The 46,538-nt window shown below is 38.5% G+C and carries 36 protein-coding genes; 23 read left to right on the top strand and 13 right to left on the bottom strand.

The window, feature by feature from the left end; translation table 11 throughout:
• From FTT88_RS11295 to FTT88_RS11305, 3 genes are all read left to right on the top strand, one after another.
• Positions 1–353, top strand: a 353-nt coding sequence (locus FTT88_RS11295; protein ID WP_180173929.1) for a transposase family protein, incomplete at its 5' end; no start/stop codon positions are given.
• Between the two features lie 252 nt (positions 354–605).
• The gene (locus tag FTT88_RS11300) at positions 606–1,493 is read left to right on the top strand and encodes a DMT family transporter (RefSeq protein WP_180173930.1); all 888 of its coding nucleotides are present in this window, start codon (positions 606–608) and stop codon (positions 1,491–1,493) included.
• A 277-nt stretch (positions 1,494–1,770) separates the two neighbouring features.
• Positions 1,771–3,066 carry an MgtC/SapB family protein gene (locus FTT88_RS11305; protein WP_180173931.1) on the top strand — a complete coding sequence of 432 codons (1,296 nt, stop codon included), beginning with the start codon at positions 1,771–1,773 and terminating at the stop codon, positions 3,064–3,066.
• Between the two features lie 23 nt (positions 3,067–3,089).
• Here FTT88_RS11305 and yddG read toward each other — a convergent pair whose 3' ends face one another.
• The gene (gene yddG / locus FTT88_RS11310; protein ID WP_180008125.1) at positions 3,090–4,013 is read right to left on the bottom strand and encodes an aromatic amino acid DMT transporter YddG; all 924 of its coding nucleotides are present in this window, start codon (positions 4,011–4,013) and stop codon (positions 3,090–3,092) included.
• A gap of 475 nt (positions 4,014–4,488) precedes the next feature.
• On the opposite strand from yddG, the gene FTT88_RS11315 reads away from it, so the two are divergent.
• The 3 genes from FTT88_RS11315 (at position 4,489) to FTT88_RS11325 (ending at position 7,209) form a co-directional block, all read left to right on the top strand.
• Positions 4,489–4,674, top strand: a complete 186-nt coding sequence (locus tag FTT88_RS11315; protein WP_180173932.1) for a hypothetical protein — start codon at positions 4,489–4,491, stop codon at positions 4,672–4,674.
• Between the two features lie 334 nt (positions 4,675–5,008).
• The gene (locus FTT88_RS11320) at positions 5,009–5,941 is read left to right on the top strand and encodes an IS5 family transposase (protein ID WP_180004513.1); all 933 of its coding nucleotides are present in this window, start codon (positions 5,009–5,011) and stop codon (positions 5,939–5,941) included.
• A 212-nt stretch (positions 5,942–6,153) separates the two neighbouring features.
• On the top strand, positions 6,154–7,209 hold the full coding sequence (locus FTT88_RS11325; protein ID WP_180004511.1) for a Rieske 2Fe-2S domain-containing protein: 1,056 nt from the start codon (positions 6,154–6,156) through the stop codon (positions 7,207–7,209).
• Positions 7,210–7,294: 85 nt separating this feature from the next.
• Here the strand turns inward: FTT88_RS11325 and FTT88_RS11330 are convergent, their stop codons facing one another.
• On the bottom strand, positions 7,295–7,735 hold the full coding sequence (locus FTT88_RS11330; protein ID WP_168379617.1) for a DUF2147 domain-containing protein: 441 nt from the start codon (positions 7,733–7,735) through the stop codon (positions 7,295–7,297).
• A 524-nt stretch (positions 7,736–8,259) separates the two neighbouring features.
• Between FTT88_RS11330 and FTT88_RS11335 the strand changes: the two genes are divergently transcribed.
• The gene (locus FTT88_RS11335) at positions 8,260–9,096 is read left to right on the top strand and encodes an SDR family oxidoreductase (RefSeq protein ID WP_180004509.1); all 837 of its coding nucleotides are present in this window, start codon (positions 8,260–8,262) and stop codon (positions 9,094–9,096) included.
• Between the two features lie 180 nt (positions 9,097–9,276).
• On the opposite strand, the gene benE is transcribed toward FTT88_RS11335, so the two are convergent.
• The 6 genes from benE to catA form a co-directional block, all read right to left on the bottom strand.
• The gene (benE, locus tag FTT88_RS11340; protein WP_180004507.1) at positions 9,277–10,500 is read right to left on the bottom strand and encodes a benzoate/H(+) symporter BenE; all 1,224 of its coding nucleotides are present in this window, start codon (positions 10,498–10,500) and stop codon (positions 9,277–9,279) included.
• Between the two features lie 64 nt (positions 10,501–10,564).
• The gene (benD, locus tag FTT88_RS11345) at positions 10,565–11,350 is read right to left on the bottom strand and encodes a benzoate diol dehydrogenase BenD (protein WP_180004505.1); all 786 of its coding nucleotides are present in this window, start codon (positions 11,348–11,350) and stop codon (positions 10,565–10,567) included.
• A gap of 14 nt (positions 11,351–11,364) precedes the next feature.
• Entirely contained in the window at positions 11,365–12,381 is a 1,017-nt protein-coding gene (gene benC / locus FTT88_RS11350; protein WP_078190731.1) for a benzoate 1,2-dioxygenase electron transfer component BenC, read from the bottom strand.
• Positions 12,382–12,475: 94 nt separating this feature from the next.
• Positions 12,476–12,985, bottom strand: a complete 510-nt coding sequence (gene benB, locus FTT88_RS11355; protein ID WP_180004503.1) for a benzoate 1,2-dioxygenase small subunit — start codon at positions 12,983–12,985, stop codon at positions 12,476–12,478.
• On the bottom strand, positions 12,982–14,379 hold the full coding sequence (gene benA, locus FTT88_RS11360) for a benzoate 1,2-dioxygenase large subunit (RefSeq protein WP_180004501.1): 1,398 nt from the start codon (positions 14,377–14,379) through the stop codon (positions 12,982–12,984). The genes benB and benA overlap by 4 nt, the downstream gene beginning before the upstream one ends.
• Positions 14,380–14,464: 85 nt before the next feature.
• Positions 14,465–15,385, bottom strand: coding sequence for a catechol 1,2-dioxygenase (gene catA, locus FTT88_RS11365; RefSeq protein WP_180004500.1), 921 nt, complete (start codon positions 15,383–15,385; stop codon positions 14,465–14,467).
• Between the two features lie 280 nt (positions 15,386–15,665).
• On the opposite strand from catA, the gene FTT88_RS11370 reads away from it, so the two are divergent.
• The 4 genes from FTT88_RS11370 (at position 15,666) to FTT88_RS11385 (ending at position 22,083) form a co-directional block, all read left to right on the top strand.
• Complete coding sequence (locus FTT88_RS11370) at positions 15,666–16,580, top strand: LysR family transcriptional regulator (RefSeq protein ID WP_180004497.1); 915 nt, start codon at positions 15,666–15,668, stop codon at positions 16,578–16,580.
• A 191-nt stretch (positions 16,581–16,771) separates the two neighbouring features.
• Positions 16,772–18,145 carry an MFS transporter gene (locus FTT88_RS11375; RefSeq protein ID WP_180004495.1) on the top strand — a complete coding sequence of 458 codons (1,374 nt, stop codon included), beginning with the start codon at positions 16,772–16,774 and terminating at the stop codon, positions 18,143–18,145.
• Between the two features lie 177 nt (positions 18,146–18,322).
• Positions 18,323–19,585: a DcaP family trimeric outer membrane transporter gene (locus FTT88_RS11380; RefSeq protein WP_257223057.1), complete on the top strand. Its 1,263-nt coding sequence runs from the start codon at positions 18,323–18,325 to the stop codon at positions 19,583–19,585.
• A 368-nt stretch (positions 19,586–19,953) separates the two neighbouring features.
• Entirely contained in the window at positions 19,954–22,083 is a 2,130-nt protein-coding gene (locus FTT88_RS11385) for a TonB-dependent receptor domain-containing protein (RefSeq protein WP_180004491.1), read from the top strand.
• Positions 22,084–22,190: 107 nt separating this feature from the next.
• On the opposite strand, the gene FTT88_RS11390 is transcribed toward FTT88_RS11385, so the two are convergent.
• Both FTT88_RS11390 and FTT88_RS11395 read right to left on the bottom strand, forming a co-directional pair.
• Positions 22,191–23,627, bottom strand: coding sequence for an amidase (locus FTT88_RS11390; RefSeq protein ID WP_168379606.1), 1,437 nt, complete (start codon positions 23,625–23,627; stop codon positions 22,191–22,193).
• Between the two features lie 120 nt (positions 23,628–23,747).
• Entirely contained in the window at positions 23,748–25,172 is a 1,425-nt protein-coding gene (locus tag FTT88_RS11395) for a PLP-dependent aminotransferase family protein (protein ID WP_180004525.1), read from the bottom strand.
• 197 nt (positions 25,173–25,369) lie between these two features.
• Between FTT88_RS11395 and FTT88_RS11400 the strand changes: the two genes are divergently transcribed.
• Positions 25,370–26,185, top strand: coding sequence for a hypothetical protein (locus tag FTT88_RS11400; RefSeq protein WP_180004489.1), 816 nt, complete (start codon positions 25,370–25,372; stop codon positions 26,183–26,185).
• Positions 26,186–26,398: 213 nt separating this feature from the next.
• On the opposite strand, the gene FTT88_RS11405 is transcribed toward FTT88_RS11400, so the two are convergent.
• The gene (locus FTT88_RS11405; RefSeq protein ID WP_168379604.1) at positions 26,399–26,557 is read right to left on the bottom strand and encodes a hypothetical protein; all 159 of its coding nucleotides are present in this window, start codon (positions 26,555–26,557) and stop codon (positions 26,399–26,401) included.
• Between the two features lie 238 nt (positions 26,558–26,795).
• Here FTT88_RS11405 and FTT88_RS11410 point away from each other — a divergent pair, with 238 nt between their 5' ends.
• A complete protein-coding gene (locus tag FTT88_RS11410) occupies positions 26,796–27,413 on the top strand; it encodes a hypothetical protein (protein ID WP_180004487.1) in 618 nt (205 codons plus the stop codon).
• Between the two features lie 179 nt (positions 27,414–27,592).
• On the opposite strand, the gene FTT88_RS11415 is transcribed toward FTT88_RS11410, so the two are convergent.
• Positions 27,593–28,474 carry a LysR family transcriptional regulator gene (locus FTT88_RS11415; protein WP_218949725.1) on the bottom strand — a complete coding sequence of 294 codons (882 nt, stop codon included), beginning with the start codon at positions 28,472–28,474 and terminating at the stop codon, positions 27,593–27,595.
• A 163-nt stretch (positions 28,475–28,637) separates the two neighbouring features.
• On the opposite strand from FTT88_RS11415, the gene FTT88_RS11420 reads away from it, so the two are divergent.
• The 9 genes from FTT88_RS11420 to FTT88_RS11460 all read left to right on the top strand — a co-directional run bounded on the left by FTT88_RS11420 (position 28,638) and on the right by FTT88_RS11460 (position 44,800).
• Entirely contained in the window at positions 28,638–30,155 is a 1,518-nt protein-coding gene (locus tag FTT88_RS11420; RefSeq protein ID WP_180004483.1) for a CoA-acylating methylmalonate-semialdehyde dehydrogenase, read from the top strand.
• 15 nt (positions 30,156–30,170) lie between these two features.
• Entirely contained in the window at positions 30,171–31,061 is an 891-nt protein-coding gene (gene mmsB / locus FTT88_RS11425) for a 3-hydroxyisobutyrate dehydrogenase (RefSeq protein WP_180004481.1), read from the top strand.
• Between the two features lie 89 nt (positions 31,062–31,150).
• The gene (locus FTT88_RS11430) at positions 31,151–32,806 is read left to right on the top strand and encodes an AMP-binding protein (RefSeq protein ID WP_180004479.1); all 1,656 of its coding nucleotides are present in this window, start codon (positions 31,151–31,153) and stop codon (positions 32,804–32,806) included.
• 120 nt (positions 32,807–32,926) lie between these two features.
• Complete coding sequence (locus FTT88_RS11435; protein WP_180004478.1) at positions 32,927–34,054, top strand: acyl-CoA dehydrogenase family protein; 1,128 nt, start codon at positions 32,927–32,929, stop codon at positions 34,052–34,054.
• Positions 34,055–34,135: 81 nt separating this feature from the next.
• Positions 34,136–34,909, top strand: coding sequence for an enoyl-CoA hydratase (locus tag FTT88_RS11440; protein WP_180004476.1), 774 nt, complete (start codon positions 34,136–34,138; stop codon positions 34,907–34,909).
• A gap of 23 nt (positions 34,910–34,932) precedes the next feature.
• Positions 34,933–35,958, top strand: coding sequence for an enoyl-CoA hydratase/isomerase family protein (locus FTT88_RS11445; protein ID WP_180004474.1), 1,026 nt, complete (start codon positions 34,933–34,935; stop codon positions 35,956–35,958).
• A gap of 156 nt (positions 35,959–36,114) precedes the next feature.
• The gene (locus FTT88_RS11450) at positions 36,115–37,452 is read left to right on the top strand and encodes an MFS transporter (protein WP_180004472.1); all 1,338 of its coding nucleotides are present in this window, start codon (positions 36,115–36,117) and stop codon (positions 37,450–37,452) included.
• Positions 37,453–38,373: 921 nt separating this feature from the next.
• A complete protein-coding gene (locus FTT88_RS11455; RefSeq protein ID WP_180106505.1) occupies positions 38,374–43,419 on the top strand; it encodes an AAA domain-containing protein in 5,046 nt (1,681 codons plus the stop codon).
• Positions 43,412–44,800, top strand: coding sequence for a hypothetical protein (locus tag FTT88_RS11460; protein ID WP_180027270.1), 1,389 nt, complete (start codon positions 43,412–43,414; stop codon positions 44,798–44,800). The genes FTT88_RS11455 and FTT88_RS11460 overlap by 8 nt, the downstream gene beginning before the upstream one ends.
• Before the next feature lie 361 nt (positions 44,801–45,161).
• On the opposite strand, the gene FTT88_RS11465 is transcribed toward FTT88_RS11460, so the two are convergent.
• Complete coding sequence (locus FTT88_RS11465) at positions 45,162–45,488, bottom strand: helix-turn-helix domain-containing protein (RefSeq protein WP_180022930.1); 327 nt, start codon at positions 45,486–45,488, stop codon at positions 45,162–45,164.
• Positions 45,489–45,792: 304 nt separating this feature from the next.
• Here FTT88_RS11465 and FTT88_RS11470 point away from each other — a divergent pair, with 304 nt between their 5' ends.
• On the top strand, positions 45,793–46,275 hold the full coding sequence (locus tag FTT88_RS11470) for a hypothetical protein (protein WP_180022928.1): 483 nt from the start codon (positions 45,793–45,795) through the stop codon (positions 46,273–46,275).
• Positions 46,276–46,538: the final 263 nt, after the last annotated feature.

Below are 46,538 nucleotides of genomic sequence, written 5' to 3' on the forward strand. Positions count from 1 at the left end.
TGAGTTTATGTACGAGTCGTGGTGCCGTACATGATTTCGAACTCTTCAAACGTAACTTGAATCAGATTCCTGCAGGTGCATTTATCCTTGCGGATAAGGGTTATCAGGGAATTTATACAGTGTATCCAAATAGCCTGTTGCCATTAAAAGCCAAAAGACACTGTAAATTGGATCCTGAATTGAAAATCTATAATCATGAAATCAATAAAAGAAGAATCGGAATTGAGCATGTATTTGGCAGCCTGAAAACCTTCAAAATCCTTGCTGAGCGTTATCGAAATAGAGGTAAAAGGCTTGGTTTGAGATTCAATTTAATCGCTGGAATTTATAACTTAGAGCTGAGTGAAAAATGACTTATGAAAGAAATCTAATGTAAGTTACTAACTATATTGGTAAAGAGCAAAACGCAAAGGTGACATGCCTTTGCGTTTTTTTATAAAAACTTAAATTTTGATAAATACCATATTCTTAATATGAGGTTTTTAAATAAAATTTTTTCAATGAATCCATAACCAAGTTCAATGAATAATCTAGCCGTGTTGGGTCGCATTCAATTCAATAAAAGCGTAAATTGATGAGGCATCCACCGTTAAACCACCTTTCTTATGTTTCCAGTTTGGATCTTATTCACTTTAATGGCTGCTTTTATGCAGTCATGGCGCAATGCATTTCAAAAGCAACTCAGTACCACTGTTGATGTGTATGGTGTCACCCTTGCACGGTTTATTTTTGGGCTCCCATTTGCCTGTATTTATTTGTTCGTGTTGTACCAGCAACAGCCTGTGAGTCAGGTAACCACATTTACACCTATGTTTTGGGTCTATGTGGTGATTGCAGGACTAAGTCAAATTTTAGCGACGATTTTAATGGTCTTGCTTTTTAAACAAAAGAATTATGCCATTGGTGTTGGTTTAGCGAAAAGTGAAGCGATATTTGCGGCCATTGTTGGGGTGATTTTCTTAAGTGAACATTTAAGTTTATTTGGTTGGATTGGTGTTTTGGTTGGTGGTGTTGCCATTTTTCTTTTAAGCAAAGGTTCTCAACGACAAAAATTATCTCTGCCAACGTTATGCATCGGTGTAGGTAGTGGATTAAGTTTTGCAATTACCTCTTTATTGGTTCGTGAAGCCAGTTTAGAGCTAAGTGATTTACCGACTTTGCATCGTGCGGCGTGGGTGTTGTTGAGTGTAATTGGCTTTCAATGTGTGATTATGCTGCTGTACCTCAGTCTATTTAGCCGTAAAACGCTCATTGCCATGTGGGATAGAGTCGGTCTGACCTTTCGCGTTAGTGTCTGTAGCTTTCTAGCGTCTTTGGGCTGGTTTACTGCTATGAGCATGCAAACGGTTGCGATTGTTAAAACCCTAGGTCAAATCGAAATCTTATTTAGCCTCTTAATCTCTGCATATTTCTTTAAGGAAAAACTCGCAAGAACCGATCATTGGGGTTTAGCCCTAGTGGTGATTGCGGCGATTATGGTGATTTGGGCTTAATGTGTGCTTTAAACAGACATGAAGGTAAAAAAGTCCGAATTTAAGTCAGATTTTCGAATATTTTTTTTAATTAAAAGATGAGAAATATTTGATGTCCACTAGGATATTTATCATGGAATTGTTTATGATTTAAAGTATGACTAAACTTTGAACATGATTGAAAATTCTCAAGTTGTTCAATCTATATATTTATTTTTCAAATTTTAGCGTTAAATTTTTATATTATTTTTTATTTATATTGCCAAAATAAACAATGTATTGATGGGAGGGCTTAAATTTGGAAATACTCATACAAACATTATCCTTCCCAGCGTTGTTAACTATTTTAGCTTCGGCTTTAGGCTGTGGATTGCTCATCGGTTTGGAGCGTCAACGTAACAACAATTTGGACAGTGAACAGAGCTTTGCCGGTTTACGCTCATTTACCATTTGTGCGCTGTTTGGAGCATTGTGTTTTTTAATCCATTTAGCTGTTGGTGTAATCGGTGCAATTGTCGTCAGTGTGTTTAGCTATTATGGATTAAGCCAGCAAAAACAAGATATTGGCACAACCACAGAACTAGCTTTTGTTATGACCTATTTAATCGGCGCTGCTTGTGTATTTAATATTCCATTGGCTGCGTGTTTGGCTGTGGTGTTGACCCTCATATTAGTTGGAAAAAAAGGCTTACATCATTTTGCAGCACATTGGATCAAAGACTATGAGTTAAGAGATGGTGTATTTTTACTGGCATTGATCCTAATTGCCTTACCTTTAACGCCGAATCAGGCCTATTGGGGTTCTGTATTAAATCCCTATGTGATTTTAAAATTACTGATATTGATCTTGGTGGTGCAGTCATTAGCGCACATCGCCAAGCGGCTTCTATCTTCTGATAAAGCGATTATCTTATCGGCCTTGGCATCAGGTTTTGTGTCGAGCACAGCAACAATCGCAAGCTTAGGCATGGAAGTGCGAGCAGGAAAAGCCAGTGCCAAAAGTAATGCAGGGGCAGGACTTTTTTCATGTGTTGCGACATTGGTTCAACTTTTGATCATTGTCCTTGGGGTGAGTTTTGCTTGGTTTAAAATATTAGTTATACCAAGTATCGTCGGCATCTTGATATTGGTCCTTACTGCGTTATATCTGATTTATGGCTCATCTCAACAGCATAATAAAGAGTCAGAACCTGAAATGCTTCGTGTAGAGGCGAATGAAACAGTGCCGTTAGAAAATACTGATAGTCGAATGTTTAGCTTAAAACAGGCGGCAATCATTGCCATCACGCTTACTTTGATCCAAGCACTTGTTTATGGATTAAATCTCGCTTTAGGTGATAAAGGCTTAATTTTAGGGACATTATTAGCATCACTCTTTGAAGTCCATGCAGCTATGGCAACCGTGGTGATGCAAGGTAATATCGACAATTTAACATTGGTTTATGCTGTGGTGATTGGATTATCAGCCCATGCGATTTCAAAATGTGTGAATGCATTTCTCACAGGTGGCTGGAAATATTTTCTATATTTTGCACCAACACAGTTACTTCATATGCTGTGCCTAATCGCGGTTTTGCTATTCAGTTTAAGATAAATGAGCCAAGTGACTGCTTCTTATTATTCATGGCGCAATTGCATTAATCTGGCTTTAATTTGTGGCCAACTGGTTGAAATCCAACATACCAGCGAACCTAATGTCACCAAAATGGCACCATGCCAAAAACTTAAACTCAGTGGTGTCTGTAATATAAACATTGAAATAACCGAAGAAAAAATCGGACTAAAATACGATAAAGTTACCAATATCGTAATATTGCCTTTTATAATACCTACATTCCACGCTGCATAACCCAATGCGGTCACGATGGACACGATTAACATATACTTACCGGTATGTAAGTCTACGGCAGGCATTCGCGGGATACCGTGAAATATCAACATTTTTAGCCATAGCACAATGGTGATCACGACGAAAAAGAATGAAATAGGGTTATGCCCATGACTGTATTTACGTGTAATCACACAATAGAGTGACCATAAACTCGCGCCCATAAAAGCAAGAAAATAGCTAAAGGGATTGGACTGAATGTTGGTAAAGACTGTAGACCAGTTAAAACTTCCGTTACCAGTTTGGATTAAAATAATGCCGCCCAAACTAATGGCTAAACCAATGATTACGAAAAAGTTAAATTTTAATTCTTTAAATAATATTAACGCGGCAATTGTCAGACTCGGCCATAAATAATTGACCAAACTGATTTCAATCGCTTGTTGAGCTGTTTGAGCCAAAGCAATGGCATACGAAAAACACAACTCATAAATCACAAATAAAAGGGTGGCGTATATCAAAAATTGGCGCGGAACCAGTTTAAGGTTTGGAATTTTAAATAAGAGCAATAGAATAATTGCGCTCAAGGTATACATAAAGAGCACAGCAAGATCAGGGCCAATACTGAAACTAATTTTCTTAAGTAAACCAACAATAGAAGACCATTGTAAGATTGCACTGAATCCAATCAGCGTTGCAAGATTTTTGGACATGATTGCTCGAAGATTTCGCAAATGGCGAATGAATTTTTAATTTTTATTATAGTCTTTATTCAGTCGTTTAGTATAAGCGTGAAATTATCAAACTCTATTTAATTAAAAAGATTTAGAGCTCGTCGTACGTCAAGAGCAGCATGGCGATGAACTAGGTTTAGGTTCTGGTTTATTAACACAAGATTTAAAATTTGGTCAATATATTCATACCTGTATTCGTGCGAATCCAAATTTTCACTTAGCAGAGGGCGTTAAGTCGGCAATTATGATTGGCAATGGCTCAGGAATGGCGGGTTTGCTTTCACATCTTAAGCAACGTGTCGCAACAGAGCACTATCAAAACTGGTTAATTTATGGTGAGCATTAACAAGATTTCGATGCAATTTTTGCTGATGAACTGCATGAATTACAAAACCAAGGTAAAATTTCAGAAATCGATCGGGTATTTTCTCGTGATGGATTTGCTGAAAAATATGTGCAAGATGTCCTAGTTGTAAAAAAAGCTGAATTGGTTGATTGGCTAGAGCAAGGGGCTTGTCTCTATATCTGCGGCAGTTTAAATATGGCCAAAGCGGTAGATGCAACTTTGCAAGATATACTGGGCATTGAACAATTGCATACACTGCGTAAAGCAGGTCGTTACCGCCGTGATGTGTATTAAAAATAATGGCTATTCAATAAATAAAGTAAAAAATCCTCCAAACGTGGGGGATTTTTATGTTTTCTGAATTCATTCAGCATTTATGCCTCACATATATTTTAAAATTGTGCTGAAAAATATTTGAATGACAATTGCATATTGGATGTACAACATCTACTTTAAATTTAGCTGAAGTAACTTTTAAACGTATTGAAAAATAACAGCTAAAAGCGATAATTCATTAAATGACTCTTTTAAGAAAGTTTATTTTCTTTGACGGAGGAAGTTTAAGGATTACTTTGGCTTTGTTGCACAAACCTATCGTTAAGGGCTTATTCCACAATATAATTTTCAAATGAATAAGCCCACACCTAAAATTTACCGTACTCTCAATTGGTCTACATACAACCGCGCACTTATTAATCGTGGAAATATTGCCATTTGGTTTGATTCAAAAACTCAGTGGTATGCACAAGCAAAGGGCAAACAAGGTCGAAATCAAACCTATTCTGATATAGCAATCCAATGTTGCCTAATGATTAAATCCCTATTTCGACTCTCTTTACGCATGGTTTCAGGTTTTGTTCAAAGCCTGATTAAGCTTTGGGGATTAGATTGGACAGCTCCGGATTACTCCACCCTTTGTCGTAGACAAAAGCATATTGATATTGCGATTAGCTATCAAAAAAGTAGTGATGGGCTACATCTACTCGTAGACTCCACTGGCTTGAGATTTCTAGGTGAAGGTGAATGGAAACGTAAGAAACATGGACCTGAATATCGTCGTCAATGGCGCAAGCTTCATATTGCTATAGATGCTGAAACCCTTCAAATACGTGCAGTACAGCTTACTACAAATAATGTGAGCGATTCGCAAGTACTCGATGATTTACTTTCTCAAATTCCCTTGGATGAACGAATTGATTCGGTCTATACTGATGGCGCATATGACACAAAGCTCTGCCGACAAGTCATTTCAGATCGAGATGCACATGCGGTGATTCCACCTAGAAAAAATGCGAAGCCATGGAAAGATAAAAAGACCAGCTCGCTAGAGCGAAATGAATTACTTCGTACTGTTAAACATCTAGGTAGGACGCTATGGAAAAAATGGTCAGGCTACCATCATCGAAGTTTGGTTGAAACCAAGATGCATTGCATCAAATTATTGGGCGATAAATTAACAGCAAGGAGTTTTCCTAGTCAGGTGAATGAGATTCATGCACGTGTAGCAGTTTTGAACAAATTCACAGAATTAGGTCGCCCTCATACCCAAGTTGTCACTTAAATTTGAGTTACTTAGGGAAACTCTATCTTTAAAGCCTTTATGCAACAAAGCCGGTTCAATGCTTAATGTTCTAAAAAACAGAACAATCTATGCAAATCATTCTAATAGACAGAAATGTGTTTAGAATTTAATTTCGACTTAGAAAATAAGGATTTAGCAAAATTTAAATAGCGCTAAATGCGAAAGAAATATTGCAATTGTCGAGATGAACTATGAATGCCATTCCAGTACTCAATTTATTTACCCAACCTCAGTGCAGTACATTTGATGCTAACGACTGGAATATTTTGGCGCAGCATTGGTATCCCGTTGCATGTGTAGAAGATGTTTCGATTGAACCGCAACAAGTGCAATTACTCGATGTAAAAATGGCGTTGTATCAAACTGAAAGTGGAAAAATTCATTTGGTTCGTGATATCTGTCCACATCGTGGGGTGCCATTAACCAAAGGCTGGGTCAAGGGTGAAGATATTATTTGTCCATATCATGGTCTACATTATAACGGTGCAGGAAAGTGTGTAAAAATTCCTGCACAGCCTGAGCTGACACAAATTTCAGAGCGTTTTTCATTAACTAAATTTCCAGTCGTATTGAAATATGGATTGGTGTGGACCAGTTTATTTAACCGCGATGAATCTACGGCCAATTTTCCAGATTTAGACACGTGGGATACAGAGCAGCACCAATCTATATTGCCACCTTATGTAGATATTGATGGTTCAAGTGGGCGTCAGCTCGAAGGTTTTATTGATGTTGCACATTTCGCATGGGTGCATCATGAGAGCTTTGCAGATCGTGAAAACCCTAAAGTGCAAAAATATTCGACAGTACGTACGGACTATGGACTACATACAGAATATCTCAGTGATGTGAGTAATTATCCGCATGGCTTACAACATTTAGCGCCAGAAGACTTTTTATGGAAAAGAACGTTTGATGTCTATCCGCCATTTTCTGCAATTTTAACCATCGATTTTCCTGAAAATGGGGTATTGAAAATATTAAATGCCTGTTGTCCTGTATCGCATAATAAAACCCGTTTATTTGTGCCTTTAACTCGAAATTTTGATACCACAGGCGATTTACAAGCGGTCTATGATTTTAATGCACAAATTTTTGCTGAAGATCAGGACATGGTGGAAAGTCAAAAACCTGAGGAATTGCCACTGGATATCAGTATGGAGGCGCATTTCGAAGCAGATCGCTCATCGACAACCTATCGTCGAATATTAGCCGAATGGGGGCTAAGCAAACGTTATACCGTTTAATTTTTATTTTCGAATAATTTCATTCTTGGTTTTCATACAAAAAAAGCGACTCAATCGAGCCGCTTTTGACTTTGTACATAAAGGATTAGTTTACACGTATCCATGTTTGGCTGCGTCCAAGCGCAGATACACCAATATAGCCACGACCATTCAAGGTCTTGCCGTCATTCGACATTTTGGCATTGAAACTATAGGTTTTACCATTTTTCGGGTCAGTAATTTTACCGCCGTCATAGGTATTTTTACCGGTATTTTTCAAACCATTCACGATTTGCACACCGAGTAGTGGTTTATTGTGGAATTTACCTACACATTTTTGGCAGTTTTCTGCTTCACCCGGGGTGAGTACATCCACGATTTTTGCAGATAAAACGCCCTTTGATGTTTCATTAAATTGAACTACAGATAAAGGTTTTTTGGTTTGGTCATCGATGGTTTTCCATTTAGTACCATGCAATGGATCAGCAGCCAAAGCTAAGCTAGACACCAGTGACAAACCGATTAGGCTAAGAGTTGTTTTTATCATTTTAGAACCTCTATTGAACATAGTAAGAGATGTGCATCCCTGATCTTCCAAAGGGTGGATACACAAGACTTGGAAAATTACAAAGCATCAGCCTTGTTGTCTTCAAGGGCTATATTCACAAAAAAATAAGTATATATTGTGGATTTTATATACTGATTTTGAATATGTAGAATCTGGATCGTGTAGAAAAATAGAATAAATGTTGAGCTTTGTTTATAACATTTGGGATTTGTATCACTTTTATAAATATCAAACGCTGTTTGAGCTGAAAAATTTAGAGCTACAATCCCAAAAAAAGCCGGAGCTAAAAGGCTCATTTAAGTTTTCAATTTTTGCTCTAATCATGTTGAATTACATTAATTTGATTTGAAGCAATAACGCTAAAGAGCTATGTATAGCATTCATATTTTACAATTAAATAAAATCATTTCATTCATAGATCAGTTCTCGTTAAGCTTGTGTTATGAATAATATGAAAATGCAGCTTGTTCACTGAACGAGATTAAGTGTGTATAGGAATAACGATGAAAAATTTTAACAACAAAGTCGCAGCCATTACTGGAGCAGGTTCAGGTATTGGACAGCAATTAGCCATTCAACTGGCTCAATCAGGTGCGCATCTAGCATTAAGTGATCGCAACCTCGACGGCCTTGCACAAACGGCTGAAATGATTAAGCACACCGGTGTGAAAATAACTCAGACCCAGTTAGATGTATCTGATCGTGCCGCTGTCGAGCAATGGGCGGCTGCAACCCAAGCTGAATTTGGCCAGATCAATTTGATCTTTAATAATGCAGGTGTCGCGTTAGCCAGTACTGTAGAAGGTATGCATTATGATGAAATTGAGTGGATTATGAATATTAATTTCTGGGGCGTGGTATATGGGACAAAAGCATTTTTACCGTATTTAAAACAAAGTGGCGATGGACATATAGTTAATATTTCCAGCTTATTTGGTTTGACGGCTCAACCGACTCAAAGTGCCTATAATGCAACGAAGTTTGCGGTACGAGGTTTTACTGAATCTTTACGCCAAGAATTAGACTTGGAAAATGCTGGAGTCAGCGCAACTTGCGTGCATCCGGGTGGGATTCGAACCAATATTGCAAATAGCGCGCGTATGAGTGACAGTATTCGTGCGTTAGGGATGAACCCAGATAGGGCAACCAAAGCATTTAATAAAGTGCTAAAAACACCGCCTGAAGTCGCAGCAAAAGTCATTTTAGATGCGGTAAAGCAGAATAAACGTCGAGTTTTAATTGGTAATGATGCCAAAATTATTGATTTAATTCAGCGAATTGCACCTACACGTTATGCCCAAGCCATAGATCTACTTAGTGGTAAGAAAAAACGTAAATAATTCAAAGATAAGTAAAAAAGGGATGATGCAACATGATCCCTTTTTTATCCTATAGAGCTCTTAATTTCGAATATTGAATTTTTAAGTTTAAATGACAAGAAAATCAAAAAATTGAGTTTTCGATTAAACAAAGAAGATGTAATTTTCCCATCTTCTTTGTAGTAGTAATGCTTTTGAATATTATGAACTTTTAGAATCTTGAGCCGTTGTCATCGGCGCTTGTGTGGCTACTCGTTTGGTCAAAATGACATGTGCAGCGACACCGATACAAATCCCCCAAAATACTGAGCTTAGCCCTAAAAAATGCATACCTGAGGCTGTCGCTAAAAAAGTGATTAGCGCCGCATCACGGTTGGCCTCATTTTTCATTGCAACGGACATGTTTGTTCCAATCGCACCTAATAACGCTAGACCTGCAAGTGCAGCGACCAACTCTTTAGGTAATAGGCTAAATAACATGACAATGCTGCCTGCAAATAAGCCGCCTAAAATATAAAAAATACCATTGGCAATACCGGCTATATAACGTTTTTCTTTTAGTTCATGTGCATCTTTGCCCATACACATGGCTGCGGTGATAGACGCTAAAACAATAGTAATGCCTCCGACACATGCGACAACGAGCGAGGCAATACTGGTCGCTGTAATAATGGGCTTAGCTGGCGTGTCATATCCACTGAGTTTCATGATCGCCATCCCCGGAAGAAATTGACCACTCAGACTGACTAAGATTAAGGGAATCGCCAAATTTAAAGTCGAGTTCCAAGTCCAAATTGGGGCAATAAACTGCGGTATAGCGAGTTGAAAATTCACATCAACAGGATTAATTTTTCCTAATGTAAAACTCAGGATGACACCAGTCAGTAAGACCCAAATCATCGCGTAGCGTGGCGATAGTCTTTTAGAAATCAGAAAGACCAATAACATGCCAAAGACAATGATCGGCATACTATCTGTAGCAGTGAACAGTCCAAGCCCAAACTGAAATAAAATACCTGCCATCATTCCCGCAGCGACATCTTGAGGAATCCATTTTAGGAGTTTGTCAAAATAGCCGGTGATTCCAATCAAAAATATAACGATAGCAGACGTGATATAAGCTGCTATGGCTTCATTCAGTGAAATATTCGGAAATAGGGTGACTAAAAGGGCTGTACCGGGCGCTGACCACGCGGTAATCACCGGGGTTTTATATTTAATAGAGAGATAAATACCCGCCAGCGCAGCACCAATAGAAATCCCCCAAATCCATGAAATCATCATGGCTGGGGAAACTTGAGCTTTTTGTGCGGCTTGGAAAAAAATAATCAGTGGGCCTGAATATGAAATCAGCACGGCTAAAAATCCTGCAACCGTCGCTGAGATCGACCAATCTTCTTTTAATGTTTTTAACAGGGGTGCCATCGCTTTTGCCTCCATGCGACTATGTCAATGAGCCTGTTGAATTAAACCAATGACGGTATAGCGTTTAACCTTGATCTCCACCACCAACAGGGACGACTGTTCCTGTCATATAAGATGAATCATCGGATGCCAAAAATAAGATGGCATTCACTTGTTCCTGAATTGTGCCATAGCGTCCTAAGAATGTACGGTCAATGGTTTGATCGACCACGTCTTGCATCCATTGTTTTTCATGATCTGACAATGGGTTGGCGTTTCTAGGTACTTTTCGTGGTGGCGCTTCTGTACCACCTGTAGCTACGGCATTGACTCGAATACCATCTTTGGCATGTTCAAAAGCGAGTGCAGAGGTTAAGCCATTTACCCCACCTTTTGACGCTGAATATGGCACACGGTTAATACCACGGGTTGCAATAGAAGATACATTTACAATTGTCCCTTGCTGATTTTGAATCATTTCAGGTAACACGGCTCGGCAGCACCACATAGTTGGAAATAATGAACGATTAACTTCCTTAATGATTTCTTCTTCTGAAAACTCTTGGAAGGGCTTCATCCAAATCGCACCGCCAACGTTATTGATTAAGATATCAATTCGACCATATTTTTCAATGGCTTGGGCAGCAACTTCTTGGGCGCCTGCAAATGTTTCAAGATTGGCTTTAACAATAATGGCATCGCCATTATGGGCTTGAATATCGTTCAGCGTCTCTTCAACAAAATCTGAGAGATCTGCCAATACCACTTGAGCGCCTTCTCGAGCCACTTGTAGTGCTACTCCACGACCGATACCTTGAGCGGCACCGGTAACGATGACAACTTTATTGTTAAATCTGGCTTGTTCTGACATTAAACTATTCTCCCTTAATTCGCTGAGAATTTTTCAAACAAAAAGTTTGCAGGTTTAACGCCTTCGGTATCTAACCAGCCACGTACCGCTTCGACCATCGGTACAGGACCACAGAGGTAAATATCCACATCGCCATTGTTTAACCAATCTTTTTCAACATGACTGGTCACATAGCCTTTACGTTCATGCTGTGACTCAGGGTGAGCGACCACAGTACGGTATTCGAACCACGGGAGTTTGCTTTGTAATTCATCGAGCTTGTCTTTTGCTACGATGTCAAAGTCATTGGTTACGCCAAATACAAGACGAACAGGTTGTTCAGAACCTTTTTCTTCAAGCACTTGTAACATGGACATAAACGGCGCAATACCTGTACCACCTGCAAGCATGACCACAGGGCGGACAACATTACGCAGATAAAAACTACCAAAAGGTCCTTTGAAGGTCATTTTGTCGCCGGCTTTCGCATCGGCACTCAGGAAAGTACTCATTTTGCCTTCAGGGACATTACGAACCACGAAGCCTGTTAAACGATTGCCCGGCTTTGAACTAAACGAATACGAACGAGTTTCTTCAGTCCCCGGAATGCCGACATTGACGTATTGACCTGCCAAGAAGTTAATGTCAGGTTGACCTTCATCCAGTTGAATATCAAAGGTAATCGTAGAATCCGACATATTTTCAACACGAGACAATGTGCCTTGAAACTCATGAATTTCAGTTTTACACACGTCAGATGATGCACTGATTTGGAAAACAGCATCTGAACTTGGACGACATTGACAAGCTAAAATATAACCTTGCTCAGCTTCTTCGGGGGTTAAAGCATCTTCGATATAAGATTCTTCAGGCATGTCGTAAGTACCCGACTCACAAAATGCACGGCATGTCCCGCATGCGCCATCACGGCAATCTAGAGGGATATTGATTTTTTGACGATAGGCTGCGTCGGATAGGGTTTCACCTTGAGCAACACTAATAAAACGAGTAACGCCATCTTCAAATTGAAGTGCAACATTATGGTTTGACATGGCTGAATATCCTTTTGAAAATCTGGTATAACGTGTCCTTTCAGCCAAATATCCTTCTGGCTGAAAGTAAAACCTTGCTTAGTGAAATAAGCTTTTAGAGGTGATAAATATCAATAACTTGGTTGATATAATCGTTTTTCAGAACAACATATTTGCTGAGGATTTTTGGCTGCTCACCTGAAAAATCAATTTCATAACGTGACATGCCAAAGTAGCTATAGTTGGTTTTGTAGCGGAAACTTAAGGTGTTCCAGTTAAAACGCACCGTTACGTTGTCGCCATCACGTTCAATAATCTCGACGTTATTAATGTTATGGCTGGTTCGTGTATCCGGCATCGTGGCAGATGAACGCTCGGTTTTAATGCGGAAGACACGGTCTTCTAAACCTTGACGGTCTGGATAATAAATCAAAGAAATCTCAGACTGTGGATCTTCCGTGAGGCGGTCATCGTCATCCCAAGCCGGCATCCAAAATGATGCAGATGGGGCATAGCACTCTAGCCATTCATCCCACTGTTCATCATCTAAAAAACGCGCTTCGCGGTAGAGGAACTGAGATACAGCTTCAATGCTTACGCTGTCTAAATGTGCAGTTGCATTCATGCGACATCTCCTTGTTCATTTGCGACTTGTTCAGCTAGTTCTTTTTCTTCAGCGATGGCATGTTTCATGGTTTTTAACCAATATTGATGCTGAGCAAGGTAAAGACCTTCATCTTCCGTTTTGATGCCACTTAATAGCGGTTTTAATCCAATTTCATTGGCTGCATCATCCGGTCCATGAATCCAGTGTTTTGAACCACGGCACATGTCGTTCCATTCCAGCTCAATTCCTGCATAACCTGCTTGGCAGGCACGGAATTCTTCTAAATCGTCAGGTGTTGCCATGCCTGAAGCATTAAAGAAGTCTTCATATTGACGAATACGACGTGTACGTGCTTCTGGCTCTTCACCGACAGGGGCGATACAGTAAATGGTGACTTCAGTTTTATTGACAGAAATCGGGCGTAAAACTCGAATTTGTGAACCGAATTGATCCATCAAATAGACGTTTGGATAAAGACATAGGTTACGTGAACGCTCGATCATCCATTTCGACATCGGTGCGCCGAATTTTTCGGTATATTCATCGGCTTTGCTAAAGTTTGGCCGGTCTTCTGGGTTAGCCCATTGTGTCCACAACAACATGTGACCACTGTCAAAACCATAAGAACCACCGCCTTGCTTGCCCCAAGAACCCGCACTCATGGCACGAATATTATCTGCCGCTTGTGCTTCTTTACGGTGCTGAGTGGTCGCTGCATAGTTCCAATGCACGGCTGATACGTGATAGCCATCTGCGCCATTTTCAGCTGTCAGTTTCCAGTTACCTTCATAGGTATAGGTAGATGAACCACGTAAAACTTCCAAACCGTTTTCCGACTGACCTTCGATCATGTCGATAATTTTGGTGGTTTCACCTAAGAATTCTTCAAGGCTTGGCACATCAGGATTTAAGCTACCAAATAAAAAGCCTTTATAACTTTCAAAGCGTGCGACTTTTTTCAAGTCATGTGAACCATCTTGGTTAAAGCAATCTGAATAACCGGCTTCAGCAGGGTCTTTAACTTTGAGTAATTTACCTGAGTTATTAAAGGTCCAACCATGGAATGGACATGTATACGTCGCTTTGTTGCCTTTTTTATAACGACATAACTGTGCGCCACGATGTGAGCAGGCATTGATCATGGCATTCAGTTCACCATTACGGTTACGTGCAATGATGATCGGCTGGCGACCGATATGAGTCGTGTAATAATCATTGTTATTTGGAATTTGGCTTTCATGTGCCAAATACACCCAGTTACTTTCAAAAATGTATTTCATTTCAAGATCAAATAACGCTTGATCGGTAAATACTGAGCGGTGCAGTTTAAATTCACCAGTGTCAAAATTATCGACAAGAAGTTCATCAATACGATCTAGATGGCTGGTGTTAATTACAGGAATACGTGGCATGTCCATTCTCCGACTGTCCAATGAGGGGATAGTCGCCGAGTTGTCAAACTTGGATGAGACAGCTCGGCTTCCTTAGATTGAGTAATTAAGCGCTAGCGCGTCGACGATCAACTTCAGTATTTGGTGCTGCAGCTTGTTCTTTAACTAACTCAACATTAAAGCTAATGTGCTTAAACGGTTGGTTTAGACCACGACGTGCAATTTCAGCTTCGTCTGTGATATCAACAGCAGTTGCCACCAGACCATCACGAGTTGCAAAGGCAAAGTCGTCCCAAAGGTATTTATCACCTTCGATGTTGAATTGAGTAGTTAGCTTGCGGTAACCCGGTGCAGAGATAAAATAATGTACATGTGATGGACGGTTACCATGACGGCCTAGTTTGTCTAAAACAAATTGAGTTGTACCTTCTGGAGGGCAGCCATAACCAACGGGCATCGTAGTTTGTGCAACATATTTACCGTCTTGGTCAGAAAGAATCGTACGGCGAAGGTTAAAGTCAGATTGAGACTTATCAAAGAAAGAATAGTTACCTAGGCTGTTGGCATGCCAAATTTCAACTTTAGCGCCTTCAATGATGTTGCCTTCGGTATCTGTTACCGTACCTTCAATAAACAGAGTTGGAATTTTATCGGTTTCCGTACCATCGTCCATACGAGCAAAGCCCACTGATTCAGGTGCGCCAGCCACATATAAAGGGCCTTCAATGGTACGTGGTGTACCACCTGTAATACCTGCTTTCGCATCAGCTTCATCGGCACGTAAATCTAGATAGTGCTCTAAACCTAAACCAGCGGCTAAAAGACCTAATTCGTTCGCTTGACCCGCATCTGTAAAATACTCTAGACCTTTCCATAGTTCAGTTTGAGTAATATCTAGATCTTCAATCGCTTGGAATAAATCACCCAATAAACGTACCACAACTTGTTGTACACGTTGGTCAACAGGCCCTATTGCTGTATCTACGTTCATTTGTTTAACCAGAACATCAATCTCTTGACGGTTCATACTATATCTCCTTAAGTATGCATTTAAGTATGGGTGGCTATCACTCGATAAAAGAGGTCTTTGGCTGCCACGTTCCTTGTTTGGTTGTCTAACAATACTTTTTAAGTTGTTTCGTGTAGCAGGTGAAGTTTCTTTCAGGTATGGGCTGCACGATGTTTTTGATCTGTTGGATGGGATTAAATTTGCTTAATCCTGTCTATGTGATATACCTTAAAAGAATAAAATCTTCACGTCGAAGATCAAATTTGCATTTTATTATACTTAATAGGTATTGATAGCCATGGAACTAAGACACTTAAGATACTTTGTCGCGGTGGTTGAAGAGCAGAGTTTTACCAAAGCGGCAGAAAAACTATATATAGCTCAACCACCTTTGAGTCGGCAGATTCAAAATTTGGAACATGAGCTTGGAATTCAGTTATTTGAACGCGGTAGCCGTCCGCTTAAGACTACAGAAGCAGGCCAATTTTTTTATCATCATGCTTTAAAACTTTTGTCTAATGCAGAAGAAATTAAATCAATGACGAAACGAATCGGTTTGACAGAAAGAACAGTGACAATCGGTTTTGTGAGCTCTTTATTGTTTGGTTTACTCTCGAATATTTTGTACTTATTCAAACAACAACATCCACATTTAAAAATAGAAATGGAGGAAATGGCGACCACTGAACAAATCAAAGCATTAAAGGAAGGTCGTATAGATGTCGGCTTTGGGCGTTTGCGTATTTCAGACCCTGCGATCAAACGGGTTTTACTTCGTGAAGAACGCTTAGTAGTAGCCTTACACGCTAGTCATCCTTTGGCACAAAAAAAGGAAGGTATATATCTTGCAGATCTGATCGATCAACAATTGATTTTTTATCCAAATCACAACAAACCAAACTTTTCGACCCAAGTGCGTGGCATATTTTCAGAGTATGGTTTGGAACCTAAAAAAGTACGCGAAGTACGTGAATTACAACTGGCTCTAGGCTTTGTTGCAGCTAATGAAGGGGTTTGTATCACTCCAATGAGTGCCCAAAGTGTGCAATTAACACATTTAACCTTTGTTCCTATCTTAGATGAAGCCGCGATTAGCCCAGTATTTATGGCTGTACGTAATATGGATGAAAGCGAAGATATTCGTGGTTTATTTGATAGTGTTTATCAAGTATATGATTTAGAAGCGATTCCTTATGATCGTGCTGTGTTTTAAGTAATGTGTTGATAGACGTTCAGATGAACAGCAGTTATGAAATGATCTATTTAAATAAAGCGGAATCAAGGGATTAATTTATATTCTACTTTTTAGGTATACAAACATGCCTAATCGGTTTTGGACATTAAGCACCGACTTATTCATTGTGAAAAGCGAATTTTACAAGCTTCACAATTAGGAGGTGGGCTATGCAAAACCAGAAAATTAATATTAATACCTTGGTTGATGAAGCCAAATTTACGCCATTTCATTGGGGTGTTTTGATTTGGTGTCTTTTGATTATTATTTTTGACGGTTATGACTTGGTGATCTATGGCGTTGCCTTACCGTTGTTGATGCAAGAGTGGTCCTTATCTGCGGTACAAGCCGGCTTACTGGCAAGTACGGCTTTATTTGGCATGATGTTTGGTGCCATGTGTTTTGGCACATTGTCCGATAAAATTGGTCGTAAAAAAACCATTATGATCTGCGTCGGTATTTTTAGTGGTTTTACCTTCTGCGGTGCTTTTGCAAGTACTCCAGTTGAGTTTGGTATTTTACGCTTTCTTGCCGGTCTAGGCATCGGTGGTGTTATGCCGAACGTTGTGGCATTAATGACAGAATACGCGCCAAAACGTATACGCAGCACCTTGGTTGCACTAATGTTTAGTGGTTATGCCATTGGTGGTATGGCTTCAGCGTTATTGGGTGCTTGGTTAGTGCCTGTATATGGCTGGAAAATCATGTTTTATATTGCAATTATTCCATGTCTTGCATTGCCTTTAATTTGGAAATTCCTCCCTGAGTCATTGATGTATTTAACCTCAAAGCATCAAACAGATACGACTCGAACGATTGTCTCTAAAATTGCCCCTGAACAAGTCCTCACAACAGATACTCAATTTGTACTCAATGAAGTTTCTGAAGAAGACAAAGCTCCGTTAAAAGCATTATTTCAACAAGGCCGTAGTTTCAGTACGTTCATGTTCTGGATTGCATTTTTCATGTGCTTATTGATGGTTTATGCACTTGGAAGTTGGTTACCAAAATTGATGATTCAAGCTGGCTATTCGCTAGGTGCAAGTATGATTTTCCTCTTTGCACTGAATATTGGTGGAATGGTAGGTGCTATTGGTGGAGGTGCTTTGGCAGACCGATTCCATATCAAGAAAGTACTAAGCATCATGTTCATGTGTGGCGCATTGGCTTTAATCTTACTGGGCTTTAACAGTCCGCAAATGGTTCTGTATACCTTAATTGCTGTTGCTGGTGCAGCTACTATTGGTTCGCAAATCCTACTTTATACCTTTGTCGCACAATACTATCCAACTACGGTACGTTCTACAGGTATGGGCTGGGCATCGGGGATTGGACGAATTGGTGCAATCGTTGGACCGGTACTTACTGGTGCGCTGTTAACCATGAATTTGCCGCATCAAATGAACTTCTTGGTGATTGCCATTCCCGGTGTCATAGCTGCATTAGCGATCTTTATGGTGAATTTGCAAGCGTCAGTAGAAGCGTCTACTCAAGGTCAGTCGCCAAAACTCAATACGCAAGCTATCAAAAATCCAGCGAATTAAGCCGATATTTAAAGATTTAACATTACCCCAAAATTTTAAGTTTCCAGGCCCTAATGCACAGCATGAGGGCTAGTGGAAAATTGTGACAAAAAATAAGGAAAGGGCATTGCCCAAATCGAGGTCAGGATGAAAACTCAAAAGCTAAATTTAGTCAAAAAAACCTTTAAAATTAAACCGATGATACTGGCTTGTGCAGCCGTGTTCCCCATGTGGACACATGCGGCAGTCAGCGAAGCTGAAGTTGAGCAGTTGCGTGAAGAAGTCAAAGCGTTAAAAGCCATGATGCAGCAATATGTTCAACAGCAAAACACTTTGTCGAGTGAAATCAAAGACGTAAAACAAGGGTCTGTAGTTGCTGCGCAGAATCAAAAACCGACTCAAACACCGAGCCTGAGTTTAAATACCAAATCGGGCGCTGAGTTTAGCTTGTATGGCAATGTGCGAGCAGATGCATCTTATCAGGCAGAAGGCGGCAGCTTATCTCGCCTGTATAACCAAATGAATAGTGTTCCGATAGAAGGGAATGCTGAAAGTTCAGATCGTTTAAAAGCAACACTTGCTGCCACACGTTTAGGCCTAGACTTTAAAACGCCGACTCAAGTGGGAGATGTAGGCGGTAAAATTGAAGTCGACTTTTTGGGTGCAAATGATGGACTACGTATTCGTCATGCCTATTTAACCTATGGCAATTGGTTGGTGGGGCAAACATGGTCTAACTTTGCTGTACCTGATTATATGCCTGAAACCATTGATGCATTGGGCTATGTCGGTGGTGCTGTTAAACGTACACCGCAAATTCGCTATAGTCACAAATTTAGTCCTGAGACAAATCTCGTGCTCGCAGCTGAAGATTCTAAAGATGACAGCTCAAATATGCGTTTGCCTGCATTAACTGCGCGTTTAAATTATAAAATGATAGATACGCTGACGTTGAGCGCACGTGCGATGGGTGCTGAAAAGAAAACGGATACGGATACAGAAACCGCATGGGGGCTTGGTCTGGGCGCAAAACTAGATTTGACGGATAAAACAGTGCTCAAAGCGGATTATTACCATGTCAAAGGCGACAGTAGTTTTGTGTCATGGACCAACCAAGGTTTTGTGACCAATGCGGATAAAGACATCATCGCCACCAATGAATTTGACTCGATTACAGTAGGTTTAACTCAACAAATTTCAGCACAATGGCGCGGAACATTGGGCTATGGTTATATGAAAGCAGATAATAATGCTGATTATGTCAACTCATTAGTCGATAAAACCAAGGCCAATAAAAACTTGTGGCAAGCATGGGCAAATGTATTTTACAGCCCTGTTAAGCCGATTAGTTTAGGTCTGGAATATGTCTATGGTGAACGTGAAGCTTTTGGTGCTGCGCCAAATGGCAGTACCAAGGGTGAAGATAACCGAATCAATGCGGTCGCGATGTACAACTTCTAATGCCGTTACAGAGAATTGTTTAATTTAAATTGCCTTAAAATTTCAATATCAATTTAACGAGAGTGTGATTGAAAGTATGTTCAGGATTTGACATCTGACTTTCCGACAATCTTTCAATGCGTACTCTCAATCCATACACGCCCTTGATCTTTATCGATTGAGGGCTTTTATCTTATTTAGAAACTTTTATTTTTTGACTAAAAAATATAATTATCTGTTTTATTTCATTTAACAAATCATTTGAATATAAAAATACGAAGAAGGATATTGATAAAAATCATGAATTTTGAAATATTTTGATACATACATGACGATAAAACATACTACAATCCTTGCCGTCAATTTCGTTTCACTTAGAAGACGCAATCATGGATGTCCCTCAATTTTCCAAATATAACAACACGTCACTTAAGCTTTTAAGCCTGATGATGCTCACCGCGATGGCACCATATAGTGTTGCAGATAGCAATGTATTACCTGAAATTATCATCAACGTTGAACAAAGTTCAATGGATGAACAAATAAAAAAAGCACTAACCAAAGTAAATGGTGCAACCAATGCGATCGTTGCAGCAGACATTCAAGATATACCGAAGCGAACAAATGCTGATTTATTTAAAAATCAACCGGGGATTTACGCGGCATTTTCAGGGAATGAAGGGGTGAAACTGTCGATACGTGGCTCGGGGATCAATCGTGCACCGGGGGCGCATGCTTCAGGTTTGTATGTGACCTTAGATGATTTGCCATTCACAGGGCCGGGTGGAACACCTTATGAACTGCTTGAGCCGCTGTGGGTAGACCATATAGAGGTTTTACGGGGGGCTAATGGTTTAACACGTGGTGCATTAAGCTTGGGTGGTCTAATTAACTATGATAGCCCAACTGGAAAAAATGCAGCAAAACTGTCAGTGCATCATGAAATGGGTAGCCACGGTTATCAGAAAAGTGAAATCAGCTCAGGACAACAAATCGGTGACTTAGACTATTATGTTTCATTAACGCAAAGTGATGATGATGGTTTTCAAGATCATGCTTCAAGCCAGAGTAAAGGTATATCGGCCAATGTGGGATATCAAATAAATCCTAACCTAGATACACGTTTTTATCTGCGTTACCGAGAAACTAAACACCAAACACCGGGACGTCTAACCCAACAACAGATTGAACAAGATCCAAAACAAGCAGTCCCCCTAAATATCTCACTGAATAATAATCGCCCGCAGCCGGGAAGTCTTTGGTTGGCGAATAAAACCAATATGATTTTGGACACAGGTGATCGCTTACAGTTGGGTCTGGCCTATCATCATTATCCGATGGATTTGCAAGAAGGACTTTATAGTACTGAGGTTGACTATGACGATATCAGTACCTTATTTAACTACCAATTTGACCGAATCTTGTGGGGCCATGAAAGCCAAAATACTTTAGGTTTCCGTAGTACCACGCATTTGCCAGATGGTCAGGTCGTTGAACGCTTGCGTGTTGCGCAAGGCGCCTATGCTGCGGGTACAGAAACGCGGCATTATACCTACCAAGGTGGTGACTATGTTTTACATTATGCTAATGCCTTGGCACTACACCCACAGTTTTGGCTCGATAGTCGAGTTGCATTGGCGTACACCCATCGTGAAAGTGAAGTGACATGGCCTGTGCAAAGTCATAAAGAAAATATTCGTGAATGGAATGTCCTGCCATCGCTAGGTTTTCGATATCAAATCCAACCTGAAACACAGCTCTTTGCCAATGTCAGTCGAAGCTTAGAAGCACCACATCCTTGGGCTTTAATTTGGGGTTCGGATCAAAAGTTCCCCGATGAAAGTGGCGCAGCGACGGGACGCCAAAATGCTCCGATTCATTTGAATAGTCAGACAGCGAATACTCTTGAACTAGGTGGGCGTGGTCAACATGCACTGGGTGAGTGGAATATTGCATATTACTATTCACAGGTTAAAAATGAACTGTTGGCTGTTGAAATCCAACCAGAGCCTAATCCGATAATTTACGAATCGAATGCTTCAGACACCATCCATCAAGGGATTGAAGTCGGTTTAAACAGTTCACTTTGGCAAAATGATACATATGGACAGGTTCAACTAAAACAAGCCTATACCTTGAATGATTTTCACTATAAAAATGATGCGGTATTTGGAAAAAATGAGCTGGCAGGTATACCAAAACACATCTATCAGGCTGAACTGAAATACGAACATCCTTTAGGCTTTTATGCTGCGGTGAATACACTTTATGCCGCAAAGGTCGCAACCGACTATGCCAATAGTTTCTACGCAAAAGATTGGCAAATTTGGGGAGCATCGTTCGGCTATATGCAACCACAAAAACAGTATTTGGCTTGGTTGGATTTCAGAAATATGGCCAATAAAAAATATGCATCTACCGTGACACCGGGCTATAACGATGCCGGCAAAGATCCTGCTCGTTTAACACCGGGTGAAGGTCGGGCGGTATATGCAGGACTAACGTATCATTTTAATTAAGTATCTTGTATTCAAATACAGTTATCCCTTGCAAAGCCTTATGCTGCGGATTTGAAAATAAAAAAGGGAGCCAATCAGCTCCCTTTTTTAAACCTTTGATTGGGCTGTTAAGCAGTTCGAGGCATATCCTGAATACGTCGCCATGGCTGAGCTTCTTCAATTTCATACGCCAGTTCGATCAAGGTTTTTTCATCACCGACATCGGCTGATATTTGCATACTGATCGGTAGTCCGTCGTTTTGGGTTTCTCCCATAGGAATCGACATACCTGGCGCACCAACAACATTTTGGATGGGGGTAAAAGTCACATAGTTCTGTATACGTTCAAATAACTGGTCAAACGGTAATTGAGGTGATAAATAGCCGATTTTCGGTGTGGTATGTGCAAGTACAGGCGATAGCAAAACGTCATAATGCTTAAAGATTTCACGATATTGTTGCTGCATTTTCTTTAATCGATACAGAAACAGCGGGGTTTTATAAAAGTTCTTTTTATACAACTTCGATAAACCAACGGTTAAGTGATCTAACTCTTTGGGATTAAAGTCAGCGCCAAAGATTTTCTTGCCAAAGGTACTCAGTAAAAAGGATAACATCCCCCAATATTCACTAAAATCTTCAACAAAGCTTAAGGAAAAAGGTAATTGAAGTTCTTCAACATGATGGCCTAATTTTTCTAAGAGTGCTGCACTATGCATTAAGGTTGCAGTTGTTTCGCTATCTATTTGCCCTGTAATCGATTGCGGGACTAAACCGATGCGTAATCGACGTTTAGAAGGCCCATGAATCATGCCTATGCGTGGCAGCTTTTTATTGTAATAACTTGATTCCATTCCTGCATAGAAATGAGCAGTATCTCGTATGCTACGGGTTAGGACACCTTCACTGATGATATTAATCGGAAGAGAGCCTGCTGCTTCACTGTCATAAGTACGGCCACGGCTAGGCTTTAATCCAATCAAACCGCAGCATGCAGCAGGGATACGAATCGAACCACCGCCATCATTGGCATGGGCAATCGGCACTACACCGGCTGCAACGAGAGCTGCGGAACCCCCTGAAGATGCACCGCAGGAATAACTTAAATGCCAAGGGTTATAGGTGGCTGATCCATCTTTATATTCGGTGCTGGCATTTAGACCAAATTCAGGGAGCTTGGATTTTCCTAATACGACAAACCCTTGATCTAAGATTTGTTGGCTAATTTGAGGATTACGATCGGCTGGTTTTGAACCGATGGCCTTTGAACCATGGCGTGAGGGCAATCCTTGATAATCTAGATTATCTTTAAAGAAAAAAGGGACACCCGCAAAAAGACCATGTTCAACATATTGATTTTGCTCTAAAGCACGCTGAAAACAGTCCAGTTCAATGGCATTTAGATGCGGGTTCACTTGTTCCGCACGTGCAATGGCCGCTTGTGTTATTTCTTGCACGGAGGCTTCTTTAGATTTGATGAGCTGTGCAATCCCCACAGCATCCAGATCTGTGAGTACATCCGAACTAAAGGCATGTATGCGTTGACTGTGTTTTTGATCTTCCATGAACTAACCTATTTGTTTTTTGAATTTTGGTAAATATTGAATGAATTCATTGTTATCTCAACAACAAATATATGTATTTGAACTGTATTGCTTTGAGCATAATAATGACAATAAAAATTGTCAAATATTCATCTGATCTGAGGAAAGTGCAGAGATTGTACTAAGGAGGGCATCTAAAGCCTGTTGAATCTCATCCTTCCATGCAAAGGAACAATTTAAACGGATATATTGAGTTTTGGCTTCTGATACGTTAAATAAACGGCCTGGAGCAACACCGATCTGCTGTTGAATTAAGGCTTCATAGACCGCCATGCTTTCAATATTTTCTGGTAGTTTTAACCAAAGAAAATAACCACTTGGATGATATTGTAATTTGCATCCAGTCGGTAGGCGGCTTTCTAAATAACGGTAAAACTGTAATTTGTGTTGCTGTAGACCTTTTCTTAGGAGCCTTAAATGTTTTTCATAATGATAATTTGAAATAAATTCCACCAAGGCATTTTGCAATAAGGTATTGACGGAAATCGTGCTCATAAGCTGTAAGTGTTGAATCGCTTGAGAATATTTACCCGCATGCACCCAACCGACCCGAAATGCAGCGCCCAACGTTTTAGAAAAAGAAGAGCAATGTAAGACCATATTATTTTGGTCAAAGTATTTCATTGAAACGGGTTTCTTGGATGCATAATGCATTTCCTCATACACATCGTCCTCAATTAAATGCACATGATATTGGTGTAATAACACGGCAATTTTTTGCTTGATTTCATCACTCACTGTGAAGCCCACAGGATTATGCGAATTCAGCATCAGCCAACAAATTTTGACGGGATAAGTTTTTAAAATATGTTCAAATGCGGTTAAATCAAAACCGTCTTGTGGATGTTCAGGTAAGGTCACCACTTTAAGGCCTAAGCGCTCTGCAGCTTGCAAGGCGCCATAGAAAATATTTTGCTGTAACACAATATAGTCACCCGGTGAGGCTATGGCCTGTAAGGAAAGATTCAGTGCATCCATACAGCCTGAGGTAATCACAATATCCTCTGGATCTGTGGCAATGCCTTGCATGCAATAACGCTGTGCAATCAACTTACGAAGGGCTAAATTTCCAGGTGGAAGATTATCAATGGCATCGTAACTTTTGGGATTTCGGGAAATTTGCCCCATGATTTGGGTTAACTTTTTAGAAAAAACGATGTCTTGAGCTGGAAAGGCTGAACCCAATGGAACGATTTTTTCATCTTGTATCGATTTTAAATACTTAAAGACCAGAGAGTTAATTTCAACGGGAGTGTTTAAGGACACGATTTGAGCGTGTTCAGCTTCTATTTCGAGCAAGCCTTGCGCTATATAGTAGCCTGATTTTTCACGTGCATAGATTAAGCCACGTGATTCCAACTCCTGATAAGCATTCATGACCGTGATTAAACTAAAGCCGGACAACTGCACTTGTTCACGTAAAGAAGGGAGTTTTTCGTGCGCTTTTAAAGTGCCATTTTCAATCAGTTGACGTAGGTGCTGTGCGAGCTGTTCCGATTTATACATAGTCATCAACAAGACAAAATTCTGTTATAAATATATCAGTAAAATTAATTGTGCATTCTATTTTTATAACAGATGTGTCTGTACTGTTATATGTTTTTTCAAAATCACTGTATCTAGTTTTAAGCTTGAATTTTTTATAAGGTGCATTGACCACAACACTTGTGGCATCAAATGGTATGGAAGGTAGGGAGTTGAATATGTTTAAAGCCAGTGAATTAGAACTGTTACAACATTTACTGGTGGATGTTCCATTGACAGATTCAACGCTGCATCTGTTGCAACAGCAGCATACTAATTTAGAAGCTGTACTTTTGCGCAGTCGAATTTTGCGCCAAGTACAGCAAGTGGGCTATGTCAGTATTTGTCAGGAGCATATGCACGCCAAGGCTGAAAATGCGGCTTTTTTATTTGCACCTTTTATCTTAGCGAATTTGAATCAGAAGGTGATCTACGCTACACCGCAAAGTCCTGAAAATGTTGCGATATTAAATCGTTATTATCAAGCGGAGGCTAAACTTAGCGCATTTAAAGTTGATGATGTTTTATCGGGACTAAATGTCTACATTGAGCTACATAATGAACAACTATCGCCAGCAGAATACTTCTATTTTAGTTTGATCAATAGCTTATGTAATCCGAAAGTTTCCAAAATCATTTGTATTACACATCTACATATCGACTTAGAAAAATTAAATCAGCTTGCTGAATATTTAGATGTTGAAATCCATGTCTTGGCGGATAAAGCTGAACCGATTGACTTTGATCTAAGTAAAATCAATATGTTAAAGCTGCTATTTAAAGACAAAGATCAGCAATATATCGATTTATGCCAAAAGTTTTCGTTTATCAATGCGAAAATTTTACAACGATTAGGTTTATATGAATTTGACCGTGCGCAAGTCTTGGTAGAAGACATGTTTTATTCAGAGCATATTTTTGAAAAAATGTCGGTCTATGGTGAATATATCCAAACGCATCTTCAGCACCAAGTGAAAAAGCAAAGTCCTGCATAAGTGATTCAGATGAGATATTAAGTTTATAACTGTGAATTGATCATTTTAAAATGCAAAAAGCTTGTAAATCTAGACTTACAAGCTTTTTTTAAATTCAAATTTAAACCAAATTATTTGGTCTGATGATCAATTCATTATGAACTGATCATGAGCAAACATGAAATGTAAGATATACATGCAATAGCGAGTTGCAATAAGCGAATAGATTATCGTTTAAGGTAGATAGGAATTATCTGCACCAACGACAAACGCTACACCAATACAGAATAAAAGCACATAGATCGAGAACCAAATAATGGCACGCTTAAAGGCCTTATCTGAAATTTCACTGTCTGCATATTTTTGCGGTTTTTTAGGCTCTTGATTGCTCATAAGATGTACTCTAAATCCCTAGTGGTTATAGGTGATTATTGGGGTATATCGCTTGAAAGCATAGATACAACATTCATCTAAATTTCTATAACAGTTATAGTTTGGAGTTGAATGACAGTTGATTTGAGATTATTGACACATGATTCGGGATTGTTAAAGTGTAGAGTAGTCTTGAATAAACCTCTCAATACATTGAAAATTAGATCATAAAATAATTTGGGGTTACAAGCAGAATACAATGGAAATAATTACGCTCATAACAATATTAGGAACTGTCATTTTATTGATTTATCTCAAACTTAGCGCCAAAAACCGTCAATGGCATTTGGATGAAAAAGGCGTGATGAAACATGAACGGATTGAGTACACACCATTCAATAAAATTGATGAAAATGACTTTCAATGGATACCTGACGTTATAAAAAAATATTTTCCTGACGGTCATGCCACCGTGCGGAAATATGGCAGCGGGGCGAAAAACATTCTGATCGTGAACAGCTCAATCTACTATCACCAATACTTAATTCGTGAAGAAGGCACAGGTGATATGATGCTGAATGGGTGGGATGCCATTATGGACAGCGTATTGTATGTAGAGAAGCGCAATGACGATAGTTACTGCATGTATCTATTCAGACCTTGCGAGATTAACTTGCAAAATCATAATTTGTTTTTTAAAGGTAGATTTTTGGAGGGTACAATTGATGACTTGAAGCAAGGTTTTGATACATGGCAGGCCGCGCAAAAGGATTTTGTGAAAATACATCAAGATAAGGTGGATATACTCAAAAACAATATCATCGCTAAACAAAAAAAATATGACACTGAGGTTTATAAGCATCCTGAATTCAATTAACCCGCAAATTAAAGTGAAATAAAATCTTAGCTTGTGTGTCAGAGAATTTCAGAAAATCTTAACTTATATGACAACGCAAGCTGAGATTAAATATCAAGAAAACAAAAAAATTATGATTTAACTAAGAAAATGAATCTCAGATTATTTGTCATTTACCTTTTGGAAGGTAGCTTCATTTCTTAATCCATTAATAAACTATGATATTGGTCAGTTCTTTTTCTCAAAAAGTCCCAGACTAGCTTAATGCGTGGCTCATGTTGTAAATCGACTAAGGTTAGCATCCAAAAGGTATGTACAAAACGAACATCTTGCGCCAAGACCTGTTCTAATTCGGGTTTTTCCTCGGCCAAAAACTTGGGCAATATTGCCAATCCTGCACCCGCACTCACGGCAATTTGTTGTGCCAAAATACTACTACTTCTAAAGTTGGCATTGAGCTGAATAGGTAAACGTTCTAAACAATACAGTTCAGGGCTATAGACCAAATCATCTATATAGTTCACAAAGGTGTGTGATTTTAAATCTTCTAATGTATGAATGGGTTGCGTGTTTTTTAAGTATTCCTTACTGCCATAAATCTTTAAACAATAGTCGGCTAGTCGGGTAATAATATATGGGCCTGATTTTGGTCGATCGATGGAAATAACAATATCTGCTTCACGATGTGAAAGCTTGATCATCTTCGGCACTGGAATAAGGTCGATTGTTAGCAAGGGGTATTTTTTTGACAATTCTGCCAAGAGCTGTGTCAAAAATGCCGTTCCAAACCCTTCGGGTGTGCCAATTCGCACACGACCTTGCATAGGTTGGTTGGGTTTTTCGATTTGTAAAAAAGCCTGTTCCATTTGTTCAACCCGAGGAACCAGTGCCAAACCTTCTAAGGTAAGCTCATAACCTGTGGCTTCACGTTTAAATAATGACGTGCCTAAAGCCAGTTCTAGCGCATGTATACGTCGAGAAACCGTACTGTGCTCCACACCAATAATTCGTGCAGTATTGGTTAAGGTTTTCGCACGAGCCAAAACCAAAAAATACTGTAAATGATCCCAGTCTACTTTCATTGTTATTGTCATCCCTGTGCATATTTGCACATCAATCGTGCGTGAATCTCTATTGGTAGTCAAAATTTTCTTTGCTAGTTTGAAGTGAATTGGAAAATATAAATATAAGGCTTTTGGATATTTTCTAAGTCAGTACAAAACAATAAGTGCCTATGGAGAGGTCATGAACACAATGTCAAATATTCAGTCATCGACGGCTAAATTATTAATTAACGGTAAATTTGTAGAGTCAAACACTACAGAGTGGCAAGACATTTTAAATCCTGCAACTCAAGAGGTTTTGGGTCGTGTACCAATGGCGACTATGGAAGAAGTGGATGCAGCGATTGCTTCAGCGCAAGAGGCGTTTAAAACTTGGCGCTTAACACCCGTACAAGCACGTATGCGTATTATGCTGAAACTACAAGATCTGATCCGTAGCAATATGAAAGACATTGCCCGTGTACTGACTGCTGAGCAAGGAAAGACGCTTGCAGATGCTGAAGGTGATATTCAACGTGGTTTAGAAGTCGTTGAGCATGCGTGTTCGGTTGGCACACTTCAAATGGGCGAATATATAGAAGGTGTGGCACGTGGTGTGGATACCTATACCTTGCAGCAACCTTTGGGTGTATGTGCAGGAATTACGCCATTTAACTTTCCTGCGATGATTCCACTGTGGATGTTCCCAATGGCGATTGTCAGTGGAAATACCTTTGTTTTAAAGCCATCTGAACAAGATCCATTATCTACCATGATGCTTGTCGAACTTGCGATTGAAGCCGGTATTCCAGCAGGCGTATTGAACGTAGTGCATGGTGGTAAGGACGTTGTTGATCGTTTATGCACACATCAAGCTATTAAGGCCATTTCATTTGTAGGCTCTACAGCCGTTGGTACACATGTATATAACCTTGCAGGACAGCATGGAAAACGTGTGCAGTCGATGATGGGGGCCAAAAACCATGTGGTGGTGATGCCAGATGCCAATAAAGAACAAACCTTAAATGCTCTCGTTGGTGCAGCATTTGGTGCAGCAGGTCAGCGTTGTATGGCTTTGTCTGTTGCTGTCATGGTTGGTGAAAGTAAAGAATGGGTTAATGAACTGGTTGAAAAAGCCAAAACTCTGAAGGTCAATGCAGGCCATGAACCGAATACCGATATTGGCCCAGTCATTTCACCTCGCGCAAAAGCACGTGTATTGGATTTAATTCAAAGCGGTGTAGAACAAGGCGCAGAACTGTTGCTGGATGGTCGTGATGTTCAAGTCATTGGCTATGAGCAAGGAAACTTTGTCGGAGCGACGATTTTTAATCAAGTTTCAACCGATATGCGCATCTATACCGAAGAGATCTTTGGGCCCGTTTTAGCCATTATTCATGTCGATACTTTGGAGCAGGCGATTGAATTGATTAATGCTAATCCATTCGGCAACGGTGTTGGACTGTTTACACAAAGTGGTGCAGTTGCTCGTACATTCCAAAGTGATATCGATATTGGTCAAGTGGGTATCAATATTCCAATTCCTGTACCTGTACCTTTCTTTAGTTTTACAGGATCGCGTGGTTCAAAACTGGGTGACTTAGGTCCATATGGTAAGCAAGCAGTTCAGTTCTATACACAAACTAAAACCATCACCAGTCGTTGGTTCGAAGATACACAAGAAAAAGGTGAAGTGAATACCACCATTAACCTACGTTAATTTGGGAGTTCAAGGATGAATATTACCTTTATCGGTTTAGGAAACATGGGCGGAAAAATGGCCCAAAACCTACTCAAAGCAGGTTTTACGGTTTACGGTTTCGACTTAAGCGAAATTGCGATTCAGCATTTTACTGAAGCAGGTGGCATTGTTTGCCAAAGCCCACAAGATGCAGCGAAACAAGCAGATGTTGTAATTAGCATGTTGCCTGCTGCCAAGCATGTCAAAGAGGTGTACTTGGGAGAAAATGGTGTGTTGGCGGTAATGAAAGCAGGAAGCTTATGTATCGATAGCAGTACCATTGATCCGCAAACCATTAAGGATATAGCCGAGGCGGGTGCTGCACATCAGATAAAAATCTGTGATGCACCTGTTTCAGGCGGAACTATTGGTGCTCAGGCAGGTACATTAACCTTTATGGTCGGTTCGGATGATCAAACCTTTGAAAAAACCAAAGCGGTATTGGGCCACATGGGTAAAAACATTGTGCATTGTGGTGATGTGGGTGCAGGTCAAATTGCGAAAATTTGCAATAACTTGATTCTTGGTATTTCCATGGCAGCCGTTGCTGAAGGTATGGCACTCGGTGCGCGTCTGGGGATTGATCCTCAAGCCTTAGCGGGTGTGGTGAATAGTTCGAGCGGACGTTGCTGGAGTTCGGATGTATGTAATCCATGGCCGGGTATCTCAGCAAATGCACCTGCGGGACGTGGTTATACCGATGGTTTTGCAACTCAGTTGATGTTGAAAGATCTAGGATTGGCTGTAGAAGCCGCAGGACAAGTCAAACAGCCGATTATTTTAGGTGGACTGGTTCAGCAGATGTATCAACAGCTGTGTTTACAAGGTAATGCACACTTAGATTTTTCAAGCATTGTGCAGCAATACTTACCTAAGGACGCTTAATCGCTTTGAACACCAATCTAGCCTAGGGATGGCTAAAAATACTAACACTCGTGTCGGAATAACAATAAATTGAGACTGAGGTAGAGAAGATGTCGAATTATCAAGATGTTGCAAAGGCATTTGACTTAAATCATGCTGCCAAAGAAATGTTATCAGGCTCTTTAGAGCAATTAAATGCATGTTATGAATGCTGCGACCGTCATGCGATTGATCAAGATAAGGCTGCACTGTATTGGCAGGGCAAAGATGGACGGAAAGAACAATATACCTTTGCAGAGCTGCAACAGTGGTCAAGCCAATTTGCCAATTTTTTAAAGTCACAGGGTGTGCAAAAAGGTGATCGTGTATCGGGTTTATTACCCCGTACAGTTGAATTACTTGTGGTGATTTTAGGGGCTTGGCGAATAGGTGCTGTATATCAACCGCTATTTACCGCCTTTGGCCCCAAAGCCATTGAACATCGTTTACACCTTGCACAAAGCAAATTGGTGATTAGCGATGTTGGTAATCGCAGTAAATTAGATGAAGTTGCACATTGTCCCCAAATCGTTACTGTTGCAGATCGAGCGGGTCAAGGGATTCAACAGGGAGATTTAAACTTTTGGGATGAAGTAAACGCACAGTCTACAGATTGTGAAATTGTCCTACAGAGCATCAATGATCCATTTCTTTTGATGTTTACTTCAGGTACTACAGGTCCTGCAAAGCCCTTAGAAGTCCCGCTTAAAGCTTTGATCGCTTTTGGTCAATATATGAAAAATGCGGTAGGGCTACGTGAAGATGATTCGTTTTGGAATATTGCCGATCCGGGTTGGGCTTATGGTTTGTATTACGGAATTACTGGGCCACTTTTACTTGGACATGCAACACTCTTTTACGAAGGTGGTTTTAGCATTGATAGTTTGTGTCAGATTGTAGATGACTACAAAGTGACGAACCTTGCAGGCGCACCGACAGCGTATCGGATGATGATGGCAGCTGATCCTGAACAAATGGCAAAACTCAAAGGGAAATTTCGAGTTGTCAGTAGCGCTGGTGAGCCGCTTAACCCTGAAGTGTTCCGCTGGTTTAAACAAGTTTTAGATGCACCGATCTTTGACCATTATGGTCAGACTGAAGTTGGTATGGTGGTGTGTAATCATCATGGCTTACAACATGATATTCGCGCAGGTGTCGCAGGTTATGCCAGTCCGGGATATCGCGTGGCAGTTGTTGATGAACAAGGGCAAGAGCTAGCTGCAGGAACGCCAGGAGTACTGGCTGTCGATATTAGTCAATCACCGATGATGTGGTTTGGTGGCTATAAAGAAAGTCGTAAGTCACCCTTTGTAAAGCATTATTACCTCACGGGTGATACCGCAGAATTACACGCAGATGGCAGTATGAGCTTCGTTGGTCGTAATGATGATGTGATTACAACATCAGGTTATCGTATCGGGCCATTCGATGTTGAAAGCGCTTTACTTGAGCATGATGCAGTGATTGAAGCTGCGGTCATTGGTGTACCTGATCCGGATCGGACAGAAATCGTAAAAGCTTTTGTAATTTTAGCTGAGCATGTCACAGCGTCAGAAGAATTAGCGGAGCAGCTAGGGCAATTTGTGAAAAAGCGCTTATCTGCACATGCTTATCCACGATTGGTGGAGTTTGTTCAAGAACTACCGAAAACTCCAAGTGGAAAAATTCAGCGTTTCTTATTAAGAAATCAAGAGATTGCGAAACAATCCACGCAGCATGCAAGTTAAAAGACGCAACGATTAACCCTAAATGAATGCCGAACAATCAGGATCAAAATCAAGCTTTCATTCAGTTCTAATCATTTTCAAACTGGATGGAAGCATTTGATTGATGTACAGGAAGATAAGATGCAATTTACCGAAGAACAATTATTAATTCAGGACATGGCACGCAGTTTCGCGCAGGAACAAATTAAACCTCAAGCGGCTGAATGGGATAAACACGGAACCTTTCCCAAAGCGGCTTTAGCGCAGATGGGAGAACTGGGTTTATTGGGTATGTTGGTATCAGATGAATGGGGTGGTTCAGATACAGGTAATCTTGCCTATGTTATGGCTTTAGAAGAGGTTGCCGCGGCCGATGGGGCAACATCAACCATTATGAGTGTACATAACTCAGTAGGCTGTGTTCCTATTGCTAAATTTGGCACAGAAGAACAAAAGCAGAAATATTTAGTGCCTTTAGCACAAGGCAAAATGATCGGTGCATTTGCATTAACTGAGCCGCATACGGGTTCAGATGCTGCTGCCATTAAAACCCGTGCAGTCAAAGATGGCAATGAATGGGTGATTAATGGTGCTAAGCAGTTTATTACCTCGGGACATAATGCAGGGGTCATTATTGTCTTTGCTGTGACTGATCCGAGTGCAGGAAAAAAAGGCCTGAGTGCTTTTATTGTCCCTCGTGAGACAGCCGGTTATGAAGTGATTCGTACTGAAGAAAAGCTTGGGTTACATGCTTCAGATACCTGTCAAATTGCACTAACAGATGTTCGTGTGCATGAAAGCTTGATGTTAGGAAAAGAAGGTGAAGGTTTGAAAATTGCCTTATCAAATCTAGAAGGCGGTCGTATTGGTATAGCGGCTCAAGCGGTTGGTCTTGCACGAGCAGCATTAGAAGAAGCAACCCGATATGCCAAAGAGCGTATTACCTTTGGAAAGCCGATCTTTGAACATCAGGCAGTTGCGTTCCGATTGGCAAGTATGGCGACAGAAATAGAGGCAGCACGCCAATTGGTCTATCACGCGGCACGTTTAAAAGAAGCAGGACAACCTTGCTTAAATGAAGCGTCTATGGCCAAGCTTTTTTCATCTGAAATGGCTGAGCGTGTTTGCTCCGCAGCATTACAAGTCTTTGGTGGTTATGGCTATCTCAAAGATTTCCCTATAGAGCGTATTTATCGTGATGCACGTATTTGCCAAATCTATGAAGGTACGAGTGATATCCAACGTTTAGTAATTGCCCGCAGCTTATAACGTTGTCATTAAGACATTTAAATGAAAAGGCTTCAGATATGAAGCCTACTCATGAATATTGAACATATATAGGGATATTACATGCAATTTGAAACGATTCTGCTTGAAAAGAACAATGGTGTTGGACTTATTACTTTAAATCGTCCTCAGGCCTTAAATGCATTAAATAGCACATTAATTCAAGACCTTAATTTGGCCTTAGATGATTTAGACAGAGATTCTTCCATTGGCTGTATGGTTATTACAGGTTCAGAAAAAGCCTTTGCCGCTGGTGCAGATATTAAAGAAATGGCTGAACTGAGTTTTCCAAATATTTATTTGGATGATTTTTTTCATCTGGCAGATCGAATTGCTCAGCGCCGTAAACCTCTAATCGCAGCTGTCAGTGGTTATGCGTTAGGTGGAGGCTGTGAGTTAGCGCTCATGTGTGACTTTATTTACTGTGCCGATAATGCAAAATTCGGTTTACCAGAAGTGACTTTGGGAGTAATCCCAGGGATAGGTGGGACACAGCGTTTAACGCTTGCTATTGGTAAGGCCAAAGCCATGGAAATGTGTCTGACTGCGAGACAAATGGGCGCAGTAGAAGCAGAGCAGAGTGGTTTAGTTGCTCAAGTCTTCCCTAATGAGGAGTTAGTCGAAAAGACCTTAAAAGCTGCTGAAAAAATAGCCGAAAAATCTGTAGTCGCAACCATGATGATCAAGGAGTCAATTAACCGTGCATTTGAAGTCAGTTTGCAAGAAGGTTTACGTTTTGAACGTAGAACATTTCATTCAATTTTTGCAACTCAAGACCAAAAAGAAGGCATGCAAGCATTTGTTGAAAAGCGCCAAGCCAATTTTAAAAACAATTAAAAAGAAAAAAGGATCATACGGATATGAGTACAAATAACTTAATGATTGAAGAACATGGACATTTAGGCCAAATCAGTTTAGATCGCGTGGCAAGTTTAAATGCCTTGTCTTTAGAAATGATCCAAGGCATCCAGCAGCAATTAGCACTATGGGCTGATCAAACCAATATTCATGCCGTACTTATACGCTCAAATAGTCCCAAAGCATTTTGTGCAGGTGGAGATATTCGCTATCTCTATGATAGTTATATGAATGGTAAAGAAGATCATCAAGCTTATTTTCAAGCTGAGTATGAAATGCTGAACACCATTCGTTCGTATGAAAAACCCATTATTGTCATACTCGATGGCTATGTACTTGGAGGTGGATTTGGCTTAGCCCAAGCATGTCATGTGCTTGTCAGCAGCGAAAAGTCTAGATTTGCCATGCCTGAAACTGCCATTGGATTTTTCCCAGATGTGGCTGCGACACATTTTTTATCACGTTTGGATGATATTGGTGTGTACATGGCAACTACGGGCGATCAAATCAGTGCCAGCGATGCGTTATACCTAGATTTGATTGACTACCATGTTCCGAGTGAGCAACTTGTTCAATTAGAAGAAGATTTAAGAAATTCCAAGCATCTCAGCAAAGAATATATTGAACAATTGATTGCGAAATATATTACTCGACCAGCGGAAAGTGAACTCAGTCAAAATGCAGATTTAATTCGTAAGCATTTTGGTTATGAGAGCATTGATGCCATTGAAAATAGTCTTGAAAATGAACAGCATAATGATGCTCAAGCGTGGGCGTTAAAAATACGCAATACCTTGGAACAACGATCTCCAATCGCGAAAAGGATCAGTTTGCAACTCCAACATTTAGGTCGAGGTCTTTCACTAAAGCAATGCATGCAAATTGAACGACATTTACAAGACGTTTGGTTTCAACATGGCGATATTGTTGAAGGTGTGCGTGCATTAATTGTGGATAAAGACAAACAGCCAAAGTGGCAACAGTCTAGTCCGACTTTAGACAAAATAATGGAGGAAATATCTATTTAATCAGTAGATTTATATTTTTAACGGTTCAAACCCTTGGTCAATATTCATATTTGATTTTATGTTCGATATGAACCAGTGACTCAGCGTAAATTAAACACATATCAAGCATCGTGAAAATGCAACGTAGAAATATCTTGCAGAATAAGGAAGATAACAATGCAAAATGTACAGGGAAACACAGCTCCACCAGCTAAGTCCTCGCATCGTTTAGCGGGTATTTCCAGTATGGTGGGTACAACCATCGAATGGTATGACTTTTTTATCTATGGTGCTGCCGCAGCACTCATTTTCAATCGACTTTTTTTCCCAAATCTTGATCCCTTAACTGGCGTGTTGGCTGCATTTGCAACCTATGCTGTAGGCTTTATTGGTCGACCACTCGGTGGAATAGTTTTTGGTCATTTTGGCGATAAAGTTGGTCGTAAATCAATGTTATTGGTCACATTAATGTTGATGGGTATTCCCACGGTGATGATTGGGTTGTTACCGACATTTGAAACCATTGGTTATTGGGCAACGGTCTGTTTAATTATTTTAAGATTTATACAAGGCATGGCCATGGGTGGAGAATGGGGCGGAGCAGTACTCATGGCGGTAGAACATGCGCCAGCGGGTAAAAAAGGCTTTTGGGGAAGTCTACCGCAAGCCAGTACAGGTGGTGGTTTATTGCTCGCTTCGGTAGCTTTAGGTCTAGTCTCAATGTTACCTGAAGAAGCGCTATTTAGCTGGGGTTGGCGTCTACCATTTTTAGCCAGCATTATTTTACTGGCTGTAGGTTGGTATATTCGTGTAAAAGTACCGGAGTCACCAGACTTTGAAAAAGTTAAAGCTCAAACTGAAACAATTAAAGTTCCAGCAAAACAAGTGTTTAAAAATCATCCTAAGCAGTTGATTACGATTATTTTATCTCGAGCTGCTGAAAATGCTTGGTTCTATTTGGCATCGACATTTGCTTTAGCCTATACTACCACACAGCTGAATATTCCTAGACAAGACATTTTGTTTGCAACGATTTGTGGTGCTGCAGTCATCATGGTCATTACGCCAATTTTTGGACATTTGTCTGATAAAGTTGGGCAAAAAAACATGTTTAGATTTGGTTTATGCGTACTGGCTTTATACAGCTATCCATTTTTTGCGATGTTAAATACTAAAGATCCAGTATTGGTTTGGACGGCCATTGTGATTGGTATTGGTGTGGTTTTTCCTTTGATGTATGCGCCGCAGTCACAGTTATTTTCGCGCCAATTTCCAGCAGAAATACGTTATAGCGGTATTTCAATCTCAGTTCAATTTGCAGGCGTGCTAGGTGGTGGTTTAGCTCCATTAATCGCGACAAAATTGCTAAGTATTGGTGATGGAAGCCCAAATTTAATTATTGCCTATATTTCAGGCTTTGCTGTGATTGCGATTATTGCATCTTCATTTTTAAAGCCAGATCAAATAGAGCAAAAGACTAAAGTATTTAGTAGTGAGGAAATCAAATCTTCCTAAATCAACAATCAGGAAAACAGTAGACTGATTTAAATATAGAAATACATATGTACAGCCATAACAACAATTGTTATGGCTTTTTCTTGTCTAAGGATTGTGGCAGGACAAATAATATTGTCAGTATTGCGTAGGATCTTGGCGGCACAAAATATGTTTGATGTGTAAGAGCAACAAATCAAGTTTGTTACACAGATGAAAGATTTAAGCACCAATAAATTAAAAAATATTAAATATCAAAGTCTTAATTATACTATTGCCCATTATAAGTACCTTATTTCTGTGTTGTCTGATTAAAATATTGATATATATTTATTATTTTATAATTTCATGAAAGTTGTGTTGCAATTTAAAACATTGATGATTGTTGTTATAAAAAACAACACAAGAAGCAACACTTAAGAAGAGTGTTGCTTTGTTTTATGGTATTTAGCATCAGTTATAAAACTGTCTTTTCAAAAATTTATAGTTGTAAAAAATGTAAATTTGATTAATGGCTAGTTTCTTAAGTTTTACTTAATAGTATGATTTATTGAAAAAAATACTTTACTTTTTCTGAAAAAATGAATAATTTATATTCAATTAATTATTCATGGCTCAATTATAGCCAAGGAAAGATAACTAAAAAGACCTACCTAAATTTGAGCTCGTACACAATTGTACTGGCCATAACTATATCACCAAGTTTTAAATTTAGTAAAAGTTGCAAGTCTAGAAAATTATAGATTTTATTTTTACGTCTATGGTTTATGGATTTGTTTTTTAATCTGTTTTTTTACAGGACGTATTTTTATGTTTATTTCTTATATTCATATATTAATTAATTTTATTTCAACTACTTACCACTTAATTGATTTAATTCTTAATATCTATTTTTTTATTGACTTGATTTTCAATATCTATGTTTTATGGATTTAACTTTTTATGTCTTTAATTATTAAAACCCAAGCAAATGGGCTTCATCAGCACGAAACTGAAGCTATCTCCAAAATTCAAGAAGCATTTAGTGTTGACGATGAAATGCGAAAAAATAGTCCTTGGTATGGTTATGCCGGCTATACATTAGTTGATAAGATTTCAAAAAAAGAAGCAGAGTTTGATTTAATCTTAGTTACTAACAGTGTTCTCATAGTTATTGAATTGAAAAACTGGAATGGTAAATCGATTAAGTCTGCCAATGGTAATTGGTATATGGACGAGCGTGATATGGGGGTATCACCTGTTTCATTGACACGCCAAAAACAATTCATCCTTGTCAATAAATTAAAGGGGCTCAAAGATAAATTTCAGGGAAATCCTGGTTTTGTTCCAAGGGTGTATTTCTTTGTTGTAATGTGTGGCAAGGTTAATTTTTCAAATCTGCCCGATGATGAAAAAAATCATGTCATTAGCCTTGATAAATTCTTAAAATTTGCCGATAAGCATTCATTTAATAAAGAATTTAAGCCACATCCAAGTGCCCAGCATCTTTATAAAGATTTTGACCTTATTGATAAAGTCTTTATGCAGAAAGTTACACAACCTAAAAAAATCATTGTTCAAAAATATAAGCAAGATGATGAGATTCTAAGTCACCCTAAAAAGCTATATACCGAATACGAAGCTACCTCAACTATTTCACGCTCCGACAAAGCAATCATAAGACAGTGGATGTTTTCAAATTTTAAGGAATTGAGTATTCAATCTCCTAAAATGAGAGCAGCATTGTTGAATCATGAGCGAGTTATTAGTGCTGAATTTAAACAAAGCAGCCATTTGTACAATACGGCACTTGTTCCATTAATCATGCCAAATGAAGAGCAAATTACTCAACAGTACAATGAATTGGTTGAGTATCGTCAAAGTCATCTTAGATTTAATGATTTTATTACTACGATTTGCCCGAATTTGAATGAAGAAGATAAGTTAAATCTAATTCAGATTTTACTCAGCAAGTTTTCTGAGATGCATAACCTAGGTATATCACATGGAGATATTAATTCGCATTGTATTTGGATATCGCCTGAAAAAGATGTGGCTATTTCACATTTTTTAACATCAGATTCAAAAAATATAGCTAATAATATTCGTGATTTACAACCTGATTTAGTATTTATTGCTGATGGGAAAGAATCAAAAATTGCTAATGTACAAGCGTTTAAAAAAGACGTCTATATGTTAGGGGTTATCGCATGGCATTTGTGGTCGAATATTCGTTTAACCCCAAAAGCTCTAAATAATATATGTGTTAATAGTGACCATTGGTTAGCAAACTTAGTGAGAAAGGCTATCAATCTTGAAATAGATGATGCTAGCCAATTGTTTAGAGAGTTCAATGCAAAACGACCTGTTCAAGCCGTAGATTTTATAGCCGATATTTCATGTTTAAATGAATATATCACTTCAGAAAGACTGAATAGATTATATCCAGAAGATGATGAAATTTATGAAGATGAAAAGAACGATATTATCTTATATCGTTCAGGTAATTTATGTGTCAAAGAATGGGCTGATGTTCATGTAAATGAATTTTCATCTAGCGATATTTTAAAATATCAGCACTTTTTTGAGCGTATTGAGGAAGCTAACTCCCAAAATTTATCATATTTACCAAGCATAGAAAGATTTGGTATTTCATTAAAATCAAGATCTTTATTTCTAGTTAGCAATTTTGTTGAAGGTATAACTGTTGATCAAATTGAAACTACGAAAGAATCAAAATTATTGTTGGCAGCTAATTTGATTGAGGCCATCATTCATCTACACAAGTTAGGTTTGCCAATCGGAAGAATTGACCAAAAAAGCCTCTTATTAAATTTGAATGATAACAGTTTTATTTTTAATGACATTATTGATATTAATGAATATCTAGATCACGAAAGTAAGTATTACCCATCCTACATTGATAATCCCACAAGTGAACAGTGCCAAAATTATGCAATTATGGTATTGGTATGTGAAATTCTAGGATTTGAAATAGGAAGTGATAGTTCAGAATTCAAATGGGTTAGCGATGCTGTAAATATAGAACTTAAAGAATCAGAATATCCTTTGGGTGATCTAAACCGTTTATTAGAAAGTATAGAAACTGAACAAATTCATGGTGATACTCCGACACTTCGAATTCCTGTGCCTGATAAGTTTACAGAGCTTAAAATTTTTGCAGACAATAAACGTATTTATCTAGCATTAGAAAAGGGACGTAACGCAAATGATATTATTGTTAAGATGCAAGGTGTTGGAGGGTCAATACAGTTTATTCTCGATCCAAATAGTAAGACTATACGCTTTGTAACTGGAGTGCGTGAGTCAGACGTTGTTCCACATTACGTCATAGATCAGGCTATGCTTGAAATAAATGTGGCTCTTGATATTAGACATTCTGTAGGTAGACCTGAATATGCTGAACTATCAGAATTTCTTTTTAAAATCGATGAGTTTTCAACAGCTATTAATGATGTCCTTCAAGAGCAAGCTAATGATCAAGATGAAAGTGTTGATGTAAGTAAAAATTTGGAGTTATCTGAAGACTACAAGGCAGATCAACAATTATTTACACAAGAAAATCAACTTCCAGTAGAACATTCATCAAAATCTAGAGATGACAACTTAAGCGATGATATTCAGAAACTAGCTGCTCTAAATATTGATACTAAGAAGCTATGGAAGGCAATTTTAGAGACTGAGACTGAGGCATTACCATATATCGTCTTGTCACAACCATTACATTTGGTTGATAGTAAAATTTACATTGCAAGATATGAAGATGATAATGATGTATTAGATAAGTTTCCTAAAGATTCACTTATAAGCCTAATTTACAAGACTATTGATTTTAATGGAGAAGATAGAGAATTTCGAGTAGGTGATATTGATATTCAGAACTCACTTGCAGGCGAATTAAGAGTTAAAGGTGTTAAACACGCCGATAAAATTAAGGTTGGTGAAGTTCTATATTTAAGAACAAAAGCTGATAAATCTTCATTCTTGAAAAGAAAAAATGCTTTAGAGCAAATTCTAAGAAGACAATCAGATATTCCAAACTTGGTAGAATATTTCGAGCCTAATTCAGATATTAGACCGACTCACTATGATATTACAGTCACTGATAAGGACTTCGAGAGATTTGATCAACATAATGAGCAAGGTGAGGTTGTTGTCAGTCTGAACAGTCTTCAACGCGAGGCTTTTCGAAAATTAATAAACTACGGGCCTGTTTCAATTCTACAAGGTCCTCCAGGAACAGGTAAAACTGAATTTATTGCAGCATTTGTTCACTTTCTTTTTGAAAAACAAAACGTCAATAATGTATTGATGGTCAGTCAATCACATGAAGCTGTTAATACTGCTGCTGAACGAATAAGAAAACACTCGCACCGCCTAAATACGCCTTTAGAGATTGTACGTTTCAGTAACAGAGAGAATGCAGTATCGAATAATCTAAAAGATGTATTTTCGGATTCGATCATATCCACACATCGCAATCTATTCTTAACGGAAATGGAAGATCGAGTTCTTTCTTTGAGTCAGTCGATAGGCGTTGACAGAGATTATTTGGCATGTGCTTTGTTTTTAAAAGTACATTTGTTTGGTCACTTATCTAGAATGTGGATATCAACAGAATCAGAAGATAATCAATTAATCTCCAAGGCTGAATGGAATAACCTGTCAACGAAGCTTATCGAAAGACTTAAGGATTATTCAAAGGAATTGCATACTTCATTATTAGGATGGAATAGTCGTCAGATACTAGATCGAGAAACTCAAATATGGGAGATGCTGGACGAGACTTTTGAGGTTCAGGGTAAGGCTGCAAATAACGCTAAAGCCTTGGTGCAAATTGCTTTCGACTATGATCAACTGATTGATAGTCCAAATGCTAATTACGAAACATACCTTTCTAAAACTAGACAATTTATCTGCGGTACCTGTGTAGGTATAGGACATCACTCTATTGACATTGCGAACCAATCATTCGATTGGGTCATTATTGATGAGTCAGCGAGGTCAATTTCTTCAGAATTGGCTATTGCGATGCAATCTGCTAAACGCATTTTATTAGTTGGAGATCATAAACAATTACCTCCATTATATTCACCTGAACATGCTAAAGCCCTTGGTCGAAAGTTAGGATTTACAAAAAACCGTATTGAAGCGAACTTAAAAAGTGATTTTGAACGATTATTTAATTCGCCGTATGGTAAGGCTGTACAGGGTAAGTTATTAGTTCAATATCGTATGGCTCCAGCAATTGGAGAAATGGTTTCTGCGTGTTTCTATGATGAGGAATTAGTAACAGGCGTTATTGAGCCTCTAGGTAAGCCTTACCAAGAGAAAATGGTTCGAATCGTACCAAATATATACCAGCATTGTTCGGTTCAAGAATTACGTTCTACTGTCACATGGGTCGATACGTCTGAAAAATTTAGTGATGGTGTTGGAACAACCTTCTTTAACAAGCATGAGGCTCGTAAGATTATTGGTTTGTTAGAAAAAATTCATGCAGATGAGGAGTTACTAAAAGAGTTAAAAGAACGATCTAAGCCTAATGAGCCTCCGATTGGCATTATATGTATGTATGGTGAACAAAAGCGTTATTTACGCAAGCAGTTCAATTCGAAAGCTTGGAATGAAGATTTTAGATCATTAGTAAAAATTGATACTGTCGATAGTTATCAGGGGAAAGAGAATAGAATCATCATTCTGTCTGTAACCCGAAATAGCCCAGATAACAAAATTGGATTCATGAACATGCCAAACCGAATTAATGTTGCATTATCTAGGGCAATGGATCGTTTAGTTATTTTTGGTGCTTCACGTTTATGGAGTATGCCAAAACATCAAGAATCACCGCTTGGTGAAGTGCTTAACTATATTAAGGAGTATTCAAGCGATAGGACACGTTACCAATATATTGCTGATAGAAAAAATGAATTCAAATTAAACGCAAATATCAAAACAAAGACAAGTCGAGGTATCAGTCATGAGTAATTACAGCATCCCATATCATGATGTTGATATTTTGATTCCGGCACAGAAGTTTGAAATAAAATTCAGTTATACATCAAGCCAAATGCCAAAATTTATTGATTCAATGATTATGCGTTTACTGCGTATCAGCCCAATGTCGGTCAAAAACATTGCAAACTTTTTGGGTATGAATCAAAGAGAGTCACGGATAGTTTTAGATCAACTGATTACAAATAACGAGATTGAGCTTAAACAAGATGGGTTATTTCATTTGACAAACAAATCAATGAAATACTTTACAACTGTGGATTCTATACCTAAGGTTGCTTCGATCTTGGAACATACACATGGTCTAGTTTATGAGCTTACTAATTTTAATTACATAGCTCAGAATCCTGATACTAATATGTACGGCTTAAAACTAATCGCTTCAAGCGAACATGCAGCAAATAGTGAAAGTATTGTTCGAGATAGATTTCAGAAGCAATTTTATCAACTCATTGAAGATGACATTATCACCCTAAAAAAAATGGATGGTAGACCGGCCATCTACAAAATGGGAACTGTAAAGAAGGTTAGGGAATGCACTGTACGTAAGTCGCTAGACCTTAATATAGATGCTCAAGCCGATCCACAACCTATAAAAGTCTTGGATTCTATTATGAGCGATGAGCTTAAAGATAAGACTTATCAGGTATTGGGTCAGAGTAAGAAAGGAAATAATATTCGAGATATCGTGAAGAACCTTGAAGGCTTCGAACAGTTAAATTTGCATCAATATTTTAAAGATAGTCGTTTTTTAGCATCAGTTGCATTATTTGATAGCTTAAATCCTATGGGAAATGAAGCAAATAATGGAAATCACCTGTTTATTGGACCTTGTTATAGCCAAGGTAATTCAAAACTGATATTGAATAAAATCAAAGATATTCTTGCGAAAAATCATCCTGTACAGAATATTTATTGGTTAGCTCCAGATGATGCATTTTGGGGTAAATCTCTTAGATTTAATACATTTGTCAATGCTTTGGGACAACTCAAAAATAAACAAAACGATGAAATACAGCTAAAGTGTTTTTTACCGATGTCAGATGAGCGAGATCGTGTTTCCTTACAAAATTATCGAAAGATCATTGCAAAAGAACATCAAAAATATTTTTACGGTATTAAAGAAGGGTTACTTGACGGTAATTGTGAAATCATTGCAGTTGAAAATGAATTTGTGGTGATAATTCTGCATGTATTGGATTCGGAAGCAGATTATTTAACCTCATTCCCAATAGGTTCTATTAGTGATGACAAGAGCTTGGCTAAGAGTATGGTGAGCTTATTCGAGGCTTGGCAACGTCCAAGAGATGAAAATGGAATTAGCTTCGGTTCAATGTTCAAAAAATCTAATTAATCATTACTATTAGCTTATATATGAACACAGATTGATCTTAGAAAAAGGAAGTTATCTATTTAAAGAAGTGTTAAATTTTAATAAATAAGGTAACTTCCGTATGTTCTATATTAACAATAAAATACCAAGTATATGTCTAATAAGTGATGGAATCTGCTTTGATATAATCTAGTTAAAGGATTAGAAGTAAATACTTATAGTTGACGTTATTGTTGATTAGAGCACATTTATGTGGTTATTCAAGGAGTTGATCTATACTTTTTACGAAAAGTATTTACGATCTAAAATTAGCATACAGTACGTGTGATAAAGAAGCTTAATTAATTCTTTTATAAACGTCATAAGCGCTAATCAATTGACATCAATCGGTAAGTTCTTCTGAATTATCAATAAATTTTAAAACTTCCAATTTCTGTAAATATGTCATCAAATGAATTTTTAAAATAATTTCGGCCATTAAATCATCATTAGTATAAAAATAAGCGACAGGAACCTCTAAAACATCTGCAATTTTTGTCGCCATAAGAAAGTCAGGAACATGTTTTCCAGTCTCATATTGATTCATCCGAGCACTTGCGGATGATTCATCAATACCGGCCAATATCCCTAAACGTTCTTGGGACAAGTTCTTTGTTTTTCGAGCAATTCTTAAACGTATAGAGAAAACATTTGAATTATGTTGTGACATTAGTTCAGATATAAACCATAAAACTAAGATTTTCTTAGTTTTAAATTGATTTATTACTAAGGATTCCTTAGTATTCATACATCTCAGGAAATTTTACTTTTATCGAATCATGCGACTGAAAAGTGATAGATTATTTTCCTTTAAATTTTTAAAATTGATAATTTTTCGGAGTGCGTTTAATGAACTTAAAGCTAATGATAAAGGGCATACAATCTGTAAAGATACCTCGGTTTCAGTAAGCTACAACTTAGAATTTAGAATCTATAAATTGAAAATTAGCTATCATCTTTCCAAGATAAGGCATATGAAAGAAATTAAAAATGCAGTTAAAGAACAGTTCTTACACGTTATTGAGCGACAAACTATTCTAGTCATGTTTACTCCAAAAGAGATCTGGATTCAATTTGATACCATTTCAGATGAAATAAAACAGCAGACTTATGCTCTTCTAAGAGAGCTTGTAAGACAGGATTACCTCACAGAAGTTATTAGCTCGAATGGAAAAAAATATTATTCAGAAACTTCAAAATTGGAAAATTTTAGATTTGATCATTGCAAATTTAAAGCAACTGAAATATTAAACAAAAAATTAATTGAAATTAGACAACAAGAATTAGATAAAAACTATGAAATTAAATTAACTAACGAACTAATTAAAGAAATTCCTGAGTTAGATTTCTGCTTAGAAAAATATATCAATAACATTAGTTTTGACTTAAAAAATATTATAAAAAAGAAAAACAATATAGCTAATATTATTAAAAATATTGAATCTTGTATTTATTAATAATTTTAATATTTATTTTTGGATGACATTTAAAGGCTTTAATTATAAAGTTAATGTCATCTATTGATCATACATGGATTGGTATTTATATAAAATCAGACATTTAGTTGAGAATGAATTCTGTCGGTTGAAGCAGGGCAGAGTAAAACTTGAAGTGCGACATAAACCACCTAATTAATTTAAAGGGTTTATGGAGTATATAAAATTGTCATACCATCATCTTAACTTTGAAGATCGTACTGCATTAATGCTTGAGTCAAGAA

It is taken from the genome of Acinetobacter sp. YH01024 (genome assembly GCF_013420195.1).
Classification (GTDB): domain Bacteria; phylum Pseudomonadota; class Gammaproteobacteria; order Pseudomonadales; family Moraxellaceae; genus Acinetobacter; species Acinetobacter amyesii.

What these genes read in the sequence shown, in the direction of transcription:
- FTT88_RS11400 (WP_180004489.1), top strand. Translation starts at nt 25,370, where the DNA reads ATGTTTAAAGCCAGTGAATTAGAACTGTTACAACATTTACTGGTGGAT.
- FTT88_RS11410 (WP_180004487.1), top strand. Translation starts at nt 26,796, where the DNA reads ATGGAAATAATTACGCTCATAACAATATTAGGAACTGTCATTTTATTG.
- FTT88_RS11445 (WP_180004474.1), top strand. Translation starts at nt 34,933, where the DNA reads ATGAGTACAAATAACTTAATGATTGAAGAACATGGACATTTAGGCCAA.
- FTT88_RS11325 (WP_180004511.1), top strand. Translation starts at nt 6,154, where the DNA reads ATGAATGCCATTCCAGTACTCAATTTATTTACCCAACCTCAGTGCAGT.
- FTT88_RS11320 (WP_180004513.1), top strand. Translation starts at nt 5,009, where the DNA reads ATGAATAAGCCCACACCTAAAATTTACCGTACTCTCAATTGGTCTACA.
- FTT88_RS11385 (WP_180004491.1), top strand. Translation starts at nt 19,954, where the DNA reads ATGGATGTCCCTCAATTTTCCAAATATAACAACACGTCACTTAAGCTT.
- FTT88_RS11335 (WP_180004509.1), top strand. Translation starts at nt 8,260, where the DNA reads ATGAAAAATTTTAACAACAAAGTCGCAGCCATTACTGGAGCAGGTTCA.
- FTT88_RS11380 (WP_257223057.1), top strand. Translation starts at nt 18,323, where the DNA reads ATGATACTGGCTTGTGCAGCCGTGTTCCCCATGTGGACACATGCGGCA.
- FTT88_RS11440 (WP_180004476.1), top strand. Translation starts at nt 34,136, where the DNA reads ATGCAATTTGAAACGATTCTGCTTGAAAAGAACAATGGTGTTGGACTT.
- FTT88_RS11450 (WP_180004472.1), top strand. Translation starts at nt 36,115, where the DNA reads ATGCAAAATGTACAGGGAAACACAGCTCCACCAGCTAAGTCCTCGCAT.
- benD (WP_180004505.1), bottom strand. Translation starts at nt 11,350, where the DNA reads ATGTCAGAACAAGCCAGATTTAACAATAAAGTTGTCATCGTTACCGGT.
- FTT88_RS11420 (WP_180004483.1), top strand. Translation starts at nt 28,638, where the DNA reads ATGAACACAATGTCAAATATTCAGTCATCGACGGCTAAATTATTAATT.
- FTT88_RS11465 (WP_180022930.1), bottom strand. Translation starts at nt 45,488, where the DNA reads ATGTCACAACATAATTCAAATGTTTTCTCTATACGTTTAAGAATTGCT.
- yddG (WP_180008125.1), bottom strand. Translation starts at nt 4,013, where the DNA reads ATGTCCAAAAATCTTGCAACGCTGATTGGATTCAGTGCAATCTTACAA.
- FTT88_RS11300 (WP_180173930.1), top strand. Translation starts at nt 606, where the DNA reads ATGTTTCCAGTTTGGATCTTATTCACTTTAATGGCTGCTTTTATGCAG.
- FTT88_RS11330 (WP_168379617.1), bottom strand. Translation starts at nt 7,735, where the DNA reads ATGATAAAAACAACTCTTAGCCTAATCGGTTTGTCACTGGTGTCTAGC.
- mmsB (WP_180004481.1), top strand. Translation starts at nt 30,171, where the DNA reads ATGAATATTACCTTTATCGGTTTAGGAAACATGGGCGGAAAAATGGCC.
- FTT88_RS11405 (WP_168379604.1), bottom strand. Translation starts at nt 26,557, where the DNA reads ATGAGCAATCAAGAGCCTAAAAAACCGCAAAAATATGCAGACAGTGAA.
- benB (WP_180004503.1), bottom strand. Translation starts at nt 12,985, where the DNA reads ATGAATGCAACTGCACATTTAGACAGCGTAAGCATTGAAGCTGTATCT.
- benA (WP_180004501.1), bottom strand. Translation starts at nt 14,379, where the DNA reads ATGCCACGTATTCCTGTAATTAACACCAGCCATCTAGATCGTATTGAT.
- FTT88_RS11460 (WP_180027270.1), top strand. Translation starts at nt 43,412, where the DNA reads ATGAGTAATTACAGCATCCCATATCATGATGTTGATATTTTGATTCCG.
- FTT88_RS11430 (WP_180004479.1), top strand. Translation starts at nt 31,151, where the DNA reads ATGTCGAATTATCAAGATGTTGCAAAGGCATTTGACTTAAATCATGCT.
- FTT88_RS11455 (WP_180106505.1), top strand. Translation starts at nt 38,374, where the DNA reads ATGTCTTTAATTATTAAAACCCAAGCAAATGGGCTTCATCAGCACGAA.
- benE (WP_180004507.1), bottom strand. Translation starts at nt 10,500, where the DNA reads ATGGCACCCCTGTTAAAAACATTAAAAGAAGATTGGTCGATCTCAGCG.
- FTT88_RS11415 (WP_218949725.1), bottom strand. Translation starts at nt 28,474, where the DNA reads ATGAAAGTAGACTGGGATCATTTACAGTATTTTTTGGTTTTGGCTCGT.
- FTT88_RS11375 (WP_180004495.1), top strand. Translation starts at nt 16,772, where the DNA reads ATGCAAAACCAGAAAATTAATATTAATACCTTGGTTGATGAAGCCAAA.
- catA (WP_180004500.1), bottom strand. Translation starts at nt 15,385, where the DNA reads ATGAACCGTCAAGAGATTGATGTTCTGGTTAAACAAATGAACGTAGAT.
- benC (WP_078190731.1), bottom strand. Translation starts at nt 12,381, where the DNA reads ATGTCAAACCATAATGTTGCACTTCAATTTGAAGATGGCGTTACTCGT.
- FTT88_RS11395 (WP_180004525.1), bottom strand. Translation starts at nt 25,172, where the DNA reads ATGTATAAATCGGAACAGCTCGCACAGCACCTACGTCAACTGATTGAA.
- FTT88_RS11470 (WP_180022928.1), top strand. Translation starts at nt 45,793, where the DNA reads ATGAAAGAAATTAAAAATGCAGTTAAAGAACAGTTCTTACACGTTATT.
- FTT88_RS11435 (WP_180004478.1), top strand. Translation starts at nt 32,927, where the DNA reads ATGCAATTTACCGAAGAACAATTATTAATTCAGGACATGGCACGCAGT.
- FTT88_RS11390 (WP_168379606.1), bottom strand. Translation starts at nt 23,627, where the DNA reads ATGGAAGATCAAAAACACAGTCAACGCATACATGCCTTTAGTTCGGAT.
- FTT88_RS11370 (WP_180004497.1), top strand. Translation starts at nt 15,666, where the DNA reads ATGGAACTAAGACACTTAAGATACTTTGTCGCGGTGGTTGAAGAGCAG.